The 57,671-nt window shown below is 58.3% G+C and carries 38 protein-coding genes and 3 pseudogenes (2 of these 41 cut by a window edge); 26 read left to right on the top strand and 15 right to left on the bottom strand.

The window, feature by feature from the left end; translation table 11 throughout:
* The 6 genes from P3T42_RS26115 to P3T42_RS26090 all read left to right on the top strand — a co-directional run.
* Window positions 1-40 carry the end of a DUF6471 domain-containing protein gene (locus tag P3T42_RS26115; protein ID WP_429307628.1) on the top strand. The gene continues 500 nt to the left of window position 1, outside the view, so only the last 40 of its 540 coding nucleotides appear in the window; its start codon lies off the left edge, out of view; the stop codon is at window positions 38-40.
* Window positions 41-604: 564 nt separating this feature from the next.
* Window positions 605-871, top strand: a complete 267-nt coding sequence (locus P3T42_RS26110) for a BPSL0761 family protein (protein WP_429307627.1) — start codon at window positions 605-607, stop codon at window positions 869-871.
* Window positions 872-984: 113 nt separating this feature from the next.
* On the top strand, window positions 985-1,515 hold the full coding sequence (locus P3T42_RS26105) for a hypothetical protein (RefSeq protein WP_211625964.1): 531 nt from the start codon (window positions 985-987) through the stop codon (window positions 1,513-1,515).
* A gap of 83 nt (window positions 1,516-1,598) precedes the next feature.
* Window positions 1,599-1,898, top strand: coding sequence for a putative phosphothreonine lyase domain-containg protein (locus P3T42_RS26100; protein WP_429307626.1), 300 nt, complete (start codon window positions 1,599-1,601; stop codon window positions 1,896-1,898).
* Between the two features lie 158 nt (window positions 1,899-2,056).
* Window positions 2,057-2,302: a hypothetical protein gene (locus P3T42_RS26095; protein ID WP_429307625.1), complete on the top strand. Its 246-nt coding sequence runs from the start codon at window positions 2,057-2,059 to the stop codon at window positions 2,300-2,302.
* Between the two features lie 23 nt (window positions 2,303-2,325).
* Complete coding sequence (locus P3T42_RS26090) at window positions 2,326-3,150, top strand: SIR2 family NAD-dependent protein deacylase (protein WP_429307624.1); 825 nt, start codon at window positions 2,326-2,328, stop codon at window positions 3,148-3,150.
* A 341-nt stretch (window positions 3,151-3,491) separates the two neighbouring features.
* On the opposite strand, the gene P3T42_RS26085 is transcribed toward P3T42_RS26090, so the two are convergent.
* A complete protein-coding gene (locus tag P3T42_RS26085) occupies window positions 3,492-4,652 on the bottom strand; it encodes a hypothetical protein (protein ID WP_429307623.1) in 1,161 nt (386 codons plus the stop codon).
* Window positions 4,653-5,203: 551 nt separating this feature from the next.
* Here P3T42_RS26085 and P3T42_RS26080 point away from each other — a divergent pair.
* The 8 genes and pseudogenes from P3T42_RS26080 to P3T42_RS26045 form a co-directional block, all read left to right on the top strand.
* Complete coding sequence (locus P3T42_RS26080) at window positions 5,204-6,757, top strand: type I restriction-modification system subunit M (protein WP_429307622.1); 1,554 nt, start codon at window positions 5,204-5,206, stop codon at window positions 6,755-6,757.
* A gap of 16 nt (window positions 6,758-6,773) precedes the next feature.
* On the top strand, window positions 6,774-8,054 hold the full coding sequence (locus P3T42_RS26075) for a restriction endonuclease subunit S (RefSeq protein ID WP_429307621.1): 1,281 nt from the start codon (window positions 6,774-6,776) through the stop codon (window positions 8,052-8,054).
* 8 nt (window positions 8,055-8,062) lie between these two features.
* A complete protein-coding gene (locus tag P3T42_RS26070; RefSeq protein WP_429307620.1) occupies window positions 8,063-11,149 on the top strand; it encodes a type I restriction endonuclease subunit R in 3,087 nt (1,028 codons plus the stop codon).
* Window positions 11,150-11,374: 225 nt separating this feature from the next.
* The gene (locus P3T42_RS26065) at window positions 11,375-12,937 is read left to right on the top strand and encodes an SIR2 family protein (protein WP_429307619.1); all 1,563 of its coding nucleotides are present in this window, start codon (window positions 11,375-11,377) and stop codon (window positions 12,935-12,937) included.
* A gap of 379 nt (window positions 12,938-13,316) precedes the next feature.
* Entirely contained in the window at window positions 13,317-13,811 is a 495-nt protein-coding gene (locus P3T42_RS26060) for a hypothetical protein (RefSeq protein WP_429307618.1), read from the top strand.
* Window positions 13,804-15,783 (top strand): hypothetical protein, encoded by a 1,980-nt coding sequence (locus tag P3T42_RS26055; RefSeq protein WP_429307617.1) that lies wholly within the window; start codon window positions 13,804-13,806, stop codon window positions 15,781-15,783. The genes P3T42_RS26060 and P3T42_RS26055 overlap by 8 nt, the downstream gene beginning before the upstream one ends.
* 25 nt (window positions 15,784-15,808) lie before the next feature.
* On the top strand, window positions 15,809-17,710 hold the full coding sequence (locus P3T42_RS26050; RefSeq protein ID WP_429307616.1) for a hypothetical protein: 1,902 nt from the start codon (window positions 15,809-15,811) through the stop codon (window positions 17,708-17,710).
* Between the two features lie 198 nt (window positions 17,711-17,908).
* A pseudogene (locus P3T42_RS26045) lies at window positions 17,909-18,064 on the top strand (CDF family Co(II)/Ni(II) efflux transporter DmeF); the annotation flags it as partial.
* Between the two features lie 70 nt (window positions 18,065-18,134).
* Here the strand turns inward: P3T42_RS26045 and P3T42_RS26040 are convergent.
* From P3T42_RS26040 to P3T42_RS25990, 11 genes and pseudogenes are all read right to left on the bottom strand, one after another.
* A pseudogene (locus P3T42_RS26040) lies at window positions 18,135-18,200 on the bottom strand (hypothetical protein); the annotation flags it as partial.
* 960 nt (window positions 18,201-19,160) lie between these two features.
* Window positions 19,161-19,622 (bottom strand): hypothetical protein, encoded by a 462-nt coding sequence (locus P3T42_RS26035; protein WP_429307615.1) that lies wholly within the window; start codon window positions 19,620-19,622, stop codon window positions 19,161-19,163.
* 273 nt (window positions 19,623-19,895) lie between these two features.
* Window positions 19,896-20,882: a toll/interleukin-1 receptor domain-containing protein gene (locus P3T42_RS26030; RefSeq protein WP_429307614.1), complete on the bottom strand. Its 987-nt coding sequence runs from the start codon at window positions 20,880-20,882 to the stop codon at window positions 19,896-19,898.
* Between the two features lie 154 nt (window positions 20,883-21,036).
* Complete coding sequence (locus P3T42_RS26025) at window positions 21,037-22,620, bottom strand: RNA-directed DNA polymerase (RefSeq protein WP_429307613.1); 1,584 nt, start codon at window positions 22,618-22,620, stop codon at window positions 21,037-21,039.
* A 33-nt stretch (window positions 22,621-22,653) separates the two neighbouring features.
* Window positions 22,654-24,084, bottom strand: a complete 1,431-nt coding sequence (locus P3T42_RS26020) for a UvrD-helicase domain-containing protein (RefSeq protein ID WP_429307612.1) — start codon at window positions 24,082-24,084, stop codon at window positions 22,654-22,656.
* Entirely contained in the window at window positions 24,077-25,801 is a 1,725-nt protein-coding gene (locus P3T42_RS26015; protein WP_429307611.1) for an ATP-dependent nuclease, read from the bottom strand. The genes P3T42_RS26020 and P3T42_RS26015 overlap by 8 nt, the downstream gene beginning before the upstream one ends.
* Window positions 25,798-26,967 (bottom strand): hypothetical protein, encoded by a 1,170-nt coding sequence (locus P3T42_RS26010; protein WP_429307610.1) that lies wholly within the window; start codon window positions 26,965-26,967, stop codon window positions 25,798-25,800. The genes P3T42_RS26015 and P3T42_RS26010 overlap by 4 nt, the downstream gene beginning before the upstream one ends.
* 52 nt (window positions 26,968-27,019) lie before the next feature.
* A complete protein-coding gene (locus P3T42_RS26005) occupies window positions 27,020-27,673 on the bottom strand; it encodes an HNH endonuclease (RefSeq protein WP_429307609.1) in 654 nt (217 codons plus the stop codon).
* Window positions 27,666-29,033 (bottom strand): AAA family ATPase, encoded by a 1,368-nt coding sequence (locus P3T42_RS26000; protein ID WP_429307608.1) that lies wholly within the window; start codon window positions 29,031-29,033, stop codon window positions 27,666-27,668. The genes P3T42_RS26005 and P3T42_RS26000 overlap by 8 nt, the downstream gene beginning before the upstream one ends.
* A gap of 191 nt (window positions 29,034-29,224) precedes the next feature.
* Window positions 29,225-31,768 carry a S8 family peptidase gene (locus tag P3T42_RS25995; RefSeq protein WP_429307607.1) on the bottom strand — a complete coding sequence of 848 codons (2,544 nt, stop codon included), beginning with the start codon at window positions 31,766-31,768 and terminating at the stop codon, window positions 29,225-29,227.
* Between the two features lie 83 nt (window positions 31,769-31,851).
* Window positions 31,852-32,859 (bottom strand): AAA family ATPase, encoded by a 1,008-nt coding sequence (locus tag P3T42_RS25990; RefSeq protein ID WP_429307606.1) that lies wholly within the window; start codon window positions 32,857-32,859, stop codon window positions 31,852-31,854.
* A gap of 97 nt (window positions 32,860-32,956) precedes the next feature.
* On the opposite strand from P3T42_RS25990, the gene P3T42_RS25985 reads away from it, so the two are divergent.
* Complete coding sequence (locus tag P3T42_RS25985; RefSeq protein WP_134961405.1) at window positions 32,957-33,235, top strand: XRE family transcriptional regulator; 279 nt, start codon at window positions 32,957-32,959, stop codon at window positions 33,233-33,235.
* 410 nt (window positions 33,236-33,645) lie between these two features.
* On the opposite strand, the pseudogene P3T42_RS25980 reads toward P3T42_RS25985, so the two are convergent.
* A pseudogene (locus tag P3T42_RS25980) lies at window positions 33,646-34,719 on the bottom strand (tyrosine-type recombinase/integrase); the annotation flags it as partial.
* A 698-nt stretch (window positions 34,720-35,417) separates the two neighbouring features.
* Between P3T42_RS25980 and P3T42_RS25975 the strand changes: the two are divergent.
* The 7 genes from P3T42_RS25975 to P3T42_RS25945 all read left to right on the top strand — a co-directional run bounded on the left by P3T42_RS25975 (window position 35,418) and on the right by P3T42_RS25945 (window position 51,404).
* Window positions 35,418-43,763, top strand: coding sequence for a beta strand repeat-containing protein (locus P3T42_RS25975; protein ID WP_429307605.1), 8,346 nt, complete (start codon window positions 35,418-35,420; stop codon window positions 43,761-43,763).
* Window positions 43,763-44,308, top strand: coding sequence for a hypothetical protein (locus P3T42_RS25970; protein WP_429307604.1), 546 nt, complete (start codon window positions 43,763-43,765; stop codon window positions 44,306-44,308). Before P3T42_RS25975 ends, P3T42_RS25970 begins: the two co-directional genes overlap by 1 nt.
* A 1,140-nt stretch (window positions 44,309-45,448) precedes the next feature.
* The gene (locus tag P3T42_RS25965; protein WP_429307603.1) at window positions 45,449-45,775 is read left to right on the top strand and encodes a DUF6984 family protein; all 327 of its coding nucleotides are present in this window, start codon (window positions 45,449-45,451) and stop codon (window positions 45,773-45,775) included.
* Window positions 45,776-46,142: 367 nt separating this feature from the next.
* Entirely contained in the window at window positions 46,143-46,457 is a 315-nt protein-coding gene (locus P3T42_RS25960) for a hypothetical protein (RefSeq protein ID WP_429307602.1), read from the top strand.
* Between the two features lie 185 nt (window positions 46,458-46,642).
* Window positions 46,643-48,697 carry a filamentous hemagglutinin N-terminal domain-containing protein gene (locus tag P3T42_RS25955; RefSeq protein WP_429307655.1) on the top strand — a complete coding sequence of 685 codons (2,055 nt, stop codon included), beginning with the start codon at window positions 46,643-46,645 and terminating at the stop codon, window positions 48,695-48,697.
* Between the two features lie 77 nt (window positions 48,698-48,774).
* Entirely contained in the window at window positions 48,775-50,517 is a 1,743-nt protein-coding gene (locus tag P3T42_RS25950; RefSeq protein ID WP_429307601.1) for a ShlB/FhaC/HecB family hemolysin secretion/activation protein, read from the top strand.
* A 2-nt stretch (window positions 50,518-50,519) separates the two neighbouring features.
* Entirely contained in the window at window positions 50,520-51,404 is an 885-nt protein-coding gene (locus P3T42_RS25945; RefSeq protein WP_429307600.1) for a peptidylprolyl isomerase, read from the top strand.
* 934 nt (window positions 51,405-52,338) lie between these two features.
* Here the strand turns inward: P3T42_RS25945 and P3T42_RS25940 are convergent.
* Complete coding sequence (locus P3T42_RS25940) at window positions 52,339-53,040, bottom strand: hypothetical protein (protein WP_429307599.1); 702 nt, start codon at window positions 53,038-53,040, stop codon at window positions 52,339-52,341.
* Window positions 53,041-53,111: 71 nt separating this feature from the next.
* On the opposite strand from P3T42_RS25940, the gene P3T42_RS25935 reads away from it, so the two are divergent.
* Window positions 53,112-54,137, top strand: a complete 1,026-nt coding sequence (locus P3T42_RS25935) for a pentapeptide repeat-containing protein (protein ID WP_429307598.1) — start codon at window positions 53,112-53,114, stop codon at window positions 54,135-54,137.
* A 184-nt stretch (window positions 54,138-54,321) separates the two neighbouring features.
* Complete coding sequence (locus P3T42_RS25930) at window positions 54,322-54,924, top strand: 2OG-Fe(II) oxygenase family protein (RefSeq protein ID WP_074301266.1); 603 nt, start codon at window positions 54,322-54,324, stop codon at window positions 54,922-54,924.
* Window positions 54,925-55,032: 108 nt separating this feature from the next.
* On the opposite strand, the gene P3T42_RS25925 is transcribed toward P3T42_RS25930, so the two are convergent.
* Window positions 55,033-55,890, bottom strand: a complete 858-nt coding sequence (locus tag P3T42_RS25925) for a helix-turn-helix transcriptional regulator (RefSeq protein WP_429307597.1) — start codon at window positions 55,888-55,890, stop codon at window positions 55,033-55,035.
* A gap of 440 nt (window positions 55,891-56,330) precedes the next feature.
* Between P3T42_RS25925 and P3T42_RS25920 the strand changes: the two genes are divergently transcribed.
* Window positions 56,331-57,563 (top strand): 3-methyl-2-oxobutanoate dehydrogenase (2-methylpropanoyl-transferring) subunit alpha, encoded by a 1,233-nt coding sequence (locus P3T42_RS25920; RefSeq protein WP_074301268.1) that lies wholly within the window; start codon window positions 56,331-56,333, stop codon window positions 57,561-57,563.
* Between the two features lie 2 nt (window positions 57,564-57,565).
* On the top strand, window positions 57,566-57,671 hold the 5' portion of the coding sequence (locus P3T42_RS25915; RefSeq protein WP_429307596.1) for an alpha-ketoacid dehydrogenase subunit beta. 947 nt of this gene lie beyond the right edge of the window; 106 of the gene's 1,053 nt are visible here — the first part of the coding sequence; the start codon lies at window positions 57,566-57,568; its stop codon lies off the right edge, out of view.

Here is a 57,671-nt window from a genome sequence, read left to right as displayed (position 1 = left end):
CCTGAACGAGGCTGCATTAGCCGGCGCTTCTGCGACCTGAGCGGAATCTCGGCAAAACCCCTTGCTCTTTTCCGCGGCCGTTCTATATTTCCTCTGTAGCTCAAGTCGCGTGGGTCAACCCACGCAAATACGTAAGAAAAAAGTAAAAGTACATCTCGTCTTACGTAGCGTTCACGCAGGTATTCAAGCGATTCCGTGAAGTCTGCGCCTTCCTCGATGTTCGCGCCGAACGGCTACTTCAGTGATTTCAACGCTTGCATATGCCTGAGATGCCAGGAGATAGCGATGCCAGTCTGGCGAGTCGCATCTGTCAACGATGAACCACAGTTGTCGCTGGTTCACTGGAAAATTCTGGAGACGCAAGCAGGGACCCGCCATTTCGCGGGTCAAGACGAGCGCGACCTCACAGGACGTGTTAGCACGCCCATCTTGGAGTTTGACTAGGCGTTAATGCGCGGTACGACCCAGTCAGGTCGCGTGTACCAACTCGTTGGACCAAATGGCTGGTCGGGCAACGCGCAATACCTGTGGGAGCGCTTCTGCGCGCTGAACAACGTGACTTCCTACTCGGACGTCACAAGAAATATGTTCGACGGAGACACAAATGACGACTCCAGCAGAGCGGACTAAAGCCGTTAGGGAGACGCGCGAGCTGCTTCAGGTGCTCACTGAGCCGAATACGGTCGACGTGCCGGGGCTTATTCAAACAGTTGCGAGGAATGTGCTCCGGCACTACCCATCGGATGTCGACCTCGCTATGTCAGCGAGCGCACTTCCGAAAATCTGGGCCCAGCCGACTGTCGCGGGGACTGACGAACTGACAACGTGCGCTCGCATCGTTCCGTTGTTTGCGACGCGGACCGACGAATAGCGTACCAAGCGAGGTCGACCATGCCCCCCCGTCGAGACGGCTCAGCAAATGAACCGTCGTCCCCCGATGCGCATGTATTAGAGCTTCTGCGGAGCGCCGCAGTTGCAGTAACCTTGTTTGACCCCATCGGAGCCCGAGCGCTTCTTAGGCTACCGGATGCCGAAATCGGGCGCCGCTTCAAACGTGCACTCGTGAGAGTTGCGGGGCTGGCCACAGTATTGAACATAGAACAACGTTCGATTCGTGAAGAAAGTGCGCAACGGCGGAATGAGCTAGGCTCAAATCGAGGGGAGTCGACGCCGGCGCGCTTGGTTGCCAACGCAAAGTTAATACACTTCTCTCATTTCTGTGCGGTCATCGGGTTCACCCCTCAACGGGTCAATAAAGAGGTCGCTGCTCAGCGCATCTTCAATGTTGACATCGACGATGAACCGTATTTCCCCGCATTCTTCTTGGTTGAGCAAATTCGACGAAAGGACCTAGCGAAGGTCGTGCGAACGCTTGGTGATTTGGCCGGCTGGGACAAGTGGGGCTTTTTCACTACGCCCAATAGCTCGCTCGATGACCTGACACCGTTGCAAGCGCTCTTCTATGGCGATAGGAAGAAAGTGTTGCGCGTCGCCGCGAAGTTCGCCAAGCAATGAGGAATCTGTCGTCGGCGATTGGCCGCGACACCCTTACCAAAGCGGATTGATATAAAAGCAGCACCAGACGTGAGGAGACTTCCATGAAAGAAGGGATTGGTGCGGGCGAGCGATTGTTCAGGAAATCGGACAAGCCTTCTCAGGACTTGAGTTGCAACTGGCACTATAAAAAGTCCTCGAGCTACAACGACTTCGCCTCCACCGAGGCGACAGGCAAGTGGTGCATCTTTGTGAGTACGACCGACGTGGACGAGGAGTGGAGCAAAATCAGCGAAGCTATCGAGAATGACCAACTGATATGTGCCAAGGTGTCCACCGCTCTGCGCAGCATGGGTCGCGATGGGCACGTCATCTGTGTCTACACGCGTGACCTGGGCCGATAGGCAAGACCTCATCCGCACCCGCGAAGTGCTGCAGTCGCTGGGCTTCGTGAAAGAGCTCGGCTACAAGCGCGACATTGATACACGAAACCGGATTTACGGCTCTGGCGAGTGGTACCTGCGTGCGTAGCCAGCCGCCGCAATCTAACCGGAGAGCCACAATGTCGACGAACGCGAAGATTCCACCGCCACCTGACGCCGACGATTTCCTGTCCACCGCCGAAGCCGCGAAGCTGCTATTCGTTTCCCGTCCACATGTCGTGAAGCTGCTCAAGCAAGACAAACTCAAGCTTCACCACAAAGCTGGGAACACCCAATCCCTGACGAAGGCGTCAGTGCTGGCCTATCAGGCGCACCAGCATGCTGCGGAAAAAGCCTACCAAGCTTCAACAGGTGACAACGAATGAGCGGAATCTAAAGGAGTCTACCCGTGTCCGATTCACAAGATGAGAAGCTGGAAAAAGCTGCCGCCTGGCTGCGAGAAGCAGATGGTCTGCTCATCACAGCTGGCGCCGGTATGGGCGTCGACTCGGGCCTTCCTGATTTCCGCGGTCAGGAAGGTTTCTGGCGCGCGTATCCTGCGTTTCGTCATCACGGCTTCTCGTTCGAGGACATGGCAAACCCTGCAAGGTTTGCGGAGCATCCGAAGCTCGCGTGGGGCTTCTATGGGCACCGTCTGAAGCTCTATCGCGAAACTGTCCCGCACGAAGGCTTCGCGATTTTGCGCCGATGGGCGGACCATATGCCACATGGCGCATTCGTGTTCACGAGCAACGTCGACGGACAGTTTCAAAAAGCGCGATTTGACGAGGACCGCGTGCACGAATGCCATGGGTCGATTCACACCCTTCAATGCCTGAACGTCTGCACAAACGACACGTGGTCGGCTATGCAATTTCTCCCGCTCGTCAATGAGGAGACGTCGAAGCTGGGAAGCCCAATGCCTCGTTGTCCGCGCTGCGGCGCTCTCGCGCGCCCAAATATTCTGATGTTCGGAGACTGGGCGTGGGTTGACGTGCCATATGAAAAGCAACGGCAGCGCCTAGCGGCTTGGATTTCGACCGTGCCGAAGCTGGTTGTCGTGGAACTCGGCGCAGGGAAGGCCTTGCCCACGGTGCGACGCTTCAGCGAGCGCAACGCCCGTCAACGGCTCATTCGGATAAATCTTCGGGAGCCAGATGCAAACCCTTTGCACGGTGTTGGATTCAAGGGCGCAGCCGCCGCGACACTAAAGCTACTCGACGCCCAGTTGTGAGTTGCAAGCAAGGGCACCGCGACGAGCCTACGGGAGGACTCCAAGAAAGCAATGGAGCCTATGGCGTTCGTCGAAGTGGATTCAAGACTCGCAATCAACCGACCAATGAGATGCGCGAGCGCGCATTTTTTGGAACCGCTGGCTAGACTAACTGGGATACGACAGTGCGACTATCAGTCGTCCCGTTACGAATTTCCAAAAACGCAGTCCGAGTGTGCACGCCGGCCGGTGCGGTCTCAATGACACTAGGTTCTGCGTTCGGCGCACCATGGGTTCCAGTCGGGGCTGCATCTCTTCACCTTTGCGGACGTTCGTTAGCTGGCGCCGCAATCTGGCTTGAATTATTCCTCGCCGTAAAGAGGTGGAGCATTGTCGACATCATCCCAGCCACACTCGGTGGTCGGGTCCAGCCAGTCTGCAGCTCGACGAATCCACGCCGCATCTACGACGTCATCGGAAGACTTCAGCTTTTTCGCATCAAACTCGTTTGCGAGGGTGCGCAGCCGGTTCGCCCGCTCAAGTTTCGCCGCCCAAATTTCAACACGCTTCAGCTGCTCCATTGCACGCCGGCGAATCTGTGCGCGCCTTTCTTGTTCAGCAGCCTGAGCAGTGTAGAGGGCCCGCTGCTCGAGAGCCATTTCCGCCCTCACTGAATCGCGGATAATCAGGTGCCGTAGCTTTACGATGAACCCTACAATCTTTGTCTCGAGCGGCGCAGTCCGGGTGTCTGTGATGGTGGCGGTAGCGTACGTGCTGTCCACTGGGAACGCTGCGAGTTCCAGTTCTTTGGTCGATTGGAAGATGCAGCCCGGACGGTGATATCCGTATCTCATCCGCTTGTTTTCGGCCTGCTGCTCCGGCGTGAGCGGGACGGCTTCCTGTCGGGCACGCTCTCTCAGACGGATGGTCAGTTTTGCATCCAGGATGGTGACGTGTGCGGGCTGACTCTCTTTATCACCTTGAGACAGCCGGTACCCCGCTGCGGATAATGTTTCGAGCAAGAGATTCAGGAGCAGGAGAGCGCGTTGGATGTTTTGCTGTGACACCGCGACACGCATGAGCCCTGCGCCATCACAGTAAGGCCAGTCACGAGAATCGCGTTGCTTCCCGTTAAGCTTCTTCTCAATCTTTCTGACGAGCGGCAGACACTCTTCAATCAATTTGCGCAGGTCGATGACGGGCACTTGGGGCGCACCGCTTTCGTCTTCAACGATGCGAGCCTGCAACCGCCGGGCAAGTTCGTCTTCGCGCTCATCTCTGAAGACCGCGCGGCGGTAACTCGTCGCGCCTTTCGTAGGCGGCAATACCGGCTTTTCCATGGTCTTGCCGGCGGCGAGTTTCGCCCAGTAACCCGCTGGCGGTACCGGAATGTCCAGGCTCAGGCATATCTTCCGAAGCCCGACGTCCGAAATGCCGTATCTCTTCGAGACCTTGGTGACGGGTTCCGCCCAGATTTCCTCGTAGAGTTTCTGGCGTTCAAAGTCCTGATGAACCTGGGGCATGCGGCCTACTCCGTATTCAAATGAACAGAGCTAGGGCGCGAAAGGCACCATCCGCCACAACAATGCGACTCGGTCTCGCCTTGCAACAGCCCGCTCTAACGTATCGGTCTTCTCGGGCCAGCTTCTGCATTTTTCGACGACGGTGAGAAACCGTGGAAGACAGTTGTTGCGGCCCCAGTGGCTTTCGCCCAGCCGGTATCACCGTAATTGATAAGTATCAAATCCGGTGAAAGTGTTTGATACCGACAACGCCCGCATATCGGATACATCTACGAACCGGCTGCGTGCAGCGGCATGCTCATGCCATCATGGTCGGACAATCCCTTAACCGCACGCGACAGTGGCGGCGCCCCGTATATTCGCTCGATGGTTCCTGCGCAGGACTGGACATCGAGGTTTGGCTATGTCTGGACACTCCGTTGTGCCGTATCTAAGGCCGCCGGCGAGTCCATATGTCATTCAAGATAGAATCGCTATCAATTTCTTGGTGGCGAGATGCCGGGTTTTCTGCCTGGATAAACACCTGACTATGACCGGACGAATCAGTTCTGATGCTTGATGACATCAAAAAGACCCTCTGGGCAACCGCCGACAAGCAACGCGCCAACATGGACGCTGCTGAGTACAAGCACATCGTGCTCGGCCTCATTTTCCTTAAGTACATCTCCGATACTTTTGCCGCCCGGCGTGCAGAGCTGACGCGCCGCCTTGCGGACGAAGGCGACGAATACTTCCTGCACAACAGTGACGACGAGCTGCTTGCTGACGAGCTTGAAGACCGCGACTACTACCGCGAGGTTAACGTATTCTGGGTGCCCGAATCCGCGCGTTGGGAGAGCCTGCGCGGCGCTGCCAAGCAGACCGACATCGGTAAGCGCATCGACGAGGCGCTGGCGGAAATCGAAGCCGAGAACCCCAAGCTCAAGGGCATCCTGGACAAGCGCTATGCCCGCTCGCAGTTGCCGGACGGCAAACTGGGCGAGCTGGTCGACCTGATTTCGACTATCGGCTTTGGCGAGGACGCCAGCCACGCGCGCGATGTGCTCGGCCAGGTGTACGAATACTTCCTCGGCCAGTTTGCCAGCGCCGAAGGCAAGAAGGGCGGCCAGTTCTACACGCCAGCCTCCATTGTGAAGACGCTAGTCGCTGTGTTGGCCCCTCACCACGGGAAGGTCTACGACCCCTGCTGTGGCTCCGGTGGCATGTTCGTTCAGTCTGAAAAGTTCATCGAAGCACACGGCGGCAAGCTGGGGGACGTGTCCATCTACGGGCAGGAGTCCAACCCTACGACCTGGAGGCTGGCGGCGATGAACCTCGCCATTCGGGGTATCGACTACAACCTCGGGCGCGAACCGGCCGACACCTTCGTGCGCAACCAGCACCCGGACATGCGCGCCGACTTCGTGCTGGCCAATCCGCCCTTCAACGTAAGCGACTGGTGGCACGGCAGCCTGGAAGGCGACCCGCGCTGGGTGTATGGAACGCCGCCGCAGGGCAACGCCAACTACGCCTGGCTTCAGCACATGCTGTATCACCTCAAGGCCAACGGTCGCGCCGGCATCGTGCTGGCAAATGGCTCGATGAGCTCCAGTCAGAACGCCGAAGGCGATATCCGCCGCGCCATGGTGGACGCCGACGTGGTGGACGTCATGGTGGCCCTCCCGGGCCAACTGTTCTTTAACACGCAGATTCCGGCCTGCCTGTGGTTCCTCGCGAAGCAGAAGACCACGCGCCAGGGCGAAGTTCTCTTCATCGACGCGCGCAAGCTCGGCAGCATGATTAGTCGCGTGCAGGCCGAGCTGACCGACGAGACCATCGAGCGCATCGCCAATACCGTCGCCATGTGGCGCGGCGAGGAAGGCGCCGGCGAATACACCGACATCCCCGGCTACTGCCGCAGCGTCAAGCTGGCCGAGATTGCCGAGCACGGCCACGTGCTAACGCCGGGCCGTTACGTTGGCGCCGAGGAGGTCGAGGACGACGACGAAGCTTTTGCCGACAAGATGCAGAAGCTGACCGAAAAGCTCGGCGAGCAGATGGCCAAGGGAGCGGAGCTGGACCAGTTGATTCGACAGAAGCTGGGGTGGGTGGGTTATGACTTCTGAATGGATGGCATCCAGCTTGCTCGACCACTACGAGGTACGGTCCGGGCTATCTAAGCCTGCTAAGGACTTCGGTTCAGGGTACCCATTTTTGACGTTTAAGGACGTGTTTTATAACTATTTCACACCTGAGTTGCTGGGCGACTTTGTTCAATCTACACAAAAAGAAAGAGATAGCTGCTCTGTCCTGCGCGGAGACGTTTTCCTTACACGGACCAGCGAAACGATGCACGAACTCGGGATGAGCTGCGTTGCTTTGCGGGACTACAAAGACGCTACGTTTAACGGCTTCTGTAAGCGCCTTAGGCCCAAGCCTCACAGTGATTTGCTGCCAGAGTACGTGGGGTACTACCTGCGCAGCCCAAAGTTCAGGCAGGCAATGTTGGCATTATCGACCATGTCGACAAGGGCCAGCCTAAATAATGAAATGATTGGGAGGTTAGCGATATCCTTCCCTTCTCGGAAAACGCAGGCTCGGATTTCCGAGATTTTGAAATCGCTCGACGACCGCATCACCATTCTGCGCGAAACCAACGCCACGCTGGAAGCCATCGCCGAAACACTGTTTAAATCTTGGTTTGTCGATTTCGACCCCGTCCGCGCTAAACATGAAGGGCGGCCGTCAGATAGCGTCGACGAAGCAGTCGCAGCGCTGTTTCCAAATGGGTTTGAGGCGTCGGAATTAGGCTTGGTGCCGAGGGGGTGGCGGGTTGGCACATTTGGTGACTTGGCCACGTTGGTAAAAGGCTCGGTAAATCCGCTGCATGCCCCCAACCAAGCATTCGAGCACTATAGTTTACCGGCCTTCGATGCGCACCAACTCCCCGTGCTGGAGTTCGGTACGTCTATCAAGAGCAACAAAACTCGTATGTGCTCGGGCGTTGTACTTCAATCGAAATTGAATCCTCATATACCCCGCGTCTGGTTTCCCCAAAGCGTGGGTATGAGCGCTGTTTGCTCGACCGAATTTTTACCGTGGTTAGCGAAGGCTCCAGCCAGCCCCGAAATTGTGTATTGCCTTTTGCGAAGTCCGGCCTTTGAAGGCGGCCTTCGGACCTTGGTCACTGGTACGTCGAACAGTCACCAACGAGTAAAACCGGACCAAGTAGCTAAGTTGCGGACCGTCCTTGCGACAGCCGAGGTGAATGGTGCATTCACAGCAGTAGTCGAGCCTTTATTGCAACGAGCCGGAGAAAACCGGCTCTTATGCACGCAATTGACGGCGGTACGCGACACCTTGCTTCCTCGCCTGATTTCTGGCCAAATCCGCTTGCCCGAGGCCGAAGCGCTCGTCGCCTGAGTACTACCATGACCGAAGACCAACTCGAACAGGAAGCGCTGGGCTGGCTGGCCGATGTGGGCTATGCTCGCCTGTTTGGCCCGGACCTTGCGCCCGATGGCGCAAGCGCTGAGCGGGCCGATTACCGTCAGGTAGTGTTGGTTGAACGTCTGCGAAGTGCAGCTGCGCGCCTGAACCCGAGCATTCCGTTGCAAGCGCGAGAGGATGCTGTGCAACGGCTGCAGGAGCTGGGCATTCCCGCACTCCTCTCGGCCAACCGGCGCTTCCATGAGTTGCTGGTCGGTGGTGTGCCGGTGGAATATCAACGAAACGGTGAGACACGCGGAGATTTCGTGCGGCTCATCGACTGGGCCAACCTGGCGGCCAACGAGTGGCTGGCGGTCAACCAGTTCGCCATCAAAGGTCCGCACCACACGCGGCGGCCGGATGTAATGCTGTTCGTCAATGGCCTGCCGCTGGTGCTGCTGGAACTGAAGAACCCTGCCGACCAGAACGCCGACATCTGGAAGGCCTACGACCAGATTCAGACTTATAAGGCGCAGATACCCGACGTCTTTCAGTACAACGAGGTCTTGGTCATTTCTGATGGGTCGCAGGCGCGCATGGGCTCGCTTTCAGCCGATGCGGAGCGCTTCATGCAATGGCGCACCATCGACGGCGCTACGCTTGACCCGCTCGGCCAGTTCAACGAGCTGGAAACACTGATACGCGGCGTGCTGGCACCGACCTATCTGCTGGACTACCTGCGCTTCTTTGTGCTGTTCGAGGATGACGGCGCGCTGGTCAAGAAGATTGCCGGTTACCATCAATTCCACGCGGTGCGCGCGGCAATCCAGCAGGTGGTCATGGCATCGCGCCCCGGTGCGAGTCACAAGGGTGGGGTGGTCTGGCATACGCAGGGCAGCGGCAAGAGCATCACCATGACCTGCTTCGCAGCCCGCGTTATGCAGGAGGCGACGATGGAGAACCCGACCATCGTCGTCATCACCGACCGAAACGACCTCGACGGCCAACTTTTCGGCGTGTTCTCACTGGCACAGGACCTGTTGCGCGAGCAGCCTGTGCAGGCCGGCACCCGTCAGGACTTGCGCGCCAAACTCGCCAATCGGCCCTCGGGCGGCATCGTGTTCGCCACCATCCAGAAGTTCATGCCCGGCGGGGACGAAGACACGTTCCCTGTGCTCTCGGACCGAAATAACATTGTTGTCATCGCCGACGAAGCACACCGTACCCAGTACGGGTTCGAGGCACAACTGAAGGGCAAACCGGGCCAGGAAAAGTATCAGGTCGGATACGCCCAGCACCTGCGCGACGCACTCCCCAATGCCACCTTCGTGGCCTTTACCGGCACGCCCGTATCGAGCGAGGACCGTGACACGCGCGCCGTATTCGGGGAGTACATCCACGTCTACGACATGCAGCAGGCCAAGGAGGATGGCGCCACGGTCGCCATCTACTTCGAATCGCGCCTAGCCAAACTGTCGCTCAAGGCCGCGGACTTGCCGCACATCGACGCGGAAGTGGACGAACTGGCCGAGGACGAAGAGGAAAGCCAGCAGGCCAAACTCAAGAGCCGCTGGGCTGCGCTGGAAAAGGTCGTCGGTGCAGAACCCCGCGTGACCGCTGTGGCGACCGACCTCGTGGCGCACTTCGAGGAACGCAACAAGGCTCAGAACGGCAAGGCCATGGTGGTGGCGATGAGCCGCGAGATTTGCGTTCACCTTTACGACGAAATTGTCAAACAGCGCCCCCACTGGCACGACCCGGACCCGGAGAAAGGCGCCATCAAAATTGTCATGACGGGTTCAGCGAGTGACAAGGCGCTGCTGCGGCCACATATTTACAGCGGCCAGGTCAAGAAGCGCTTGGAAAAGCGTTTCAAGGACCCGGCTGACCCGCTGCGCATCGTCATCGTGCGCGACATGTGGCTGACTGGCTTCGATGCGCCTTGCGTGCATACGTTGTACGTGGACAAGCCCATGAAAGGTCACAACCTGATGCAGGCAATTGCCCGGGTGAACCGCGTCTTCAGGGACAAGCAAGGCGGCCTCGTAGTTGACTACATTGGCATCGCCAACGAGCTGAAGAGCGCGCTGAAGGAGTACACCGCCAGCAATGGGCGAGGTCGTCCGACGGTCGACGCGGCCGAGGCCTATTCCGTGCTCGCCGAAAAGCTCGACATCCTGCGCGGCATGCTCCACGGTTACGACTACAGCGGCTTTCTAATCGGCGGACATAAGTGCCTCGCCGGTGCGGCCAATCACTTATTGGGCATTAAAGACGGCAAGAAACGATTTGCCAACACGGCGCTCGCCATGAGCAAGGCCTTTACGCTGTGCTGCACGCTTGACGAGGCCAAAGACGTGCGCGAGGAAGTGGCTTTCATGCAGGCGGTGAAGGTCATTCTCACCAAGCGCGAGCTGAGCGAAAAGAAGAAGACCAACGAGGAGCGCGAACTTGCCATCAGGCAAATCATCAGTTCGGCCGTGGTGTCCGAGAAGGTGGTTGATGTGTTCGAGGCAGTCGGGCTCGAAAAGCCGAACATCGGTATTCTCGATGAAGCCTTCCTCGCTGAAGTTCGCAACTTGCCCGAACGCAACCTCGCCGTGGAATTGCTGGAGCGCTTGCTGGAAGGCGAAATCAAGAGCCGCTTTGCAAGCAACGTAGTGCAGGAGAAGAAGTTCTCTGAGATGCTCGCCAACGTCGTGACGCGTTACCAGAACCGGGCGATTGAAACTGCCCAGGTCATCGAAGAGCTCATTGAGATGGCCAAGAAGTTCCGCGCTGCCGCGACCCGGGGCGAGGAACTGGGCCTGACGGAAGACGAAATCCGTTTCTACGACGCGCTCGCCAACAACGAGTCAGCCGTCCGCGAACTGACCGACGAGACTCTCAAGAAGATTGCACACGAACTCACCGAAAACCTGCGACAGAACATCACAGTGGACTGGTCGGAGCGGGAGAGCGTGCGGGCCAGACTGCGGCTGATGGTCAAGCGCATCCTCCGTAAATACAAATACCCGCCGGACCAGCAGGACGGCGCGGTGGAGCTGGTCCTGCAGCAGGCCCAAGCGCTCGGGGAGGCGTGGAGCTAGCCCGCGCAGCGCCGTGCTTTGGCTGTTGCCTGCGACATCACTATCCACTAAGCATAGGGCATATTCACCTCGCCTACCGACGGAAACGCACGACGCCAGACATCCTGTGTAAAACGTTTGCGCTCGATGGGTAGGACGAGAAGAGCCACGTCGGTGCAAAGGCAGTCACGAACGTCACGGTAGCAGGATAGAATTCTTAAATATTCCTAATTCTTTCCGCGCCCAATGAACATTTCCGAGGTTCTCGCCAAGCAACTAAAAGCGCATAGTTCCGGACCATTCCTATTTGCGGGCTCCGGACTGTCTCGCCGGTACCTTGGGCTGGATGACTGGGCCGGGCTGCTGCGCCGATTTTGCCAGCACATCAAGCCCTACGAGTATTACCTATCGTCGGCAAACGGCGACTTGCCGTCCGTAGCGGTGGCGATGGCCGAAGACTTTCACGAGGTGTGGTGGACGCGTGAAGAATATGCGGCCAGCCGCGAGAAGCATTCGAAGAAGATTGCCGAGCGTACAGGGCCACTCCGCGTAGAGATTTGCGATTACCTCAAAAGCGTCGGAGTTCCGGACCTGAGCGAGAGTGATTTCGCCGATGAGCTCGCCGCACTGAGCCGGTTGAATGTGGACGGCATCATCACCACCAACTGGGACACCTTCTTGCAATCGCTTTTCCCCGACTACAGGGTGTACGTCGGCCAAGATGAGTTGCTGTTCTCCAATCCACAGTCCATCGGCGAAATCTACAAGATTCACGGTTGCGTGAACACACCGAGAAGTCTTGTGCTTACCAGCGTCGACTACAAGGATTTCAACGAGCGGAATGCTTATCTCGCGGCGAAGCTCATTACGATATTCGTCGAGCATCCAGTGATTTTCATGGGCTACTCGTTGAATGACGACAACATCATCTCTCTGCTCAGGGCAATTTGCGCCTGCATCGGGTCCGACAAGCTCCAGCAATTGAACAACAATCTGATTTTTGTTCAGCGTGCACGCGAAGGGGAAGATGATTCGATTTCGCAGACCGTCATCGCGCTTGAAAAAACGCAAATCCCTATCACGCTAATCAAGGCGACATCCTTTGTTGGCGTCTACGAGGCTATCGAGTCGACGAAGCGAAAAATACCCGCCCGCGTGCTGCGTTATTGTAAGGAGCAGCTTTACGAGCTGGTCAAGACAACCGAGCCCCATGGAAAGCTCGTTGTCGTGGACGTTGACCAGGTTAACGGCCGCGACGACATCGAGTTCGTTGTCGGCGTTGGGGTCGCAGCTGAAAGGGAGGAAGAGGAGCGGCGTCGCCTCGGAGATGTGGGATATCGTGGTATCAAGCCAATCGACCTATTTGAAGATGTCATTTTTAGGAACAAAGAGTACGACGCTCGGCGCGTGCTTCTGGAAGCGATGCCCCAAGTTTCAAAAGGTCTCAAATACTTACCCGTTTTTTTCTTGCTGCGCGCTGCTGGGGTGGATGATAGAGAGGAATACGAGTTGTCCGATTATGACGTCGAGAAATACGTCGAGTTGGCGCCTGCTGACTTTAGAGCGAAGAGCTTGGCAAAGGGGTATATGCGGAACTATCGCGAGCTAAGTGTGACGGAGATGATTCATAAGTACACTCCGGAAATTGTCGCTCAGTATCTCCCGTTCACTGAATGGCAGCGAGACGACTATGAGGTCATTCAGAAATTCCTCGCTGCGAACATCGACCGATTCCAGAATTCAAACTACTCCACCGCATTTCGGAAACTGGCCTGCCTATACGACCGTGCTATGTATGGGTGGGAGTGAGGCAACGCGTTTGCGGGGCTGGCTCGCGAACGCCGACGAGAAATAGGGATGCTCCCTCGCGGTTGAATAAATGCGCAACGCATATTTTGCTTTTTTTGAAGCAAGTCGAGGAGCTGGGCTTACGCCCCGGTATCACCCCGAATCATCCTTTCCGCGTTGATTCGAGGCTTGTCAGCATTCGGAGTAACATGCCTGCTTTACGAGAAAAAGCAAAATCCGGGGGAAGTACAAGGGCAGACCAATGGATGAAATAACAAGACAGTATCGAGACGCGCTTAGACTGCTATTCATTCTCGCCAGAGCGGGAGATGAGCCGACGCCTAACTCGTCCGTGCCAGACGCAGTTCGGGTCGTTGCTTCTGAGAAGAAGCTTCAGAAAATGGACTTCTGGGTACGCAATCCAGACCATTTCGCATACGCTTTGCTTCAGGCACACAACGAATACGCATCTGTGGACTATCTCACTACGGCACAGACCATAGCGGACTCGGACGAACCGGAGATTCGTCGAGATGCGATGCTGAAATATCTCTACGGAGCATACGAACCGCCCGACACGGCTTTGGCTCCGCTGGTCAGTTGCGGGTTGGCGCGCATGATTCGCGATAAGGATACGCGTCAGAAGACGTACATCCTTCTATCGGAGGGGCTTACGCGTGCTAACCAGATGGTAGACGAACTCCCGGAGGCACAGTGGTATTCCGAGCGAGCGACCTTGGTCGGTGACTTCTGTGTAGGAAGGTCTGGGGACAAGCTTGCGCAGTGGCAATACCGGCACCCAAGCTATTCCGGCGCAAAAAACGGCGAAACCATCAACTCAATCGCAGAGGAAGTGCGACGTCTACTGGCTGTCGCGGAGGCGGACAATGCGTAATGTGATAGAAGCGGATGAGGTACTGATTCCTCTGAAGGTCGAGGTCGCTCGAAAGGCGAATGTTTCAGTCGATGTGGTGGAGCGCCTCTTCGAGAAATTTTCCGTTGCTGAAGAAGTAGGTACGCGGCATGCCGAGCATCTGACCGTCAAGCGTCTCATGTTCAAGGGCGAGAAGCGAGCAGCGGAGATGCAAAATGGGCCGTTCACATTTGAGTGGTCGGACCTCAATACGGGACTGTGGCTCATTCTGAGCAAGGGTGTAAACCAAATCGGAAAATCGTCCATCATCGAAGTGATGATATGGGCTCTCCGGGGAAAGATACGACAGCTACGTCCGGAAGTCAGGTCATGGATTGACGCGGTAGAGCTGGATTTTTCCATTGGTGTCGATTCCTACCAAGTTAAATTTCAAGACATCGAGAATAGTCCAGTAGGTAAGTTGCTGCGAGTTTCCCCCGCGCCCACTCAAGTGCTTTCGACCTTTGACGGAGAGGAGGAATTCGAGCAAACGATGAACACGCTGATGATGCGTAGATTCACGCTTCACGATATTCCGCAGGTCAATCGGAAGGCTGAAGTCGCCGAGCTAGTCCATCACAAATGGACTCTATATGCCGGCTCGATGTTCATCGAAGGTTCCCACGATGCAATTCTCGGCGATATTGCTATCGGCGGACTGTGGTGGCGCATGCTGAACCTCTTCATTGGAATGCCGTATGCGGGGGAACACATTGCAATCAAGAGTGCAAAGAGCCTGCTTGATTTAAGGCACGAGCAGGGGACGGGGGGGAGGGAGAGGCACGGCTCACACCAGGGGGAACTTTTGGTTCTCCGAGGGCGTATCGAAGAACTGGAGGCACAAGTCTCTGCGGCATCGGCGCCGATGCCTCGGTCCGGTGATGCGAGTGAGCTCGTCACTGCATACTCGCGGAAGGCACTCGCGTGTACGACTCTGGAGAAAGATGCAGAGGAATTGAAGCACCGGCTCGCGGTCGCGGAGTCGCACGTCAACGAGTCTCGTGCCGCCGTCCGCAGATTAGAGGAAGGCGCTGCCGCCAAACGGTTTTTCTCGGGGCTGAACCCGGTGTGCTGTCCTAGATGTGCTCAACCGTTTTCGGACAAGCGGCTTGACCTTGAGCAGGAAAGCGGAAACTGCGCGGTCTGCGACAGAAGCGGCTCGTCTGATGACGAAGAGGCACTCGCTGCCGCGATTGAAGATGCAAAAGAGCAAATCGTTGCAGCCAAGCAGGCAAAGGGCGAAATCGCCGCACGCGAAGCACAAGTGCGCGAGGAACTTGACGCCGCGAGTGTGGAACTGGCTAACTTGGCTGAGGACTTTCAAGCCTTGGAAAGCATGGCCGCGGATGTTGAGGCCCTGCAGAGAAAGCGCTTTGAACTAGAGCATGCCCGAGGAGCATACGAACTGCTCTTGAGATTGGACTACGATGCCGGCCCAACAAAAGCTGACGCCGACCTCGATGAGCAACGCAGAATCTTGGGCATCGCGGAGAAAATCGCGGAGAAGCGTGCGAAGGACGGCGGCGGGACACTCCTCGGTCAGTTCGAGAGCAAACTAGTTGAGGTAGCAACTCGCGTCGGATTCAGAGGTTTGCAACGCGTGAGCATTCGTGGCAATGCCATCAGGTTGCGAGTATCGAATGTCGACAGCACCTTTACCGACCAGACACCGGGGCAGCGGCTTAGATTGCGAATATCGCTGGTTATCGCGATGATGGAGTTGGCTCGGTTGAGTCGTAGGGGGAATCATCCCGGGCTGTTGTTCATGGACTCGCCGGGAGGCGAGGAACTGAGTCCGGATGATTTGAACGTGATGATGGGCGAAATCCACTCACTATGTGGCGAAAACCAAAATCTCCAGATTTTTGTGTCGTCCGCCCGTGGCGGAGATTTTGAGAACGCAGTGAGCGCCGACAGACAGCGTTGGGCTACGGCGACAGAGCCAATGTTTTGACTCTGAGTCAATATAAAGTTTAACCATGCGCAACCACGAATTCTCCGAGGTATTGTCGAGCAAAGACTCGCCTAGTTCTGTTGAGCTTGGCGGACTAGCGGTGGTATTGGAGAGACTTTCAGCGTTTGTGCAGGACGGTTATGCGGAACGGCTCGTTGGAGTGCTGGAGCGCGAAGGCGTAGCGGCACGTGCAGCGTTGCTCGAGTTCGCAATGAACGTGCTGAGCGAAAATCCCTATCCACCCGTAGTCGCAGCCGTAGGGCAAAAGCTATCGGTGTTAGAGCTCTCTCGAGATGAAGGGCTTGCGGCGCAACGGGTATTGCTTGAGAGAGCCCGTGAAAAGGATTGCCTGCGTGCTATTGGGATGGCATCCGAGTGCCTGTTGGGAGCGTTTTTTCTTTCAGCAGAAAGGAAAGCGCCGAAGTCGAGATTTGTCTCCGCCTTGGAAGATTTTTCCCCTGGGGATGATGGGCTGCTCGTCAAACGGGTTGCGCTGCTCGCTGGATTGGCGTGGTGTTGGGAACGTTCTGAGGAAGTGGAGGCGATTCTTGAGCGATTGGCCACTGATTCGGACGCGGGGGAGCAGGCAGCATTCGAGCTTGGAATGATTGAGCTTGATGGCGCACTGACCAGCCAAGACAAGGAATCACTCTTCGCGCGCCTCCAAAAGGCCGCCGCTTGGTTCGAGGAGGCCGAGCGCATCGACCCAGAGATGCTCGAAGCAACGGCGCTTCGCTCGACGCTGCAAGCTTTGACTCTGTTCTGCGAGGGGGCGCCCGAAGAGCAGGTCGAGCAACTCATTGAGGAAGCACTCGACGCAGCTCGTGAGCGCCTACACCATCTCGACGTCTCATCGATGCGGGAGTGGCTTAGGCCGCGTCTGGATGTGCAAACAACATGGTACGAAGTGTCGTGTGCCTTGCGGGGGTTGAGCAAGCACATGAGCGAGCGAAGCTGGTTGCGAGCGCTGCCCGTTCTGGAGAAGGTCGCCGACCTGCGCAGCACGTTGGTTAGGTTGTCGACCGACTCCGGAGATGCCTTGCGTGAATCCGTGACTGACCGACTAGCATCTGGGTTCGTTGCCCACGAAGGGTTACGCGCGCATTTGAGCGATTGGGCGAATGAAGAGGGCATTAGCCAAGGCAATCGCGAACATGCGCTCGCTCTGCTCGCCGCAGTCGAACGAATGAGGACCGACCAGGGAAAAGTCACGCCGCTGGCGAGCGAAGACGGGCTCGCCAGCGGCGCCAGTCCATACAAAGCACTTGCGGAGATTGATGCCTTACTGCCCGGGGCTCGGCGGCGAGACGCGCTCACATGGATGCAGGAAAGGTGCGTCCAGAAAATCCTCTCGTGCCTCGAGACACATGAGGACTATCGCGGCAATGTTCGAGCCGATGCGAACCAATTCGTTGTATTCCTGATTCGCTTCCTGACTCACTGCCTCAACGTTGAATCCGACATTTCGAATAAGACCTTCTCGTTCCTGTTTCAGCAGGGCGAAGATTTGCCGCTGGAGAAAGACCTGCAGGCGGCTATGTTTCATCTACTGCACATTGTGTTTGACGGGTTCGAAAGCCATAGGGTAATTCGCGAAGCACACGATGTTGCGCGTGGTCGCGCGGATTTAGCCATCGTGTGTCACGGATGGAGAATGGTCGCCGAACTCAAGCGTGAATCGACCGATGCATCGCCCGATGGGCTTGCCAAATACCTTGGGCAGGCAGCGACCTACCAAATTGACGGACCGCGTATCAGCTTTCTAGTAGTTCTCGACCTCTGCTCGCAGAGGACGTGGCCATTGACGCTCGATGCCAACTGTTGGGTCGAGACTATGCAAACGGTAACGGAACCGACACCGCGGATGGTGGTGGTCTTTCGTGTTCCCGGATTGCGTCCTGTTCCGTCTCGCATCGTCACACCGTAAAGCGATTCCGAGCTCTACACGCTGCAATCGGATGACAGTGGGCTGCCACTTAACTATAAACCTTGACCAAGTTGAGATGGTGCCTTTTATCACTTGGCCTTGAACGCGAAGCCGGTGACTCTGCCGGCCTCTTTGACGGGACGATAAACAGTATCGTGGGCACGTTGGTCCAATCGTACAAGGCTAGGCTTGATGGCTGACCGACGTATGGCGGAGAACGTACGGCATGCTATCGAGGACCGTGGCGACAAGGTCGTCGACCTGCATGTATGGCGGGTCGGTCCAGGGCGCATGAGTGCCGTGGTGTCGGTGGCAACGGGTGAACCCCAGCGTGATTCGCGGTTCTATTCCGAATACGCGTGTCGAGGTAGTCGCCGTGAACCTTCACGACGCAGCATTTCATGTGCGCGAGAGGCACGACTCCCTCGATATGGTCGGGCGCGCTCAACACAACCGGCGCGATTCCTTCATCCTCGAGTGCGCGCTCCATGAGCCTATCGAAGTTGGTCGTGACAATGACCCGCACGTAGCCGGCAAAGGCCAGTTTGGCGATGGCGCGGTGCGCCTTCGTGGGCATCTTTACGCCCTGACCCTGCTCGTCGGCCGATGGCTCGAAATATGCCCGCAGGAGCTGCTGCCTCTCACTTGGCGTCTTAGCAACCATATCGAGCAACTTGCCATAATCGGGCTGCTCGCCGAACTTCGCGGCATACCACGCAGCAGGGTCGGGCGCACATTGCTCCTCGGAAAGCACGGCCACCTTACGTATCAGTTCGAGAACTATCTCCCAACCGGTGGGGATGCGCGATGAACGCGATACGCCTGAGCCGAGCAGAAGCGCGTAAGCGCCTTTGTTCGACTGCATCGAAAAGGCGAGCGAAATGAGCGGGTCGAGCATTTTTTCCCCGGGCAGCTCGGTCTACTGGTCTTTGGCTTTGCAGGGAAGATGTCCCAATGGGCCGGTCGCCCTGCAAGCCGCTGCAGTCCCGTTCCGACGGTGCGCCATCGGCGGAGCCAACATCAATCAGCAATATTACCTGTCTGCACGGGCACCGCTAAATTTTAGATGCCGCACCGGCCAAAGACATTCGCTAGATATGTCTTTAACCTCTTCTTCAATCTGAGAATTTCTTCGCCATATAAAGCCATAATTGGATGGAGCTTTTTTATGGCAGGCTGCTGCGGGAGCGTAGTGCTCTCGGTAGCAGACGCAAACAGCAGAAAGGATGTCCCACCGTGCACGTTGCTCTGACGGTTCCGACATCAGGCTTACAACGCGTAGTGCATCAACGTGCCGAAGGTAAGTATCCTCTGGTCACGCATCAAGATTTCCGATAATCCAAGAGTGAGAGGGGCTGACACCGTGCAGCTTTCGTGCGGCGTTCACGTCCACACCTTGCTCGTCGTCGATTTTCGACCCGCGCTCGGTCAGTGCCGCTGTCGTGGACTATCAGCTATAGTACTTGACCAGTTGCACGAAGCCATTCGGGAGTCGGCGAACGCCGAGGTCATGACCGGCAGCTTGGCTCAACGCGAAACCACCGAACTGAACGCCTCCACCAAAAGTGACGCCGGGACCCATCTGCACGCCGTTGATGTCGACAGGCACTTTTGGTGTGAAACTTCCGTCAGCTGTGACCGCAAAAACATCTTCGAAATGGACGCGCACGAGTCCGTCTGAATCCGGCGTGGCGCTCTGCGCGGACTGTTGAGCATTCGCCAGTTCGGCTTGCGCAGGAGCGTTGGGGGTGAAAGTAGTAGTTTGGGCTTCTGGGATGTTCGTCGTCGCTGCAGCTTGAGCAGCCGGAGCGGATGCCGCGTTGTCGCTTGCCGCGTCCTGTTTGTCGCTGCAAGCAGCGGTCATTGCGACCGCAACCAGCGCCGATACCATGAGCAGTTGTTTTGCTTTCATTTATGATGTCCTATTTAAGGTCGGTCTTCCCGACAAAGGACATAACGACGCGGTTTTTTGAAAATTTAGTGGTTAAGCGTCCCGCAGCGAAGAAAGTTTTGAGAGCTTAGCCGCAATCCCAGCGCCGTGAAGCGTGTCTTGTTCGCTGGACACCGCGCTAGTCTGCGGCTCTTGAACACATCAACAGTGACCGACGGTGGAATGGAAGCTAATTGGGAAGAGGTTCCGCACTGGACACCGGCCGCACGTGGCGCCGATGTGGCCAAAGCGAATCTAGCCCTGAAGTCGCTCAATCAGGCGAGACCAATAATACTCGGCGGCGCCCTGCGCTGAGAGCTGGTCCCGCGCGTTACCGCCCGTCATGTTCATCATGGGCTTGAAGAACAGTTGCTGGGTATCCGCGCCGACCGTCAGCGCTTCGTTGTAGCTGTTCGTGTGAGTCGAGATTTGGTCGGAGTACGTGATTTCGCCGGTCGCCCGCCCGAACGCGCCGAGGGCGACGGTGCATTGCGCTACGGCCTTCCCGCCTTTGTAGATGCTCGCCGTAAATTTGCGCGAGTCAATTCGTTCAAACCGCCCTTTGAAATCAGGGTGGCGCGCTTCCAGCTCCTGAAGGCTGCCCTCGAAGAAGCGGGCCATGAAATCGAAGCTGTCCTTGATGAATACATCGCGGTCCAGGTCAGAAAATTCTTTTTTTAGTCTCAGGTTGCTCGACCTGGGAAGCGGCTCGGGCGCTGGCACGGCAGAGGCTCCGGCAGGTGCGGCAGCGCTGGCAACGGGAGCCGGACGAATGGTCGGCGCGGCAACCGCATTGTTGGGTGCCAGCGAATTGACAACCTTGCGAATCGCCTTTGCGACGTCCGTAAATGCTTCGTCTTGGTTCGGCCACGACGTCACAGCGCGCGCGTCGGTCGGGACCGCGAGCAGCTTGCCAAGCGGCGAACTCGTCCAGTCGCACGCGCGAAGAATCACAGCGATTACGTGCGCTTCCTTGCGTGCCTGACGCTCAAGCGCGAGCGCCATCTCGCGCGAATAGCAGTAGTCGGAATTGATGAAATCCGGACTGACAAGCAGCAGCACGATATCAGCAGCCTCAAGCTGCTCGTTAATGCTGTCGTCAAGATTCGAGCCGGCGAGAATACGCCTGTCATGCCAAGCATCGATGAGGCCGTCGCGCCTGAGTTGAGAAAGGTGAATCTCTAACTGGTCGCGAAGCCGTCCATCGACGTGCGAATAAGAGAAGAACAGGGAGGCCATCATGGTTTCCATACAGTGGTTACACAACCAGCGTCTGCTATACAGGTCTTGCGACGCCTCGTCACTGCGATTTTGGCACACGCGAAGCCGCCGAAGACGGTTGCGTACAAGAAAGCTGGTTAAGCTCGGTTGATGGCCACTCGCGGCAGTATGCCGTTCAAAACGGGATGAAGGGTCGCGCCTCGGGGCAGCCGTTTTCGACCCAGTTTGCAACCCACTTGTCAGTCACCGTTAGTGCGGCATTCTGCAGCAACTGGCGAAGGAACGGCTCTCGCTCATCGCTCGCCAAAATCGATAGCGCGTAGATGTATGCGCGCCGGTCCCAGGATGCGCTGGATAGTACCTTCGATTTCGCAGATTTAGCCCATGCTACGTTGGAGGTTGTAACCGCAGCGAACGCTTGAGAGGCGATTTCTCCACCATTGACGAAGCTGCGCAGCACGCGGTCGTTCATGAAGGTTTTCCGCTGGCTGAAGAGCCATTCCATCCAGACCCGAATGCATTGTTTCTCCAGCTTGCCCTCGGCGCAAGCTTCCCGAAGGTCCTCGACAAAGTCCTTCTCATACCATGGTGGCAAGGATGCAAGATATAGCGCCACGTCGTTCGCCGCCGGGGCGAAGAAATCAATTTCCGATAAGAGATAGGATGCCAAGTCTGGAATGTGCCCGACTTTTGCGCGACGAATGATTGCCCTGATGACCGCTAAGTCGACCGTTCCCGACTTATGCGCCCGCGTCAACGCGACGAGTAGCTTCTCGCCCGTGCTGCGTTCATCGTCTTCGTCTTCGTCGTCGTCGTCGTCATCGTCGTCTTCATCGTCATCGCCGTCTTCATCGTCAGAGTACGCTTGTTCGCCGTACGGATTTGCAATCTCGATGCTGCGCAAAAAATCAAGTTTTTCAAGCTGATACTGATTTTGCAGTTCCTCGTGCATGAATTCGTCTGTCGTCTTAACGGCCGTTTTTTCGCCAACGATGTTGAGGCGATGCGCGTCGTGCAGATATATGACGAGACTCTCAAGACAGCGTTCCAAATCAGCTTTTGAATCCGAGAATATACGGATGTCATCGACGTAGCGAACATGGTCGAAACCCTGATGGGCGATATGCTGGTCGACATCCATCATCACGGCCTCAGCGAGGACGACCGATGGCGCTGGGCCGACCGGGATGCCCTGAGAAGCCTTGTTATTCAGTCTGGTGATGAATCTTTCTATTTCTGTGCCGGCGCTCTTGTTTGTGCCAACCAGCTCGATTGCATTGCAGACGCGGTGGAGGTAAATCTGATTGTAGAAGTCTGAGATGTCGGTGGTGAGCACATACTTATATGCTGCAGAAAGCTTCTCGCATTGCTGTCTATAGCGCGAGAACCCCGAGCCTCCAACAAAAAAGCTGGAGCGGTCAACGTTAATTCTGTAGGAGCAGGCGACGTTCGGTCCCATTCTTGACTTGGAAATCTCCGGCGCAACAGCGTGAACCAAAGCGACGTAGACGATAGAGTCCAAGGGCTCCAACTGATGGACAACGCGATACCCGCCTCGCGCCTTCGGCCAGGCAATCGCTCGTGGCGGCCCGCTAAAACTCTGCGCGAGCGGCGTTGACAGCAGGTATCTCTTCACGTCTTCCCAGTAGAACCACAGAGCCCGATACTCGAACGGTTTGGGATAAAAATCGGTGTCGTAGAACGCAGTGATGTGTTCCCGAGCAAAGTCCAGCGATGCTTCTGTAAGTATGGTTTTCATAGTTTTGTGTGCCGCGACCCGCGTCTCGCTCAGTTAGTCCACCCGGGCTGGATTTAAGAGTGGCGTTGGATTGCATACGACAAGCGCCAACGACCCTCGGGTCATCGCGACGTAGAGGTTCTTTGCGTCGAGATTTCGTGCATCTATCACAACGCCGACCTCCGCCTCGAGCCCCTTGAAAAGCAAGGTGCTGCCAATAGCTTTACGCGGCAGTGGTCGTCCGACCAGCCGACCTTCCTCACGCACGTGTGAGAATGCTTCGAGCAACGATACGCCCCCATGAGCGGCCGAGCGCAACGCCGCTAGTGCCGCGAAGAAAATATACGGCCGGAACAATCTGACATCTGCGCCGTCCCGCATTGCGTACAAGAGTTCCATGCCCGCGGCATAGCTTGCGTTACTCGCAAACGTCAAGGCTGCGGCCTCGATTGGACTTGCAGGGGTTCTTGCTGTGCCGCGTGTCAGGGTATCGAGGCGACGATTCAGTTCTGCGATTCCGCAATTCGTCATGACGGACTGGGCGAATCCTAGCAATTGCTGAAGCGCGACTGCGGGCGTGCCTAAAGAGAAATTCCGCGCGAATTTGAGAAGGTCGGCCATGTCTACCGCCTCGGCGGTTACCGCGCCGGGTGTTTGACTGGCAAGCTCCTGCTGCCCCGACTTGTTCGTGCTATCGCAGATGACAAGAACGCGACCATCGCGAGTCGGTGCGTTCGTTTGAGCGGCCTTCAACTTGGACGGATGCGGATTGTTTGCATCGATAGGTAGCCATGTCACGTTTTCGGGGGCGTTTCGCAGGTCGACAGCAATCCCTGTTCGCAACGATTCGCGAACGCCTAGCAACCATTGTCCGAAGGGCTCTGAACCCGCGTTCCGCCAGCGCCATGGCGTGCTCAAGGTACCTGCTTCAACGAAGTGCGCCTGCACTGCTTTCCATTCGATGAGCGGATTTCCCTTGAAGCCGAAGATTGCCTGCATCGGGTCTCCGAGAACGCAAGTCGATAGCACGAACGACAAGTAATAAATCAGCGAGTGTTGTAGCACCGAGCAATCTTGGTACTCATCCACTATCAGATGCGCGTAGGTCGACCTCAATGCCTCATCGAGCGCGCCAGATGCTAGGAGGCGGACCGCTGCCTCGCGGATGGCAGGGTAGTCACGGGTGGGGGCCTCGACCTTTAGAACGGAAGGGTCGAGCCCGCTTCTTACCGGAAAAATTGACACCGCCTTCATGGACCACCCGTCGATGGTCGCCAGGCGATATGCTTTCGCGGCAATCCCTATCGCTTCGAACCGGCCCCGAAGCGCTGCAACACCAGCGTTCGTATGCGTGAGAACAAGTATCGGTCGCGCGCCTGTATATCTGGCCAGTGACTGCGCGATGAGGTGTGTCTTGCCGCATCCTGCCGGTGCCGTGACGCTGCCTCTGGCAATGCTCAGCAGGTCGATTTCGGGATTAGGCATTAGCCCAGCTATTCACAGTCAGCATCTGATTCCAGAACACTGCGTCTAGAGACTCCCAGCTTGGGAACACAATGTCTCGCGCGACGGCCTCCATCCAGGATATCGACTTGAACCACCCGGCCTTTTTCGTGCGAGAAGCTTTTCCGAGAATTGCTCGGGACTCTGGCGTCAGGCCGTCGGTTGCGGCTTGGAATGTTACGACCGCGTACGACGACGAATTTGATGAGGCTGCAGTCAGATGAGCTTCAATCAGCTCTTGGCCGTGCAACTCGATGGCATAAGCAAGCATTTTCGCCACACACGATGCAGACACGCTCGCAAAGAGCTCATCTTCCAGAGTTCGACCGCTTCGCCATGCAACGAACGTACCGCTACGCTGCAAAAACGCCTGCTCAACAGCTGGCGTAGGCGCGACGTCGTCATCGCGAAGCACAAGCACGCGGTATCCCAGATTCTGGAATACTTCGGCGCGCCCATAAGCCTTGTCCGGAGTGCCGCCGCCGCTGTCGACCAGTGCGACTCCGCGTGACGCGAGCGTCGGCCAGCCCTTCAAGGCGCAAAACTGGTCGAGTCCTCGGAGCAATCCGACCTCGCTGGCTCCCTCGCAGACGATAACGCGCGGTGCGAGGAATGCTTCAGGATAGAGACGAATCGTACTCTGTGCTTCGTTCCCTGCGCCTACAGACTGAATTGTGTGGACTGCTGGAAAGCGCCTCATGACGAACAGCTGCGTTCCGCTCAGCTCCCGTAGGACGACGGGGGAATGGCTAGTTACAAACGCCTGCAACGGAGGGGTTGTTTCCTTGCATCCAAGCGAGAGCAAGAAATGGCCGATTCGATGAGGCTCCAGGCCGTACTCCAGTTCGTCAGCGAGCACGGCAGTAGTGGAAGCTGCTGCTTTTCGCTGAAGACCAGCGACAAGCAGGCGCGTTGACCCGACTCCGAGCGCTCGCAAAGGGATGCCGCCGTGGTCGTGCAAGGCGATTGTGCCGCCATTAAACGAGACTGAATGGGCATCCAGCATCGCGTGCGGCGCGGCTCCGACCGGAATCCCTAGTTCGTTCGCGGTGGTTTTGACAGTCTCAAGCGCGCCGCTTAGATGTTGGTCCGCCTCCGTGCCAAAGACGCGTCTGGCATCGCGGCCTGCTTTGACCAAGGCTGTCGACGCGTCGGCGCGTTCGTCTGAGATGCGGTGAAGTACGCTGCCGCGTTGCCAGGCGAGATTTTGCTCCGCGAGAGCGCCAATGCGTGTGGGGGAGAGTTTTTGACGGTCCTTCCAGGAAAGACTGCGCTCAAGACCCTGCTTTGTTGCCCGGTTTGATTGCAGAGCCCACGCGGGCTCGAGGTCACTGCGCACGGTTAGATTCACCGACAGAACCGTTTCGAGCCCCCGTCTTGGCTCGTCTTCGACGACTCCCATTGTTGAGTCCATGCCGCGGAGAAAAATGCCGTATGCATCAATATTGAGCAGCTCGCTGTCGAGACTTCCGAGCGTCAGCGTGATGCTGATAGGTTTCTCGACATCCAGATTATAAAAGTCCGAATCTGCAATCGAGATGTTTCGACGAGCACCGAGGCAGAGGTCAATGGCGTCAAGCACCGTCGATTTACCCGTGTCTCCCGGGCCTATCAGGCAGTTGATGCCTGCGGACGGGAACCAGTCGAGCTCGTGAATGCCTCGGAAGTTTCTGATTTCAATCTTTCTGATTTTCGTCATAGCCGCTCGTTTTGTCGTCCGCGTTGTCCGAATTTCGGCATAACCGCTTGAGCCTGGGCGACTGATGCCAAGAGTATGTGCATGAGGACTTTCGTTTCTTTCCGAACGTCACCTCGCGTGGCGTTGACCAAAACGTTCGTCAACGAACCATACGGCAGGAACTCGTCTTGTGCCAAGGACACGACTTGGCCGTCCGTCAGCCGTTGCTCGAGAGCGGCACCCAGCCATCCATTAGGTAACGGATGCAACGCGTGCGGGTTATGAATCAACACGGTACCTTCGCCCCAGGTCTCAGGGGCCTCGTTCGGGTCACCTACTTCATATACAAATGGGCGCGGCATGCTTGCGTTAGGCGTGTGGTCATAGCACGTCCCCCATCGGAGCATGCGGACCCCTTTTGTCTTGTATTTTCCCTGATGCCCCATCCTGTTGAATTTCGGGATGGTTCCGGTGTTGCAGAAAAGCACGGCAGATATGTTTTCGGCACCACCCTGACGAAAAAATCCCGAAGGGATTTCCTTGTCACCGAGTTTGTGCGACGTCAATTCGTGGTTCTCAATCGTGAGGTTGCCTTCCTCGTCGTGCCACCAGCGCTGACCGAGACCGAACAAATAACGCATTAGCGGCGTATTCGTCGAGCCTAGCGCTCCTGCGACGTGAAAGTCCTGAATCGCGAGAACCAGCGGACGGCCTTTCACGTGAGGCAACTTCCAGTACTCCTTCTGCAGTTTGGAAAACAGCGGGCTGCCCAGTCGGATTGGTAGCGTATGTTCAATGTCCAGTTGCGTCTGCTCTAGCGCCTGTTCTTTGGAAAAAATATCGTAGGGCTGAATATCTTTTTGCGGGGGTGGGTTTGCGGTGACCGCTTCGATTGCTGCTGTGATGCCATCCTTGGCGACAAGGAAATCAGGGCGGGCAGCACTTCTGTCGATTTCGTGTCCCACGTTGGTCAGCATGGTGGACAGAAACAGCTCGAAGGTTCTCGAGTCAAACCCGAAGGTCTGGAACTGCTCAACGAAATTACCGTCAGGGTCGACAAAGCTTTCTTGCAACTCGTGAAGCAATCCGCGAGCGGGAGCATAGCCAGGGAGCTCCCGAAGGTGCTTGAATTGCGGGTGCAGTTCTTCGTCTTGCTTGCCAGTGTCTGCAAAAAGGTCGATGGCCATTGATATGTTCCAGCGGTCAAGAAACCGAATGGAAGCGAGCGTTATCCGCCCGTCATGGAAGGCAAGCTTCGCGAACACGCTGCAAGGCTGCGAGTTGGTCAAGTCTGTTATTAGCATCCAGCAGCCGTTGCGCAGCGTTCATCAGCGCCCCATTGTCGATTATTTGCTCGTCCCAGCCGAACGCGCGGAGCCGACGATTCAACCTGCATGCGCCAATCGTGAAGTGTCCTTTTTCTGTCCTGTCGAAATAGAGCCCTCGTATGATGAGTATGTGTTCATCATATTCGTCAAAGTGAGGATGAACGATAAGGAAGCCGTTCGAGGTTGCAGGATATGCCCTTCGGCCTTCCCGGTGTATGACCGTATCAGGCTCGGTCGCTGTCACTTCCTGGTTGCGCTTGATTGTGTTGCAATCGGCACAGATAACGCACAGGTTTTTGGGCTCGAACATGAACTGCGGATGCCTTGACTTTGGCGCAATATGCTCGACTTGACAGTTTTCGGCCGCTTGCAGTGACAGGTCATTGCGGCAGAAGACGCATCTTCCGTTCTGTGCCGCCCGATAGTAACGCCGTACGAAAGACCGGTATGGCTCAAGTTCAGCGCATCCCCAATCCTGATGGGTGAAAGTTGGGTCGCCCGCTTTTGCGGCGACAAGGTCGGTGAGTTCTGGAGTCAGCTCGACCGGTTCAGCGATGTCACTCATAACGTGCGCGCAACTCCTGAAGCGTCAAAATAAGCTCGAGAACGGGGTCTCCTTCCTGTAGGAGGTGAGCCATCCTTTCCAGAAGTACCAGTTTTTCACGCGCATCCGTGTCGAAGCCTCGCTGCCTCGAGACCGACGAAAACAAGTTGAGTGCCAAACGGCCTAGATATTCGTTCCGGTATCCCGGCGTCCCAAAAAGTTCGGCGAGCTGGAAATCGATGGACCTGTGCGAATACTTCGAGGCTTCGGTCGCCAAACCTGTTTCCATCGACATTACGTGGCAATCGCCATCGGGGAGCTGGGCCACGATTTGCGGCGAGTGGGTCGCAATGACAAAGTGGCATCCCGAGAAGTGACTGAATGTCGAATACAACAGGTGGATGTATTTTTCCTGCCACTCAGGGTGCAAGCAGACTTCTGGCTCGTCGATACAGATGAGACTGTTGTTCCGTATCTGGCTACCGATTCCTAATAGGCTCATCACCACAGCTTGTTCACCAGAACTTGCGTTGGCGATTTGGAATGGCTCATGCTTGCCCTTCTTCCAGAGGACCGCCTCCTTGAGTCGAACCAATCCCGCGCCAATTAGGAGCAGGGCTTCTTCCATCCCGACTGGGCTGGGGTCGCTTAACCTGAGGCCATCTTCGCCCAGAATCATCTCGAAAGAGCGCAACCGCCTGCCAACCGGCGCGCGCATCGCAAGTTCAAGCGCTATCCGAAGTATTTCTGGAGGCGTATCAACCATTCGCCGATATTGGCTCGAGGCATCATTTAGGTAGGGCGGTAAACCGCTACGCATCGAATCGAACGCAGTCTGGTTTGGGTCAGAACTGCTAAAAAGGTCTTCAATCGTGCGCTGTGGGATGAGTTGCCAGACCATTGATATAACCGGTTCATACCCAAGATAATCCAACACCCCAGCGATTGCGCTCGCCTGCTCTCTGTTGTGCTCAACTGAGTCGACGAGTGTGTTTGCTATCTTGCTTAGGTAAGAGGTGCTCAAATTGACGCTCGAAAGTCCTCGCAATCCAAGATACGTATAGTTTGGAATGGTCGAAGAGCGGCGGGGTAGCGGGAACTTGTCAAACGGACTCGTCGAGACGCATATGACCTCCTCTGGTCGGTAGCGCATATCAAGATGCCAAACTGAATCGAGAAGGCCTGCGCGGTCGCTCCGGTCAATGTTTTCTTCGCTCATTTCGTGGCCGAAGATAGACAAGACGATAGACCGCAACAAGCGGCTCTTGCCGGTTCCATTCTTCCCGACTATGAGCGTGTAGGTGTTCGCGCCGTAGTGCGGTGAACTGAATGGCTGAACTAGCTGGAAGCGTCCAGCTTCAGACGAGAAATCGATGAGCATTGGTAGTTTTTTGGGTCAGGTTGTCACACACGAGCTCTCGGAAGTTGCTATCGTGCAATTTGGGCACGATGGCTCTGCGGGGCGTTGCGGTTATAAGGGAGTCGAGGCTGGATGTGTCGAAGAATACACAGCCCCCGGTCCGGGCTAACTGCATCCATTGAGTCAGTCCCTTTCCAAGAGGCTTTCAGTGGTCAGGGTTCTCCGCCCCCGCTATCGACGTCGACTTCAACCGCCTGCTCGATGAGGGTGGCGATTGGCGTGTAGATGTCGGTGTCAATGCCCTCGGCTACTTTCAGTGAAACCGCGAGCGCGTAGCGAGCTTCGGTGTTCCACTGGCGGGCTTCCTTCCAGTCTTTCCACCAGCCGCCAACGGGAAAGACTGCAATCTGCGACTTCGTGGCCAGCTGCGCTGCCGTCCCAACCCAGATGTCCGAATGCATCGAGCCGCGGGCGCGCAACTGTGCACCGTACTTCCACTGGGCGACGTCGGGGTCGCCGAACCCGCTGTCTTCATTCTCCGACCGTTCGAGCTTGTTGATGCGGGCCTTGAACTGGTCCTCCTCTTCGGTAGCCCCTTTGACAGCAAACCGCAGCGCATACGACTGGTAGCGGAACTTGCTGAGCCAGCCGCGCGAGCTCGGGTTCGGCTCGACAAAATAGGACAGGGTGATACGCAATTCGACTTGCGCCGCGCCCAGCTGCTGTAGCTCCTCAACCGGCCACGGCAAATCATGCATTTGCATTTCACCGAGCACAATCGACGCGTTCGGTTTGCGATAGTACGGATTGAACTGCCGCTGGACGACCAGCGTCGGTCGATGTGCGGTTGAGTATTCGGACTGAACCTGGCTAACGAGCCCGTAGCCGAAGGTCCGCAAAAGCCGGTCCTTGTCGAGTTTTTTTGGCTCGTTAGGCAACGTCGCGTGCATGGCTTTCGTATGCTCGGCACCGTGCGCGACGAGGGCACGAATCGTCTCCGGCCAATAGTGCGGATACCTTGCCCTCAGATGAGCACAAACTCGCGCGACTTCTGCAGCCGCGGCGCTGGTGTCGCCCGTATCCGCGAACAGTTTTCCTGCCGGCGTGTTCGAGGTTGTCAGCAGGCGAAGCGACTCGGGGCCTACGTTCACGTGAATGCCGCCGTCGAGTGACCCATTTCCGCCTTCGGCAACTACGTCTGGCTTGAACGGCCAAGGCGTGCGGCTCCATAACACCGACGTAGTCGACGCAGGCGAAAGCAATCCGGCTTTGGCAATCGCTTCGAGCGTTGCATGCTTCTTGGCATCGATATCGGTCAATGATGTCGCCGCACCGACCGTGAGCGCGTTCCAGGCTTGTCCCGGGTTTTGAACGGGACTTAGGGCGTTGCTCTCCGGATACCCACCCCACTCAGACCACTGGACGTTTCCGGCGGAGAGCACGAAAAGTCGAGGTACCCGAGGCAAGTCTTCGTCCTCGTCTTCGACCAAACCGGTGATATCAATAGGCGTACGCCCAAACGCCAGCTGGTCGACCGTCGCGGACCATTCCGAGGGTGCGCCGAGCAGATGCCCGACCGACGTGGTCATCATCGCGAAGACTCGCGACCTATCAGGTGCACCGACCTCAACCCGCGCCACAGATTCCGACGTGACGGCGCCCCACAGGCGCGGCGGCGTTTCCCCGTTCGGCGGCAATATCTTCACAGACTCAAGGCGATGCGGCACCTCGAGTTCGTCTTCTGTGTTTAGGGCTGCGGTCAGGTCACCGTAGAGGGCGATGCCCGCCATCTCGCTTCCATGGCCGGCATGGTCACTCTTGTGCCAGCCAGGATTGTGCGTGTGAAGGTCAGCCTCATCCAGAGCCGGTGCCAACAGCGGATGCCCGTGGTTCACGCCGGTGTCGAGGATGCAGATATGAGGCGCACTCGCGTCGCCGATAAACGCTATCCGCTCGAGAAGATTCTTGACCCAGTCCGCTTGCTCCGCTGGAGTCAGGCTGCTCAAAAAGAATTCAGCGTTTGGCTCAACGAACCGGATTTCGGCGATGAGGTCGAGCAGGGCGACGCCCTGTTCAATTGCCGCGCGGGTTGCATGGGCAGCAACGACGACGCGGCCGGGAAATCGGACAAAACCGGGCTCGACATTGATACTCACCTTTGCGGCTTCGTCTCGGAATTCCGCTACGACGCCAGCAAGCGCGCCGCTCGTGTGTCGCAGCCAAATCTGAAGCCAGTGAGGTTGGTTGTCCACCGGCGGGTCCGCCGCGTCTGTCCACAATTCCGTAAATGCGGCGCGGCGAATGTTTTCAATCGCATTAACGAGCGCCGCGTTTTTCGGTGCGGTGCCGTTACGATTGTGCTTTTCGAGGTATTCGGTGATGCGTTTAACGAATGCAGAAAGTTTGCCATCAGGGACGTGTAAAACCGCAACGTCTGAATTCGTGTGCGCAAGAACCGTGAGTAACTCAATACCCGCGCTTTTCCACTCTACCGCCCCATAATCGAATGAACCGCGAGGGCTAAATTCGACGGCGATGGACATTCCACGGCGCTCAGGCAAACCCAGAGCTTCCCGAGTCTCCTCGAGTTCAACGATGGTGCCGGCAATTTCTTGAAGCTGGCCCAGCAGGCGTTTGCCGTGAGCGCCCCGGTCCCTCTGCGGCGCACTTTCGCGCTGCACGGACAAGGGCGAACGGAATTCAAGTGTTTCTACCCGCCCGTCGATGGACAGGTGATTTTTAAGTTCGTCTGCCATTCTCTCAAGCTCTAGGTTTTGTTTTATTCGCTTGAGAGTCTACAGCAACATTTCCCGGTTTTTGCGGGTGTAAGTTCCGGTTTTTACCGGTGCAAGTCGTGACCCTGCGCTCGCTCTTCCAAATGGAGTATTACGCTCGCCTCGCTCACGGTCTTCTCGCCTTCCATAATCGCGTCCTTCAACGCGTCGAGGCAGGCTTTGACAATATCGGCGTGTGACTCACCTTTGCCAGCAAGGGCGAGACGGCGGTAGTCAATATCCGGCGTCCCGAAAACACCCAAGCTGTTCTTCAGCAGCGCTTCAATCTGCCGTTCGTCGGGCGCTTCGTACTTGATGACGTCATCGAACCGACGGAAAAGGGCGGTATCTAGGTCCTTGCCGTGGTTCGTTGCTGCAATCAGAAGGCTGTCGGAGGCGTCCTGCTCGATAAGCTGTAAGAACATGTTCAGTGTCCGGCGCATCTCGGCCACGTCGTGCTGGCTACCGCGCTGGAGCCCCAGCGAATCGAACTCATCAAAGAAATAGACACCACGGGTCGACTTTAGCGCTTCGAACACCAGGCGCAGCTTCGACGCGCTTTCACCCATGAACTTCGTGATGAGGCTGTCGAACCGTGCTGTGAATAGCGGCAAACGAAGTTCGCCGGCCAGGGCAGCGGCCGTCATGGTCTTGCCCGTGCCGGGCGGCCCCGTGAGTAGAAGTTTCCTGCGCGGGCTCAATCCGTGCGCGCGCAATTGTTCATGGTGGCGTTGTTCGCGGAGTACGCGATTTAGCTTCCAGCGAACAGAGTCCGACAGCACCATTTGCTGCAGGTGCTCGTGCGGGTACTGCACTGTCAGCAATTCCGACAGTTCGCCCTTCGGCTGCGCAAGCGGAATCGGACGCTGGGCAACTTTGCTACGCACTGTCGAGAGGCCCGGTTTCTTTCCAGCCTTCGCTGCGTCAACGAGGTCGCGCAGTTCCGCCGCCAACTTGGTGTGGCCGCGATGTGCTTCGTCCGCGGCCATCTGCATGGCGACCGCGAAGAAATGCTCGTGATTGTCACCAGCATATGCGCGCAGTAATGCCTTCACTTGGTCGGAACGTGCCATCAGGAGCCTCAAATAGTCTCGAAACGAAGTATAGACTTCATGCCGAATTGTTGGTGCTATTATAGCAACTTGATGCCATTACAGCACTGACGTAGAAATGTTTCCTCCACGAACGCAGGGCGAGCTGATTAAGTGGGCGCGCGGCAACAGCACTCAAGCTGAGTTCGCAATCGCTCACAGAGTCGACAAGTCGGCCCTTTCCCGGTACGAATCCGAAAAGCTCGGGGCTCCAACGCGGCTGATTAACGACTGCCTGTCGCAGCTTGCCGACTTCTTGATGGCCAACCCAGCCGCGACCAATGGAATCAAAGGCGCCTTGGACAACGCAAGGAAGACGGTAACGTTGCTCGAAAGCCTCGCCGGAGTTGACGCCTAGGTGAAGGCGCGATACTGTATGTATATACAGTAAATACTGGGTTGGCTAGCCCGGTAGACACGATTGGCCGAGAACAACTACATATAAAGAGCAGCGCTATATATAGACGGGCAACCGAAGTACGTTAAGGGTTGGTGATGGCTGCAGTTTTGGTGCTTTGACAGAAAAAATCGGCTGACTAACGCGGTTCAGCCTTGCCAGGCGGGACCTTGGGAGAAATGCCCAATGCGACACCTGTGGAGTGCACTGAGGTAGATGTGCGACATGGGTAGGGTGCGTACGTCTTTAAAGCTGCCTTCCCAAGCGACCGTTTCCCGCTGAAATCCGGGCGAAAACCTCCGAAAACGACGCGGGTAGGGTGTACTTGGCGACATCAGTAGCGTAACGACACACCGTTCCCGCTCCGCTCGAATTGCAGCTAACTGCGGTCCTGCTTGCACCATCATCGGCTGCACCCACTGCGCCAGGTGGTCGGCCGACAGGTGCGCATACCGCTGCACCATTTCCAGCGTTTCTCATCCTCCCAACTCCTTGAGCACCTGCAACGGCGTGCCGGGCTGCACATGCCAGCTTGCCCACGTGTGGCGCAGATCGTGCCAGCGAAAATCGCGGATGCCGGCGCGTTTGCATGCTTCCCTCCACACCGTGTTCACCGTCTGCTAGACCGGCCTGCCGTGATACACGAACACGCTCTCTAGGTATTCCGGCCGCTTTTTCTTCGCCACCTGCCGCCGCAGCACCGCAACAGCCGTGTCCGACAGCGGCACCGTGATCGCCTTGCGGGCTTTCGCCTGGTCCGGATGAATCCAGGCGACCTTTCGCACCAGATCGACCTGTGACCATTGCAGCCCGGTCACGTTGGAGCGGCGCAGCCCGGTTTCGAGGCTGAACTGCGCCATGTCGGCCAAGTGCGCAGGCAACTTGGCCAGCAGGCGCCCAGCTTCCGCTAACGTCAACCAACGTATCCGGCGGGAGACAACTTTCGTCTTTTTCGTCCTGGGCACCCGGTCGATCCACTCCCATTCAGCCGCGGCGTTCAGCACGGTCTTGAGCACGCCGACAACCCGATTCACCGTTCACGCACTGACGTTGCGCCCGAGTTTCTTAGGCCCTTTGCGCGTCTGCACGACCCGCGGCTCCATCCGCTTCGCGTGCGCAATGGCATCAATCCGGTTGCGGTCGATATCGGCCAACTGCACGCCCGACAGGTGCTGATCGAGCCACCGGAGGTGTGTCTTGCTGGTTTCGAGACTCGCGATGCCCTCGCGTTCGCTGACGTAGCGGACCACTGCATCATTCCAGGTATAGCGCGGCTTGTGACCGAGCCTGGCCTGATTCCACGGATCCACCTTCAGGCGGTCGTAGAACTCCTGAGCCTGCTCCCTGTTGCTGGTGCCAGTGCTGCCTTGTATCACTGGACCGCCATCCAGCGGGGAAAGCCGGTAATACCAGTTTGGACTTCTACTCCGTTTGTAGAGCGACATGTTTTGACTTTCTCAACGTGCTCGCCCTGTACAACTCGCGGAATCCATTCTCCGATGAGATAACGCTGCGGGGCAACTACCGAAAACATCCAGCGCTACTGGCTGTGCTCAATACAGGAATATGTGACTGAGATTTTCTGGAATTGCGTCGGTCGGGAGGATTGGCAGTTGGAAAATCCCTGTGCCTCAGATACTTCTTTATTTGAAATGCATATTTGCAAGTGATGAGTTCGTATTGCGTGCAAGTTCAGAAAGTATTTGAGGATGCCCGGCGTGCATAACTCGTGACAGGTCTTACCTGCTGAATAGCGTTGCTGCGCAGTGTTCCTGCCTGAGCAAGTCACGTATGGCCAAAAGATACTTTCAAAGTATTTCTAAAGTTTTCCTGCGGCTTGCCGAAACAAGAAAGTAGGGACCGCATGTTTAAGGTTCCACGCGTGGCAGATAAATCACCAGCAAGCACGATCGCACGTCAGATACTGCTGCGGATTCGCATACCTGACAACATGGCCAATTATGAACGTTTGTAAAGTTGACACTCCTTGATCTTTGATGTTCGGCGTGTCCTTTAAAGTGTTGGCAAAGCAGTTCAATTAAAACGAATAACCTGACAACAAATGGGCCAATCGGGGCAACAAATCTCCCTGCGTCTGGGGCAACGGGACGCAGCACGTGAGGCGGCGCGCTTTGCAGTTAGCGTGTTGAGCGTTGATGCACGCCGGCCGTGGTGGATGCGTGCGACCGCGTCGGTCATGGCGGTCGTGATGTATCTGAGTCCGCTTCTGGTCCTGTTCGACGAGATCGCGCAGGCTGCGCCGATTGTGGACCCCCGTGCACCGATTCAGTTCCAGCCGACGATTACCCAGACGAGCACGGGCGTACCCGCCGTCAATATTGCCGCGCCCAATGCCAATGGCATCAGCATCAATAGCTATCAGACGTTCGATATCGACGGCACCGGACTGGTTCTGAACAACAGCCTCGTATCGGGCACACCTCTCCTCGGCGGCACACTGGCGCCCAATCCGAACCTCGCGGGGCGCACGGCGAGCGTGATCGTCAATCAGGTCACTTCCACGGGTCCGGCTTCGACACTGGTCGGGCCACTCGAGGTATTCGGCAGTCCCGCTTCGATCATTATCAGTAATCCGAATGGAATTTCAGTAAATGGACTTTCACTGACCAACTCTTCGAGCTTGGTGCTGACCACCGGGACTCCGCAGTTTCTCACGGCCGTAGGCGGTACCTCGACGAGTTTCACGAACGCCGGCGCACTTGCGTATAACGTTACGTCGGGAAACATCACGATCAACGGACCCGCAGGCACAAACGGCCCGGGTTCGGGGATCGAGGGCACGGTCGGCAATATCGATGTAATTGCGCAGACGATCAACCTTAACGCGCCGTTACTCGCGAGCCAGCGCATCAATCTGATTGCCGGCAACCAACTGGTGACGCCTGCCACCACCGACTCGTCGGGGACGAATTACGGCACCACAGCGAACGGTGTCACGAACACGGCGGCGTCGATCGGCAACAACGCGGTGGCGATCGATGCGAATCAGTACGGATCCGTCACAAGCGGGCAGATCTATATCGTGTCGACGGCCGCCGGCATGGGCGTGAACACCTCAGGCGCACTCTCTGCGACCGCGGGCAATCTCACGGTGACATCCAATGGCGACATTGCCGTCGCCTCGACCTACGCGCAGCAGAGCGCGACGCTCTCGGGCGCAGGCACGATAAGCATGGCTGGCGGAAGCCTGGCGAATCAGTACACCGTCAACGCGGCAGGCGACATCGCGGCTGCCACTGCGTCCGTACAGTCAGTGCAGGACCTGAACATGACGGCGGGCGGCAGTTTCAGCCTCGGCGCGGCGCAGTCCAACGGCAGCGTCAATCTGAAGTCTGGCGGCGATATGTCCGTGGGTTCGGTGGCGACCGGCAATAACCTGTCGTTGATCACCAGCGGCACCACCGGCAACGGCGACCTCACTGTGGGCGGCGCAGCTGCCGCACCGGGGACGATCACGATTACCTCCGCCCGCGACGCGACGGTGAATGGGTCGGTGACCGGTGGCAGCACAGTGCAGCTTGTAGCGCAGCGTAGCGCAACCGTGAACGGACGGGTCGCGGCGACCGGCGATCTTTCGCTGGTCGGACAGACGGGCAACGTGACCACGACCGGAGGGGTAGAGGCGAGCGGCAATCTGAACGCGAACGCCGGACAGACGATGACGCTTGGCGGCAACGTCAGCGCGACCGGTAACACGCTGTTGAATGCAGGTGCCGATCTGAACGTAGCGGGCGACGTGACGGGTAACGGCACGGGCGTGCTGAGCGCAGGGGGCAATCTCACCGCGAGCGGCACGGCAAGTTTCGGTCAGGACACCACGCTCAGCGCAGCGCAGAGCGTGAGCTTGCCCGGTGCCGTCAAGACGGGCGGTAACCTGGCGGTGACCGCAGGTACCAGCCTGACGGTCGGCTCCGCGAGCGCTGCGGGCAACGCGACGCTCACCGCGACGGCCGGTGCGGCCACGGTGAATGGCGCTCTCGCCAGCGGTGGCAATACGACGCTCACGGCCGGCACCGATGTGATCGTTTCAGGCACGCTTGCCGGGAACGGGACTGGCACGCTAAGCGCGGGGCGCAATCTGTCGGGTGGCGGTTCGGCACAGTTCGGATCCGATGCGACGCTGACGGCCGGGCAAAGTATCAACCTGTCCGGCTCATTGCAAACGGGCGGCAATCTCAATGCCACGGCCGGCACGAGCCTCGCAGTCGGTGCCGCAACTTCGGTGGGCAACGCAACGCTCAAGGCCAACGGCGGTGACGCAACGATCAACGGTGCGGTGCTGAGCGGTGGCACCCTATCGGGCCTGGCCACGGGCAACCTGACCGTGACGGGGAGCGTGACCAGCCTGGGCGCGACGACACTGACGGCGCAGACGGGGAACCTGCTGGCCCAGGGCGGGCTGAATTCAACCGGTGACGCGACCCTGTCAGCCGGGCAGACACTCGCGGTCACAGGCGCGACCCAGGTGGGCGGCGACGCGACGCTAACGGGTACCAACATCACGACCGGCGGCACCACGACGGTCTCGGGCAACCTCACTGCGAGCGCCCAGAACAGCGTCGATCTGTCCGCCGGTCAATTGAACGTCGTCGGCAATGCCACCGTGTCCGGCGCGAATGTGACGACTGGCGGCGCACTGATCGGCGGCAACCTGACGGCGACTGCATCGAACAAGGCAACGACGGCGGGCAGCCAGACCCTGGTGCAGGGTTCGGCGACGATCTCGGGGCAGAACGCCGTCACGAACACGGGCAACGTGCTGGCGGGGGGCGCGCTATCGGTCACCGGCGCGAATGTCACGAACGGTACGAACGCGAGCCTGATCTCAACCGCCGCGACCACCGTCAACGCGACGAACCTGAGTAACCAGGGGTCGATTTCCGGTCTGACGACGGGCGTCAGCGCCACCGGCTCGCTCACGAACAACAACGGCGCCATCATCGGCACCAACCTGCTGAACGTCACGACGGGTAATCTGGCTGGCAACCAGAACGGCATCCTGTTCGCGGGCAGCACGAGCTCGACGACACCCGGTGCGCCGGGCAACGCGACCGTGACGGTGACGGGGGGTAACGGCACGTTCAACAACACCGGTGGCCAGATACTTGCCCAGAACAATCTGACCTTGAATCTGCAGAACCAGGTATTCGATCCGTCGGCTGCAGCCAGCGGCACGCTCAACCTCGGCAACGTGCTGACGATCAATACGCTGCAACTGAACAACGCCGGCACGTGGGCGATGCCTGGCAATAGCGTGGCGATCAACGCGGCGCAAGGCATCAGCAACAGCGGAACGATCAGCAAGGCCGGCGACATCACATTGTCGACAAACGGCACGCTGAACAATAGCGGCACGATCTCGTCGGGCAACGACGTCAATCTCTCCGGTACGGTTGTCAACGAAGCGGGCGGGACGATTCACGCGAACGAGGACGTGAATCTGACCGGTGTCACGACCAACGCCGGCACGATCGCCGCGGTACGGGACGTCAATCTGAACGGGAGCAGCTTCGACAATAGTGGCGCGACGACAAAGGCCGGGCGGGACCTGAACGCGAATCTCTCAGGAAACCTGACCAATGTGGGCGGCATGATCTCCGCACAGAACAACATCACGATCAATGCCGCGAACGTGGATAACAGCCGGGCCGGTGCGAATGCCACGACGACCACGGTTACGACGACCACGGTCAATGCAGCAGGTCTTGGCGCCGCATTGTTGTCCTCACCCATAGGATCGCTGACTCTGAGCGATCCTATCACGACGCCCGATGGAACGACGACTGACTATACCGCGACCATTACGGGTCGGGTAGGCGATCTGCAGCCATCGACCGCGACGACTTCGACCGCGCCCGATCTGGGCGGCGGTACGTTCAATGGCATCGCGCTTCCGACGGTTGACCAGACAACTACGACCACACAACCATCGGGCGTGGGCGGCGTAATCGCCGCGGGACAGAATCTGTCGATCACCACGGGTGCCCTCAACAACCATGGGAGCACGATCTCGGCGGGCAACAACGTGTCGTTGACCGTTTGGTCGCTCGACAATGGGGGCGATACCGGCGTCACCACGATTAGCGACAGCATCGACGCGGCCTCGTATGCGAGCTTCCTCACCCAGCTGAAGGCCGCCTATGGGGCGGGCTCACTGGTCGCGATGCCGGGACTGACCGATGCCGGACTTGACAACCCGGGCGGCAATCCGGTGAGCGTCTCGGCCAACATCATCACGAGTACCGCTCCACCCGCCGCGCAGATCTCCACATTGACGACCTATACCAGCGAAAGCGCGGGGCAGATCGTCGCGGGCAACAACCTGTCGTTGACCGGTACCGGTGGGAGCCTGACGAACGCTGGCAATCTGTACGCCGGGCAGGACCTCGTCATCACAGCAAACAGCTTTACGAATCAGGGCTATCACGCTTCCAGCCTGACCACGAGCACCGGTTGTGTCGCAGGCGTCGCGGCAGTGGATTGCGGTTACTTCGGGACGACGCTGGGGTCTGCCAACGAGATGGTGATGTACGAGCGCCCGGGGCAGAATTTTACCGACGCATTGACCAACGCTGCGGCCGCACAGGAGCTTCTGCACTTTTACGCGATCTTTGGGCCCAACAACGATTCAGCCAGCATCTACGGCGACCAGACCAGTACCCAGACTTACAGCTACACGCAGACCAACAACACGGTATTCGCAGGGCGCGATCTGATCATCGCTGCACCGACCGTCACCAACGTCGATGGCAATCTGACCGCTGGGCGCGACGTGGTGATCGGCGGAGCTGGGACGACCCGCAACAATACGGATCCGGACAATCCGCAGACGAACCTCACGCAAGCTTCAAGCGTCACGAACACGTCGGGCAACATCCAGGCGGGCCGCAACCTTGCGATCAGCACGGCAGCGCTGACCAACAGCCTGTCAGCCCCGGTTCAGATCTACCAGAACTACGGCACAACGGCCATGTATGGCTGTAGCGGTGCCTCGTACCACTATTGCGATGCCTTCGTCGATCAGCAGTCGGGCAATGCGTCGACGATTTCGGCGAACCAGAACGTCGCGATCACTGCCGGTACCGTGGTCAATACCGGCAGTCTGATCACCGCCGGAACCCAGGTGACGATCGCGGCTACGTCAACGGTGACCAATCAGAACCAGACGCTGAATGCGTACTGGCATGACGCTTTCTATGGCGGCGTGATCGGCGGTTCGGTGCCGCCGGACAATTTTGGCTGTGGGACCTCGTCCAATTGCGCGACGCTATTCGGCAGCGCGTACAACACGAGCGACGGAGTCCAGCCACCCACGCCGTACAGGAGCCTGCCTGGGACGATTCAGGCGCCGTCGCTGGCCGTGACCGCCGGCGGACAGGTGCAGAACTCCGGCAACGTCATGGGCCAGCAGGTTTCGGTGACCGGCGCCTCGATCGTCAACGGTCTGACGTCGCCGGGCACTTATACGCCGCAGTCAACGGGCTCGCAGCAGGTGATCTCGCTCGGGCCGGTCGGTACACCTGTCGTGGTGGCGAATGCCGCGAATCAGGCTGGTCTCATCGGGCAGGTCAGCGGTGGTCTGTCGGGCGCCTCGGGTATCGCGGGGGGCATCACAGTAGCGGCGAGCGGTTCGCTTGCCGCGGCAGGGAGTACGTCGGCAGGCCAGAGCCCGACATCGCTGAGCGTGCCGGCCATCACGGTCGCATCGATTTCCGTGCCCGCTTCGCCGGGTGTCGCGGTGTCGTCCAGCACGACGGCGCAGGCTGGAGCGAATGTCACTTACCTGATCAACAACCCGGCCTCCGCGGTGATAGGTGGCGTCGGGCCGGCCCAGTTGCTGGACAATTTGCCGGCGAACCTGCAACCGGCTACCACGCAGTTCTACTACGACCCGTTCACCGAGAACCAGTTGCTGCAGCAGGCGGCCCTGACGCAGACCGGCCAGGCGAGCTTTATCAGCGGCCTCAGCTACGACAGCAAGACGCAGGCCTCTGTGACGGATCAGGAGAAAGAGGATCTGTATGGCAATGCGATCCAGTATGCGAAGACGAATGGAATTGCGTTGGGGACGGCGCTCAGCCAGTCGCAGATCGCTTCGCTGGACGCGCCGATGTTGTGGTACGTCGAGGAGACCGTGCCTGAGCCAGGTTGCACGGCAACGGGTAACGCAACCTGCCCGACGGTGACGGCGCTAATGCCGCAGGTTTATCTGCCGCAGAACTACGCGGCGGTTCAGTACGACGGGACGATAAGCGGTCAGAACGTGACGCTGACCGCGTCGAACGGCGGCACGATCACGAACACGGGTTCGATCAGTGCGACCGGTACGTTGACGGTCAATGCCGGGACGCTGACGAACGAGCAGCGTTCGACCGACATCGGTACGCAGTACACATATCTGCCCGATATCTACGGATTGCTGACCACGACCGGGACGGTGGTGCAGGACGGCGGATTCATGTCGGCGGGAAACTACCAGCTGAACGTCGACGCTGTGAACCAGATCGGTGGGGCGCTGCAGAAGCTCAACGCCGACGGGACTGTCGATACCACGGGAACCGAACAGCAGCTGGCTGCGCTCAAGGCGCAACTGGGTGACAGTTTTACCCAGAGCACGGTTCAGAATAATCTGCAGACGACGTTCAAATCGACGGCCGATAGCGAGGGGCTGTTCCAGGAAATCGGGATGCTGGCCGTCATGGTCGTCGCATCGGTCATGACGGCGGGCGCGGCATCTGCCGTGATCGGCGCCGCCGCACCCGCAGGCAGTACGTTTGCAGCCGCTACGGCGAGCACGACCGTCGGCGGTGTCGTAGTGCCGGGCGTTGCGGCCGGGTTGGGGAATATCGCGTTGTCAGCCGGTATTGCGGCAATGGCCAGCAGTGCGCTCGGTCAGGCGGCGGGCAACGGTCCGTTCAGCGTTGGTTCGATGTTCGAATCCGGCGGCGTCGCGATGCTGACCGCGGGACTGACCAACGGCATCACGTACAACAGCAACACCGGAGCACTGGGCTTCAGTCTGGGTGGCGCCAGTTCGCTGCCGGGCGGGGTGAGCACGCTGGGGCAACTGGCGGGTGTCACGCCGGGGCTGGGGACCGGAATTCCGCAGTCGACTGCAACGCTGGCGGGAAATGTGGCCGAGCAGGGCGTGGCGATCGCGGGTGAGGCGACCCTTCAGGCGGGTGTGCAGAGCGCGCTGGAGGGCGGGAGTTTCCTGAACAACCTGAAAAACGATGCGGTCTCGGATGTGGCGGCTGCCGGTGCGTACGCGATCGGTAATGCGTTCAGCGACACGAGCGGATTCTGGACCACGAGCAACCCGTTGTATGCGGCGGAGCACGCTGCCTTGGGCTGCGCGGCATCCGCCGCAGAAGGAACGGGTTGCGCAAGCGGTGCCATTGGTGGAGCGGCCAGCGCGCTCATTGCGCCGCTGGTTCGCGACGGTCTCTATGACGGCTCGCAGACAGTGACCACGACGGATAACGGGGACGGCACACTCACGCAGACGACGAGCTACGACAACCTCGGCATCAACGCGGCCACAGTGGCCGTGTCGATGCTCACGGGTGGCACTATTGCGGGCCTGCTGGGACAGAATGCGGCGGCGGCTTCAGCGTGGGCTGAAAACGAGGCTCAAAACAATACGCTATCGCCCAAAGAGATTCAGGTAATGAGCCACGCATACAGCTTCGCGGCGGCTCCCGTTGGATCGCTGTCGCAAACTGATGTTGTGAACACGCTGGCTCAGATACAGGTTGCGCTGAACGACCCTAACGTGACGGCGCAGGAGCGCCTGAACCTGTTAAGTGCGCAGCTCACGGCCTACACTGCCGGTATTCAAAGTGGCGTGTTGTCCGCCTCAAACATCGGGCCGCTGGTGTCGGTGGCAGTGGCTTCACTGGCCTTCAGTGGTGGTGGGGAGGGGCCGTTGCCGGGCGGCGGTTCGCAGAGCAACTTGTTGCCAACGACGAGCGGAAGCCGCACCGCAACGGCCTTGGGCAATGCCACGGCGGAGGGGCTGGACTTTGGTACAGGTTCGAGCAGCTGGAACGAAGCCACAGACAATACAACTCAATCTGAATTTACTACCAACTACCTGTCTGGTTCCGGGGGGCGCTGGGGAAATGCCGCGACACGTCAGCTCAATTACAATGTTAGCCAGAGCCTGATACAAGACGGATATACAATTACCGGAGGTGGAGGCATGGCATCGGAGGAATACATTCCGGGCTCTGGACCGGGTACTTCGGGCGGGACGTATGTGGACATTACGGCCGTATCGCCAAGTGGGAATACTGTTCGGGTTCAGACCGTCACTACGCAATCAAACGGTGTAACGCCGACGGCATCGGAGCAGGCGGCTGCCCAGAGGATTCAGTCCGCGTTTCCGAACGACACGTTGATTTTGATTCCCAAAGGTGCGGGCCAAAATCAGATTAACCAAGCAATTCAAAACGCACTGCACTGATGAAACGGATATTTTTCTTTGCTACTAAAAGCGACATCTTGGCTGTGACGGATGCAGTGGAGAAGCAATTGTCGCTGAGGTACATCCTTGCGTACCACAACCTGTTTCCGGAATATGGGGGGGGAGCGCAATACGAATCCGCTTCGCAGATTCCAACGCTCGGTGTGGCGACACGTAAGCAGACGGCTACTTGTGAAAAATACATCGTGGCGAATCGTTCGACTCAAGTGGAACCTATCACTAGAGTTGTCGCTGGTAGAAGCAGCACTGTATATGAGCCTGGAAATTGTTCAGATTGCATAGAGTTCACTGCGGGAGGGCTCTGGGATGGGAGCATTCTTATCAATGGCTTGATTCAGACATGGTCGGAGGGTGCGCTAGCCCAGCAATTGATGCGAAAATTTTCGTCGGCTATGAAAAAGACATTTACCGAAAAGATAAATTCATACTGGATTGGACCGGAAGCTTTTCAGTTTTTGAAGGATGGCGGTCGACTGACGCTAAATATTGATGCGGCACCCTCGTTTGATATAAGAATTCGATAATAAGGAAATCCGCGAAAGTGAGGTGTGGTAAACGCCGGGCGCGTCGGGGTGTAGTGTTGCCACAAACAATACGTTGAGTTTCTCCCAAACGACCGCTAGCCCGTGGTTTAGCAACGAAGGCACCTTTGCCGGATTGACAATTAGCGATGTTGCGGCTCAACTTCGAGCTGGAACACTTTCACCGTCCGATTTGCCCGTGCAAACAATCAATATAGGCGGCGATACGCTTATCATAAATACGCGTTCGTCTCTCGCACTATCCCAAGCCGGCATTCCACAGAGCCAGTGGAGTGTGGTTGATATGACGGGGGATGCTGCGACGGAGGCAGCGATTGCCGGTCGTCTGTCAGGCAACGGCTTGAGCAATAGCGGCACGTCTACGCTGCGCATCACTGGCTCAGGCCAAAGCACCAGCACTTACATTGGGAGCGGCAGCATTCCGCGCCCGGGAGCTAAACAATGAAGGAATTGTGGCAGTTACCGGTACCGGCATCGTCATTACTGACGAGCCCCGAGTTTGTCGTTCTTCCGCGCCGTGAGTGCGAGTTGAGAATGTCTATCGAAGGCGAGGATGGGGAACCGGCTTCCCTTTCCTTGCGGTTCGTCGGGGTGGAGTCGTTCAAGTGCACATTCATGACATCGTGTACTCCAGATATGTTTAACCTTGCCTATGGAAGGCTGATATCGCTCGACGCCAATTGGCTCGACGAGATCCGGAGGTCGGGGCGGAAAGATCAAAGTACCATTGAGGCATTGCAACACCTCATGATTACCTTTGACGATGGTCCATGCTACGAGATTATTTGTCGGTCATGGAGCGTCAACGGTTGATCAATTGTGCTGAAAGTCCGCGAGGAAATGTGTTGCCACAGACACGGCAGCAGAGGGCAATCCAACCATTCAGTTCGGGGCAAACGACAACCAGAGCAGCCATTCCTTCCGTCACGTAATCAGCGGCGGCTACGATGCAACCGCAGTTCAAAATGCCGTGACAGGCGACCTAAACAATATTGGAGCATCGTTGCCTCAGGGGCAGTACACCGGCACCGTCGTTGTGAATGGGACGACCTTCAACTACAGTGCCTACAAGCTCCCTAGAGGCACGATTAACGTAGGGCGAATTACGCCACCGAGATGAATATGGGCACTGTGAGATCGTTAAAAGATGATGAGAGGGCGCTGCTAACTGTGCTGATCGCGGGGAAGCCTCAAGCAGCGCAGCTTCTCGGTTCTCTTGTTGGCGCCCGCGTTGAAGAAATGAACGATGGTGGAATGGGGAGCCTGCGCTTTTGCGCCTCCGATGCGAGGCCTCGCCGTCTCGGCGCACAGTTGGTCGAAAAGGAATTCATCGATAGCGATGGCATACCAATTATGGTTGCCATCAACTTGGACGAGCATGGCGATCTCTACGAGCTTGATATATGGAAGGTTGATTTCTCGCCATTGAAGCAGTTGCCGACCGCGTGATATGGATTGGGGGGCGGACGGCTGGTCGCGTCTTAAGAATTTGTTGCCACAAACAACGGGACAACGACGCTCTACCGCGCCGTGAGTCCGGAAGAGTATTCTTCGGTCATGAATTCTGGACAATTTTCATTCGGCCCGGCGGGCAGCGAAATGAAGCAGTTCGGATTTAACATGAATGAGGTCTTGAACTATTCGAACTTCGCGTCGGATTATGCTGCAATCGTGAGGTCGGAAATCCCGACGAGTCTTCTCGGGAACTTCAATGTCTCGAATTCGATAGATCCATTTATCTTCAGAAGCGGTGTTCTCACCATCAATGGGCAGTCAGGATTGAATTTTTTCAATTCAGTCGTGACGAATCTCGGTCATGCGTATTAAGGAGATGGCTTTGCATCAGATTGTGGCGACTGTCCGCATAGCGGAAGACGTTGAAGCTCCCAAGGTGAACGGGGTGTGTAGTGGCTATGCCCCGCATCATAAATTTGCAGCGATTGATTACCTAGCTAGCGGGGTTCACTCGTATGCCGACGAGGATCTTCATTATCCTGGGGAGACGCTCAAGATGCGCATTAGCTTCCCAAGTTGGGAGTACTTCCAAGGGGCCGTGAAGGTGGGCGACTCCTTCGAGTTGCTCGAGCTTGATAGGCTGGTTGGGTACGGAACGGTAGATGAAGTACTGTGAGTGATGTCGCACTTATGGTTGAGTGGCCACAAACACGGCGGGGCGTCGTGGCGCTGTCGTGACGACATCGCCGGCGCAGGGGTGTTGCGACATCCAGGCAAGGCGCAGAATTTACCGCTAGAAAGTATCAAAATCACAAGAAACAAGAATCGGGGAAGCATTTGAACACCACAAAACAAGCGACGATGCGCCTGCCGCACACGTCCCGCGCATTACTGTCTGTCGCCGTGTACACAACGTTCGCACTCTCGGGCGCCCACGTCCTGGCCGCGGGCATCGTTCCTGACGGCGGCACTGCGACAGGCGTCAGCGCATCGTCATCCGGCCACCAGACCGTGACTCTCGCCCCCACGGTCGGCGGCGTCTCGAACAACACGTACTCCTCGTTCAACGTGACTTCGGCGGGCGCCGATCTGAACAACGTCGGCGTGAACGCACGCACCATCGTCAACCAGGTGACGAGCACCAATCCATCGCTGATCCAGGGGCCGATCAACGTCCTCGGTCCACGCGCGAACGTGATCCTTGCCGACCCGAACGGCGTCACAATTGATGGTGGCAGCTTCGTCAACACCGGACACGTCGTCGTATCGACCGGCCAGGTAAGCTTCCAGGATTCGACGCAGGGAACCAGCGTAACGCAACGCAACGTTGTGCTAACGACCAACAGTGGAGCCATCACGATTGGCCCAGGCGGCCTCTCCGGAACCCTCGTCAACCTCGACCTGATCGCGAAGCAGCTCTCGGTGAACGGGCCGGTCACAAACAGCTTCACCAGTTCGGTTGGCGGCGTGCGTGCCATTGTGGGCGATAGTACCGACACCTACGACACAAGCTACTCCCCCGGTGACAATAGTCACGACTGGCTCGTCAGTTCCACCTCTCCCGGTGCGACCAGTTCGGCGCTGGCAGTGGACATCACGGCACTTGGCGGCATAACCGGTGGCCGGGTGCAACTGGTGGTCACGGACAAGGGCGCAGGGGTTCGCAATCTCGGCGCGATTTACGCCAGCGCGGGCGATGTGGTGGTCTCGACCCAGGGCGATATCAGCGTAGCCGATGGCTCGATCAAGGCCGAGAACGATATCCAGATCACGACGCCAGCCGCATTCTCGATGCAGGGCTCGCAGGTATCCGCCACCCACAGCGTCACGCTCAATGCAGGCGGCATCAGCCTGAGCGACGATGCGACCGGGCCGTCGATCCTGAGCGCGCTGACCGGTGCCGTCAGCCTGACCAGCACCGGCGATATTTCCAGTACAGGCAGCCTGATTCAGGCCGGTGCAATCGCGGCCAACGGGACGGCAAGCGGCGGCGACGTGACGCTAAGCGCCACCGGCAGCATTACGAACCGCTCGACCGCCGCGAACCTCGGCATCATCTTCTCGGCTAATGGAGTGGCGTCATTGACGGCCAAGGGCGATATCACCAACGATAACGCGCGGATCCTGTCGAACGGCAACACAAGCCTCTCTGCTCAGGGTGACGTGTTCAACGTGATCGACCACACCAGCGGTATCGACGGCGGCCAGCCCGTTGCCTACTCGGACAAGGGTGGCAGCTTCCTGTTTTTCACGCACAGCACGAACGGTTTCTACGTGGACTATGGGACCGTCGCTCAACCGGACCAGCTCGCCTACATCGCATCGACGGGCGGTTCGGTCACTATCTCCAGCCGCAACTTCACCAACTCCGGCGGCATCATCCAGTCGAACGACGGCAACGTCTCGATTACCGCGCAACAGGCATTCACCAACGAGGCAGTCTTCGCGGGTCAGGCGAGTTATTCGCAGGGTTGCTGGATTTTCTGTCATGCGAGCGCATCGAGTACGGTGATGCCGTACGGCGGCACGATCCAGTCCGGCAAGGACATCACCATCACGGCGGGGACGAGCGCCAGCAATATCGGCGGCAATGTCTTTGCCGCTGGCGATCTCAAAGTCTCGGCGCCGACGACCTACGCAGAAGGTGTCACCGGCTACTCGGCAATCAATCAGGAGCGTGGGTTCAAGGCATTCTTCGGCAGCACATGGGCGCAGATCATTGCCACGGACGTCGGCGGCGGCTTCACGGCCGATGGTTCGGTGACACTGGTGGGGCAGGCGTTCATCGATGGCGGCTACATCACCGGAGCGACGGGTGTTTCGGCAACGAATGGGATCACGACGCTTCGCGCCCCCACCACCACGCCGGTGCAGATTGGCCAGCATCTGGGCCTGACGACCTGGTGGTGGCGCTGATGCGGGACGCTGTGAAAGTGACGCGTGCAAAACGCGCTGCCCTGTTGCGTGCTGTCGCGATCGGTTGCATGCAGGGTATGACGGTTCACGCCCAGACGCCGCCCGGCGCTCCGCCCCCACCACCCTCGCCACCGCCCGTGCGTCCGATCCAGGACCCCGCGCAACTGATCATCGATCAGCAGCGCGCGCAGGCCACACAGCGTCAGCTTGCGCAGCCACCGGCATCGATATCGTTGCCGGCAGCGGCGCCGCAGACGTCGCTCGACATTCCGCCAGACACGCCGGTCGACCAGATTGTCGAAGCGGGGCCGACTTTTCCGGTCAGGCGAATCGACGTGGAAGGCAACACCGTGCTGCCGCAAAAGCGCATTGACGCGATCATCGCGCCGTTCGTCGGTCACGCGCTCGGCTCGCATCGCCTCAATGTGCTGCTTAAAAGACTGACCGACGCGTTCGTGAAATCGGGCTACATCACGACACGCGCTTTCCTGGGCCCGCAGAATCTCGAATCGGGCACCCTGAAGATCCGGGTGCAGGTTGGCCGCATTGCGGGCTATACGCTCAATGGTAAGCCGCTTGGCCCGCGTTTGAAGACGAACGAAAAGTCGGCGGGCGGCGGCCTCTTCACAGACGCGGGTTCGGAATGGGCGTTTCCCGCCGCGCCGGGCGACGTACTGAATATTGCGGATATCGATCAGGGGGTATCCCAGATCAACCGTCTGCGACGTAACCAGGCGGAAATCCAGATTCTTCCGGGCCAGAGTCCGGGTGACTCGATTGTTGCGATCAACAACCGGCCGGGTGACCGCCTGTATTACACGTTTGGCGTCGACAATTACGGCAGTGAATCGACCGGCCTCACGCGGTATCGCGCGGGCGTCGAAGCCGATAACCTCATCGGCCTGCAGGAATCCGTCAACCTGAATTTCGTCGACAGTGCGGACAGCAATGCGTTCGTCGGCTCTTTCGCCATACCGTACGGTCGCCATACGTTCAGCTATACGCTCTCGGAGTCGGACTACCAGCAGGTGATCGGCACCTCGGCGCTCGAGTACGGCAACACGCTCAGCCACATTCTGGGCTGGAACTATGCACTGGACCGTACCCAGGCGGGAACGGCCGGTCTTGACGCGACGTTGTCGTGGCGTCGGACTGATCGCGAGGTGAACGATATCGATCTTGACCCGCAACATATCGCGGTGCTGCGATTTGGCGGCAACTGGCTGCGCAAGTTCGTGCTGAACGACGCTCCGGGAAACATCACGCTCGATGCGGGTCTGTCCGAGGGGCTTCCGTGGCTGGAGGCAGACCATGACGCGCATGGCATCGACCGTACCGATGCGCACAGCCAGTTCACCAAGCTCGATGCGACCGCCACCTTCACCGTGCCGCTGCCGAAACTGGGGCCGGTTGCGTCGGCTTATCGTGGCGCGCTTGGCAGCCAGTACGTGAACGTCGCACTGTACGGGTCCGAGCAGCTCTATCTTGGTGGCATGGACACAATCCGCGGCTTCCGCTCCGGTGAAATCGCGGGAGACCGCGGCTTCTATTCACGCAACGAGATCGCCTGGGTGAACATGCCGGCCTGGCACGACGGCAGGATCGAGCCGTATGTATTCCTCGACGCGGGCAAGGCGAGCCTGATTGCTGTGCCCGGTTTTCCGACGCTGGCTGCAACCGGTGCCGGTCTGCGGGCGCAGTGGCAGTGGCGCCAGCAGATGCTCTCGGGCGAACTGACTGTTGGCCGTGCACTGACTCAACCGGCGAGCCTCGGACCGAAGGCGACGCTGGTACTTGCAACATTCAACTGGAACTTTTAGGCATGAAACTGATGAACTGCTCCTTGCGCACGATTGCGCTTACGACCCTGGCCTGGAATCTTGCTACGCCCGCGATGGCTCAGACCGATGCGGCTGCCCAACCAATGGCGGCACAGGTCGCGCTTCCCGCTGGAACAATTGCGGTCGTCAACGGGGTAAGTATCCCGGCCACGCAAATCAATGAAGCCCTGCAGGCATCACATCAGCCGGATACGCCACAGGTGCGCCAGGCGCTAAGGGCGCAACTGATTGCGCGCGAACTGTTCCGGCAGCGCGCGGAGAAACAGGGCTACGACACGAAGCCCGAGGTGCTGCAGGCGATGAGCGCTGCGAAAGTGGATGCAGAAACGCAACTCTTCCTGAAGGACAGCATTAAACCTGAGGCGGTGACGGATGCACAGGTGAAGGCGCGTTATGACGAGATTGTCGCCGCGCTCGGCAAGGAGGAGTACAAGCCGCGCATCATCTCGGTGGCGGACGAGGCGACGGCGAACGCAGTGCTTGCGCAACTGAAGGTCGGTGGCGCGTTCGATGCGCTCGCCCGCCAGTACAGCGTGGCGCCAAGCAAGGCGGCCGGCGGTGAGATGTCGTGGTTAAGCTTCAGGACACCGGTCGAGGAGGGCAAGACGCAGGGCTTGCCATTCCCGGTTGCGCAGGCCATCACGCAATTGCCGGTCGGCGCAGTGACGCCTGCGGCGATCACGGTTGCGCAGGGGAACGGTGCGCTGTACGTGATTGTGAAGCTCGACGCGAAGCGGCCGACTCAAGTGCCACCGTTCGATCAGGCGAAGGACACGATCCGTCAGCAGTTGCAGGCGTTGGCGGTGCAGAAGGCGAGCGCACAGTTTGTTGCCGGTCAGCTCAGGGACGCAACGATCCAGCAATAGGCCCCGGCCCGTCCACGACGCGTGGCGAACACGCAAATCTGTTCGTGGACGACAAATCAGGAATCGCCGTGAAATCACCATGAAGCGATGTGGGTCCAATGCGGAGTTAGGATCGATTGATGAGATTCGGCGATCGGAGTGCTCGATTGGCAGGTCGCTCGTCCTAGGTCTCTCCAGTCGCTCGATGGCTTCTCGATGATGTGGAGCGGCGCCGTCCGCAGTTGCCTGTCGTGCCACGTGCTGAGCGCCCGGCATAGCTCTAGTGGGCGGCCGTGGAGATACCATTGATCCGTTTCCTGCCCCCGAAAAAAGCTTCGTTGATACTCTGCTCCGCAGCGACGAGCGCTTCAGGTCAGATCTCATTCGATCGGGCGTCGTCAATAACGCTCGTCAACATGACCATTTGCAGGAGAATGGGCAAACGGGACGCTGAACCCTGATGGGCTTCCAGGGCGGAGAGCACGAGGTGATTCTGTAGCGAGAGGCGATCAGAATCCCGGCGAGGCATGGGCAAAAGCATTGGTTTGCTCATGCACTGGCGCGCAGCGGTTCGAGCTTGCTGATTTGATTGCGAGGTACGAGGAGGCATACGGCAGGTATCTTGAAACGTGCCGATTCGGCCAGTTTACCGCACGCAGGCTTGGCGCCGGCGTGCGACCCTTATGCCCCTTGCTTGATGTCCCGTGTTGGTTGGTACGCGCGAAAGCCGGGTATCGACGTATGGATCGACGCAAACCCCAAATGTCTGCACTGTGCCTACATGAACTCCAGAAAGCACTTAGCCCGGTCACTACGACCGGGCTAAGTGCTTGAGACTGTGGGTGTCCCTGTCTGATTCGAACAGGGCACCTCATGATTACAAGGCTCGATCAGTGCGCAGTCTCTTATCGCGGCGTTTTTTCTGCCTTTGTGCAGATTCGCTTGATGAGACTGATCATCGCTTTGGACAGATTTGCCACTCCCCATGCGTAGACTGCAAAGCCCAGCCGAATGCAAGGAGCATCGCATACTGGATCAACCTGGCCGTAATCTCGAACCCGGGGTAGCCTGGAATGGAAGGAAACCGCCCGCCAAGCGCTGTGCTTGGTTGCGTGACGTCTCCAATACCCGAAGGCAGTCCGATCAATTGAACGGCGAGGAAGTAGATGGGCAGTGAAAGCGCAGTTCCGGCGCAGAAGGCGCGGAACGAAAGTCGCCGGTTTGATCCCGCTAGTGCCACGCAGGCCGCGGTGATGGCCGGGACAGCTATCACGAGAAAGAGCGAGCCGATCAGGTATTTTTGAGCTTCGACATCGCCGATATCGGTGAAGAAGAGCATCTTTGCGTTCTCAAGCCGGTCAAGGCTGGTCAATTGGGTTACGAACGCAAGGCTGGTGAAGAGGAGCGCATAAACGCTAACTCCAGCAACCAGGAGTGCAGTGGCGGCGTCAGACTGCCTTCGCTGTGACAATACTGCAGCATCACCCGTTGTCGGAAGGTTCGTGGACGCAGCGTGACGAAAGGATCCGGTTTCTACCCACGTTGTCAGAACCTGACCGAACGGGGTAGCGACAACGTTGGTAGAAAATGCTACCAGCAGGACGACCCTGACGTTAGTCGCCTCCGCACCGAGGTAAATGAAGATCGCAACGATCACGGCAATGACCCAGACTCTTTTGACGGCGCGTAAACTGCCAAGGTAATCACATATTTGCCCAGAGACATTGCATGCTGACGAACGACGCCGACCTGCGGGAATTGCGCGATCGATGGAACATCGGGAAGTACAAGGACCTGCTCGACGCGCTCAAGGGTGCGTTACCAGAGGACGAATGGGTGCCTTCGAGCGACTCCTTGCCACACCCGCTGGATGGGTCGCCGACTATCGACCTTCGCGGGCTGTCGTTGCCGGGCGGTAAGCTCGAAAACCTGGACCTGAGCTACAGCCATCTCGGCTTTGCCGTGTTCGATGCGACAGAGTTCGATGAAGTCGGTTTTCAACATGCGATCCTGGACGGCGCCTCGTTCAAGGAATGCACGTTCCATCTGGCGCAGATGCTTCCGGTCTACGGTAGCGGCGCTGATTTTCGCCATGCGAGACTCCGGCAATCGTTCATCGAGTATGCGCGGTTGAGCAATAGCGATCTGTCCGGTGTGACGATGTCCGACGCAAGTGTGAATTCTTCTGAGCTCACTGCATGCAATTTTTCCGGCGTGCTGGCCGAGCGGAGCGAGTGGCGCTGGAACACGACGACGCGATGCGATTTCGTGGCGGCCCGTTTCGTCGAGTGCAGACTGACGGCAACCCGGTTCGAGGGCGCACGGCTGATCGATGCCACGTTCGAAAATTGCGATTTGAGCGGGGTTGACTTCAGGGGCGCGGACCTGACGGGTGTGCGGTTTCTTGGCGGCACGTTCGGTGACGTGCTGCAGGGCGAGACCACATACCGGACGCGGTTCGACGATACGCCGGAAGCCCGCCGGGCGGTTGCCGCGAGCAGTACGGAGAATCGGGACGCTGTCGCATGGTGCCCCGTCGTGTCTGGTTCGAGCGAATCCGTGCAGCCGGCCACCTCGTCGAGATTGAAGGGCAATCCCGGCGAGGTTGTACCGCAGAGCGGCTGGTGGCTCAGCCCGGCGCTCGGTAGCGAGGAGGGGCGGCGCTATTTCAAGGCGGGGGAGAGGTTTCCTGAGATCAAGTCGACGAACTGGGGACTCGTGATCTGGAGTTACAACTCTGCCGATCAGGGCTGATCAGCCCACTGCATCTCTGCGGCGACTAAAGCGGCCCCATGAGCCGCCGTTATCGACCAGCGATCGACACCCCAACCAGCTACACTGAACGGGCGGCGAGCCGCAAAAACCCGCCTCGTCGAAATAGAACAGGCGACACCAGCCATCACGCGCGGCGACCTGAAGGAGTGGAAGGAAAGAAAGGATGAATCTACATTTTTTTAAGGATGGGGTCTCATACGTCGAGAACATGCTGCCAAAGGAGACTTGCCAGACGATCCTGTCGCTTTATGAAAAGGACGCTCGCAAGCAAACCGGGAGAGTGCTGCGCGGACTTGGCGAAAAAGAGGTGCAGGAAGACATCAAGGTCAGCACCGACCTGGTGATCCGCGACTCGGACGTCTGGCAGGAGGCCTACGCGGAAGTGAACGCGGCAGTCAAAGAAGCGCTGCGCCGGATCGTCGAGGAAGTGGAGGCCTTGCAATTGTGGCCGCTTTGCTGGACGGGCTACAAAATCCAGCACTACACGAAAGGCGAGGGGCAATTCAAATGGCACTTCGACGCTATCGGGCCCGGCACGTGGGCGCGGCAATTGTCGATGGTGCTCTATTTGAATACGGTGGAGGAGGGCGGGGAAACGAGCTTCCTGAGGCAGGGACTGAAATTGAAGCCCTTGGCCGGTGATGGGGTCTTCTTTCCTCCGTTCTGGACGCACGCCCACTGCGGCGAGATTCCACTTTCCGAAGACAAATTCATCATATCGACCTTCGTGAGCTTCGACATTCCCGGCGCGGGCCCGCCAGGCTGAATCGCGCGTGCGCGACTCAATGGGGGGCGAGTCGAGCGGTTCGTAGCCATGAGGTGACGTGGCACGCGACGACTCGTCCAGCGCACGGGCACTCTCTGCACTCTCTGTCTACGCGGCGGTATTTTCCACTGCAACCCTCCGCGCCACCAACCCCTCAATAGCCCGCTCATCCGCTACCGATACCGGCGAAAACACCACCATACTCAACCCCTCCGCCCCGCTAACCGCAAAAGCGGAATACTCAAGCGTAAGCACCCCGGCAATCGGATGCCGAAAGTGCTTAACGCCACCCCAAAGGCTATGCACTTCGTTCTCGGCGTAGAGCCGCCGAAACTCCGCACTGGATTCCTGTAACTCCGCAGCAAGCGCCGCCGCTTCAGGATCCCCACCCACCCGCGCGACATCGATCCGAAACACCCCCACCGCAAGCCGCGCACTTTCCTCCCAATTCTCCTGCGACCCACGAGCGGTTTTATTGCCAAAGAGAAGCCGAAGCACATTCCGCTCACGAACGGGCAGCGCGGCATAATCGGTCAGCACGGCAGCCGCGGCATCATTCCAGGCCACGACATCCCAGGTAGGTGTCTTCACAATTGCGGGACTGGTACGCAGCCCATCCAGCACGCGTTGCAGGACGGGCGTAACCGCAGGCGACACCTCCGGATAAAGCGGCAGCGGCGGCCGCCGCTGAGCAAGCAGAAACAGCATCTCCCGCCCAGCCGCATCCAGCTCCAGCGCCCGAGCCAGCCGCTCCAGCACCTCATCCGAAGGCGGCCCGCCACGTCCCTGTTCGAGCCACGTGTACCAGGCAACACTGACATTCGCCCGCATGGCCACTTCCTCACGCCTGAGCCCAGGCGTCCGGCGCCGCCCTTGGGCATCCGCCCCAGGTTGCAGACGCGACCGGCGATCGCGAAGGAAGCTGCCTAACGAGGCAACGGGATCGGGAAGGGTATTGACTGTCATAGCGGTGTACGCCTCCAGCTTTTACAGCCCGAAGGTACGCAGGGAAAAGTGCTGATTCGTTCCACGCGTTCACTGGCGAATCCATGGAACGGTCAGAACGCGTGAATTCGCAAAGGGAAACCCACAGGCCTCGAATGATGGCAAAGCCATCCCAATCGAGATTATCACAGCAGAACCCGCGCCAGCATCCGCCGCCGGACCCCAGCAACCCGGCCAGCAACTCCGCCGCATTGCACAAAATCCGCCCGTCCAAGGCACACAGCATGGCAAACCAGATCACCCCAATTGAGCGACTTGGACATCGAACCCCGCTGGCAGATTGGCCTACACTCTTAAGAGACCAGCGCGCGCTACCAGCGCGCGCCGGCTTTGGCACCCACCCGGCTACCCCGGCAAGCTGCCTAACAGCGTGAGACACAATCAAGCGTGGAGACAACACAATGAGCTTGTATGAGCCGTTGCGTCTGCATGTGCCGGAGCCCACCGGGCGCCCAGGCTGCAGAACCGACTTTTCCTATCTACATCTATCCCCTGCCGGATCGGTGCGCAAACCGCCCATCGACGTCAGCGCCATCGACACCAGCGACCTCGCCCACAGCCTCGTCCGCGTTCTCGACGACGAAGGCCGCGCCGTCGGCCCCTGGGCCCCGGATCTCACTGACGAGCAATTGCTGGCCGGCATGCGGGCCATGCTCAAGACGCGCATCTTCGATGCACGCATGCAGATCGCCCAGCGCCAGAAAAAGATCTCCTTCTACATGTTGAGCCTCGGTGAAGAGGCGATCGGCGCGGCCCAGGCCATGGCCCTGCGGCGCGACGACATGTGCTTTCCCACCTACCGCCAGCAGAGCATCCTGATGGCGCGCGAGGTGCCGCTGGTAGGCATGATGTGCCAGTTGATGTCCAACGAAGCCGATCCGCTCAAAGGCCGTCAGCTACCGGTGATGTATTCCGACCGCGAGGCCGGCTTCTTCTCGATCTCCGGCAACCTCGCGACGCAGTTCATCCAGGCGGTGGGCTGGGCGATGGCCTCGGCCATCAAGGGCGATACGAAGATCGCCTCGGCGTGGATCGGCGACGGCGCCACCGCCGAGTCCGATTTCCACACCGCGCTCACCTTCGCGCACGTCTACCGCGCCCCGGTCATCCTGAACGTGGTTAACAACCAGTGGGCAATCTCGACCTTCCAGGCCATCGCGGGTGGCGAGGGTGCGACCTTCGCGGGACGCGGCGTCGGCTGCGGCATCGCCTCGCTGCGCGTCGACGGTAACGACTATCTCGCGGTGTACGCGGCCTCGCAGTGGGCCGCGGAGCGCGCGCGCCGCAACCTCGGGCCGACGCTGATCGAATGGGTCACGTATCGCGCAGGCGCGCACTCGACTTCCGACGATCCGTCCAAATACCGTCCCGGCGACGACTGGACCGATTTCCCGCTCGGCGACCCGATCGCGCGCTTCCGGCAGTACCTCAACGTGAAGGGCATCTGGTCGGATCAGGCGCACGACGGGTTGGTGGCGTCGCTGGAAGCCGAGATCATCGCGGCCCAGAAGGAAGCCGAACAGCACGGCACGCTGAACGACGAGCGCATTCCGAGCGCCGCCAGCATGTTCGACGATGTCTACAAAGAGATGCCGGAACACCTGCGCCGTCAGCGGCAAGAACTAGGAGTGTGACCATGGCGGAATTCGATCCTATCCATGAGACGAGCACGGCCACCAGGCCGATGACGATGATCCAGGCGCTGCGCTCGGCGATGGACGTGATGCTCGGACGCGACGACA

Source organism: Paraburkholderia sp. GAS38, from assembly GCF_050434965.1.
Classification (GTDB): Bacteria; Pseudomonadota; Gammaproteobacteria; order Burkholderiales; family Burkholderiaceae; genus Paraburkholderia; species Paraburkholderia phenazinium_A.
This window is presented reverse-complemented; position numbering and strand designations above follow the sequence as displayed.

What these genes read in the sequence shown, in the direction of transcription:
- P3T42_RS26110 (WP_429307627.1), top strand. Translation starts at nt 605, where the DNA reads ATGACGACTCCAGCAGAGCGGACTAAAGCCGTTAGGGAGACGCGCGAG.
- P3T42_RS26100 (WP_429307626.1), top strand. Translation starts at nt 1,599, where the DNA reads ATGAAAGAAGGGATTGGTGCGGGCGAGCGATTGTTCAGGAAATCGGAC.
- P3T42_RS26095 (WP_429307625.1), top strand. Translation starts at nt 2,057, where the DNA reads ATGTCGACGAACGCGAAGATTCCACCGCCACCTGACGCCGACGATTTC.
- P3T42_RS26085 (WP_429307623.1), bottom strand. Translation starts at nt 4,652, where the DNA reads ATGCCCCAGGTTCATCAGGACTTTGAACGCCAGAAACTCTACGAGGAA.
- P3T42_RS26080 (WP_429307622.1), top strand. Translation starts at nt 5,204, where the DNA reads ATGCTTGATGACATCAAAAAGACCCTCTGGGCAACCGCCGACAAGCAA.
- P3T42_RS26070 (WP_429307620.1), top strand. Translation starts at nt 8,063, where the DNA reads ATGACCGAAGACCAACTCGAACAGGAAGCGCTGGGCTGGCTGGCCGAT.
- P3T42_RS26065 (WP_429307619.1), top strand. Translation starts at nt 11,375, where the DNA reads ATGAACATTTCCGAGGTTCTCGCCAAGCAACTAAAAGCGCATAGTTCC.
- P3T42_RS26060 (WP_429307618.1), top strand. Translation starts at nt 13,317, where the DNA reads ATGGACTTCTGGGTACGCAATCCAGACCATTTCGCATACGCTTTGCTT.
- P3T42_RS26055 (WP_429307617.1), top strand. Translation starts at nt 13,804, where the DNA reads ATGCGTAATGTGATAGAAGCGGATGAGGTACTGATTCCTCTGAAGGTC.
- P3T42_RS26050 (WP_429307616.1), top strand. Translation starts at nt 15,809, where the DNA reads ATGCGCAACCACGAATTCTCCGAGGTATTGTCGAGCAAAGACTCGCCT.
- P3T42_RS26035 (WP_429307615.1), bottom strand. Translation starts at nt 19,622, where the DNA reads ATGAAAGCAAAACAACTGCTCATGGTATCGGCGCTGGTTGCGGTCGCA.
- P3T42_RS26030 (WP_429307614.1), bottom strand. Translation starts at nt 20,882, where the DNA reads ATGATGGCCTCCCTGTTCTTCTCTTATTCGCACGTCGATGGACGGCTT.
- P3T42_RS26025 (WP_429307613.1), bottom strand. Translation starts at nt 22,620, where the DNA reads ATGAAAACCATACTTACAGAAGCATCGCTGGACTTTGCTCGGGAACAC.
- P3T42_RS26020 (WP_429307612.1), bottom strand. Translation starts at nt 24,084, where the DNA reads ATGCCTAATCCCGAAATCGACCTGCTGAGCATTGCCAGAGGCAGCGTC.
- P3T42_RS26015 (WP_429307611.1), bottom strand. Translation starts at nt 25,801, where the DNA reads ATGACGAAAATCAGAAAGATTGAAATCAGAAACTTCCGAGGCATTCAC.
- P3T42_RS26010 (WP_429307610.1), bottom strand. Translation starts at nt 26,967, where the DNA reads ATGGCCATCGACCTTTTTGCAGACACTGGCAAGCAAGACGAAGAACTG.
- P3T42_RS26005 (WP_429307609.1), bottom strand. Translation starts at nt 27,673, where the DNA reads ATGAGTGACATCGCTGAACCGGTCGAGCTGACTCCAGAACTCACCGAC.
- P3T42_RS26000 (WP_429307608.1), bottom strand. Translation starts at nt 29,033, where the DNA reads ATGCTCATCGATTTCTCGTCTGAAGCTGGACGCTTCCAGCTAGTTCAG.
- P3T42_RS25995 (WP_429307607.1), bottom strand. Translation starts at nt 31,768, where the DNA reads ATGGCAGACGAACTTAAAAATCACCTGTCCATCGACGGGCGGGTAGAA.
- P3T42_RS25990 (WP_429307606.1), bottom strand. Translation starts at nt 32,859, where the DNA reads ATGGCACGTTCCGACCAAGTGAAGGCATTACTGCGCGCATATGCTGGT.
- P3T42_RS25985 (WP_134961405.1), top strand. Translation starts at nt 32,957, where the DNA reads ATGTTTCCTCCACGAACGCAGGGCGAGCTGATTAAGTGGGCGCGCGGC.
- P3T42_RS25970 (WP_429307604.1), top strand. Translation starts at nt 43,763, where the DNA reads ATGAAACGGATATTTTTCTTTGCTACTAAAAGCGACATCTTGGCTGTG.
- P3T42_RS25965 (WP_429307603.1), top strand. Translation starts at nt 45,449, where the DNA reads ATGGGCACTGTGAGATCGTTAAAAGATGATGAGAGGGCGCTGCTAACT.
- P3T42_RS25960 (WP_429307602.1), top strand. Translation starts at nt 46,143, where the DNA reads ATGCGTATTAAGGAGATGGCTTTGCATCAGATTGTGGCGACTGTCCGC.
- P3T42_RS25955 (WP_429307655.1), top strand. Translation starts at nt 46,643, where the DNA reads ATGCGCCTGCCGCACACGTCCCGCGCATTACTGTCTGTCGCCGTGTAC.
- P3T42_RS25950 (WP_429307601.1), top strand. Translation starts at nt 48,775, where the DNA reads ATGACGGTTCACGCCCAGACGCCGCCCGGCGCTCCGCCCCCACCACCC.
- P3T42_RS25945 (WP_429307600.1), top strand. Translation starts at nt 50,520, where the DNA reads ATGAAACTGATGAACTGCTCCTTGCGCACGATTGCGCTTACGACCCTG.
- P3T42_RS25935 (WP_429307598.1), top strand. Translation starts at nt 53,112, where the DNA reads ATGCTGACGAACGACGCCGACCTGCGGGAATTGCGCGATCGATGGAAC.
- P3T42_RS25930 (WP_074301266.1), top strand. Translation starts at nt 54,322, where the DNA reads ATGAATCTACATTTTTTTAAGGATGGGGTCTCATACGTCGAGAACATG.
- P3T42_RS25925 (WP_429307597.1), bottom strand. Translation starts at nt 55,890, where the DNA reads ATGACAGTCAATACCCTTCCCGATCCCGTTGCCTCGTTAGGCAGCTTC.
- P3T42_RS25920 (WP_074301268.1), top strand. Translation starts at nt 56,331, where the DNA reads ATGAGCTTGTATGAGCCGTTGCGTCTGCATGTGCCGGAGCCCACCGGG.